Genomic DNA, 57,671 nt, shown 5'->3' on the forward strand with positions numbered 1-57,671 from the left:
AATCAAAATGAAGTTGCTTAGCCAATTCGTCAAACCAATCGTAGCGCAGCTGCCTTGCTGCCAATTGAATGGACAATTTATGCTCTGCCGCATAAGCTTCCGTTTGGAAACTCTCCAAAAATAAATCTAAGCTTAAATCTTTAGCCAATTGAAATACGAAATCAGCATCGCCATCACTCTCTGTTCCACGTAAATTAAAATTGCAATGCGCCAAGGAGACATCCAACCCCAGTTGATGACACAAATGAGTCAACACCACACTATCTACCCCACCAGAAATGGCAATAAGCAATTTACTTTCAAAAAATCCTGGGAATTGCTGTTCAATATGCGCCTTAAAGGTGTCGAGTGTCATAAAAAGGTGGTTAAAAATGAATGTTTAATTCAAATATAACCAAGTTGTAGGTTTTTCCTCCTCAGGAACACTAAGAAACTTTAGTTTTCCAGAACTTCACGCATGGCTTTAGCCTTGACCAAACACTCTTCATATTCATTCAACGGATTGCTTTTAGCGGTGATTGCCCCGCCAACCGAATAGGACACATATCGCTTTTCCGCATTGTACAGAATACTCCTTATCACCACATTAAAATCGAAATCACCTTGCGGAGAAAAATAGCCAACGGCACCAGAATACAGGCCTCGCTTGGTATCTTCCAACGCTTCTATGATTTGCATAGCTGAAATTTTTGGAGCCCCTGTCATGCTGCCCATAGGAAATGTAGTGGCAATGACATCTACAGGATTGGTAGACGCTGCAATTTGAGACGTAACAGTAGACACCATTTGGTGCACCTGCGGATAGGTATAGACTTCACACAATTCTTCTACAACCACGCTTCCTTTGGTGGCAGTATGCGCTAAATCGTTCCGCACCAAATCCACAATCATGATATTTTCACTGCGCTCCTTTTCGTCCTTAGATAATTGTTCTTTCAACAATAGGTCTTCCTCAGGGTTTTGGGACCGTTTTGCCGTTCCCTTGATAGGTTGTGACGTAATCTTCAAACCTTCCTTTTTGATATAACGCTCTGGAGAAGCCGACATTAAATACTTGTCGTTAAGCCTTAAAAAAGTAGCAAAAGGGGGCTTTGAAATGGCATCCAGTTTTAAATAGGTTTCCAACGGATGAATTTCTGTGTCTTCGGCATAAAACTCTTGACAAAAGTTGGCTTCATAAATATCCCCACGATGAATATGGTCCAAAACCGCATTTACTTTTTCAAAATATTCATCCTTATGCATACGAAGTTTCACCTTTACATTATTGGGAGAACTTGCATGTGTTTCAGAAGCCACATCCAATGCTTCAATATCCTTTAAATCTTCCTCCATTTCATCATCCACAGCTCCCAAATACTGCACTTCAACTTCATCATTTTTAATCAGGAACAGTTTCTTAGGTTGAAAGAAAAACAAATCTGGAAACTCGAGTCCGTCAAAATTCTTGGACTCCAAACGTTCTACGGCATTTTTAAGGTCGTAAGTTAAATAACCAAATAGCCAATCTTTTGTGATGGATTGGTATTCTTTCAACTTCTCAAAGGCATTGTAATAATCTGTTTGGATACAGGTAAAGGCATCCACCGCCAAAACGGCATTGTAGCTTGAATATTGATTATGATAATCGTTGGAATCCAGCCAGACTACTTCGTTAAACTGCTGTGCCCAAAACAATAATTTTTGTTTATATTGCTCTACGTTTGGGATGCGAAACTTATGTGTAGTTCTCAAAATATATGGAATGCGTTTTGAATGCGCCAAATTTATTAAGAAACTGCCAAATACGATAACATTGCTCCCATTACTTAGCCAAATTCAACCCTACTATTAACACTTATGAAAATTATTTTCACAAACCGTTCATTTACAAAGCTATTAACACTACTTTTTCTACTTACAGCAAACTTGACCAAAGCAGGATTATCTGATAACGATTGGTACACCTATACTGATGAAGCCACCGGATTCTCTCTTGAACTGCCAGAAGCTCCCAATTACTCTGATGATTACGACGCTTTTGTAATGCACAGCTACAACGGCCCAAACTCCAACAGAATCTATTCATTCTTTTCGCTGGATTTTAGGGGCATGAACAAGGACAGCGCTCCTAATGATATTATGGACAGCTTCATTACCAATATTGTGAACAATTTAAATGGAGAGCTGTTGGATAAGAAACGCCAAAAGTATGGGGATGGCTTAAGATATAAAATTACGGTAAAGCTCAATTCCAAAAAATTGATGAATGCACAATTCACTTTACAAAACGATATTTTGTACTACCAATCCGTAGAGGACGACGCTAATGAAATTGACGACACTAGGACCGCTCATTTTTTTGAATCGGTAGCCATAGCTGCTCCAAAACCGAAAAAAGAAATTCCTTGGATTGATTACAAAAATACTGAAGGTGCCTTTTCCCTGAAACTTCCTGGTGAACCAATAGATCTTTCCAAGGCGCACCCCAACCCAATTGATGAAGATGGAGAACCTTATTACTTGTACATGTACAACGTCCAGGATCTTAAAAAAGGGGACAATTATCTATTTCGCTACAACGACCAACCAATGGGCTATTACATGGAGGACCCAATTGGAGCATTTGAATCTATAAAAGATAATTTTGCTGGTAAAGCCTCATTAATTGGAGAAGGAAAAACCATTTATCTTGATGGGTATGAAGGTCGAGAATATGAACTTTTAATCCAAGATCAATACCATTCCATCTGCAGAATTTACATTAGAGGAAATAGAACATACCTCCTGCTGCAACAAAAATTAAATCCAACAGAGAAAGCCTCTACAGACAATCAGTTCTTTTCGAGTTTTAAATTTGAAGCTCCTAATGAAGAGGATTTAGAAACTTTAAGTCCAAAAAACACCAACTTTGAGATACAGTTTCCCGAAGACAATATCCTAACCATAGATAGCTTGGGGTACGAAAGTGTTTATTTAAGAAACTCACACGATTATTTTGCCCTAAACAAACTTTCTGGGGACGTTTACCAGTTTGGTTATAGCGATCTTAGAGACTATTTCAAGATAAAAAGTCGTAAGGAGTTTTTTGAAACTAATGTAAACTCCCTATTATCGTGGAACGATTCAATTTTAAGTCAAAAGGACATCACCATCAACAACAAGGAGGCTTTGGAATTCTATATTCAAAACAAACACACTAAAGTCACCACCAGACACCAAATTTGGTTAGAAAATAAGCGTTTGTTCCTACTAACAGGCTACTTAAGCAAGGAAGCCATGAACAGTGAGCTTACCAATACCATATTCTCATCTTATAAAGAAATGTCCAAGGAGCCTGATTTTGATTTGTTTTCATCAAAAACAGACCTACTTTTAAAGGACCTAAAAGCAACTGATTCTATTACATTCCAAAAAGCGATAGGAGCCTTCGATTACTATATTTTTGAAGCTGAGGATTTACCTAAACTCTACAATGCCATAGAAGACACCTATGCCTCTGCTGAAAACAAGCAGAAAGTGAGTCATGAAATTCTGGACGAACTCAGTATTACCAACGACAGTACCACTTTGGCTTTCTTAAAAACATTGTATTTAAAACCCAGCACCAACGACACTATTAAAGCGCATATTCTAAGCACCCTTGTAGAGCTACCAAACAGTGACAAGTTTAAAGTTTTTAATAACTTATTGGCTACTGCTCCTCCATCCAACCCTGAAAATTACAGCTACGGCGTAACATCTCCGTATAGAGATTCATTGTCCTTTGCTATAGAAAACTACAAGCTTCTTTTAAGCCTTAACCATAATAAGTCCTATCGTGATGATATTTTGGAAATTTTTAATAGCATCGTACAAAAACACCCTGAGCACAAGAGCTTGGTTTCCGAAAATTTAGACACACTTTTAGAACATACTAACAGTGATTTGGAAACCTATTTTGAAATGAAAGAAAGCGATGACTACAACTACAAAACAACTTCTTTAATGTATAGTTACTTGTCATTGTTCAATACAATTCCACACAAAACCCCTTCAACCGATGCCTTTACAAAAGCACTAATTAATGTTGAAGACAACGATTGGCTCAGTTTACGAGCATTGACCGCCAGAATACATTGTGGGTTTAAAGTCGATAGTGACGATACGGAACAAAAACTGGACAGCCTCTTCTCTAGATATGAAATGATGGAAGTATACCATAAAACAAACCAATTTGAGAAGGTTCCTAAAAAATATACCAAACCCGAAGCCTTTGCCCAACTGGTCCTTTATAACTATTTAGGTGAAGAGGAGACCTACCCAGACAACTTGGATGTATTAGGAAAAATATCAAAAGATGATGAGGTTTTTTATGCTATAGCCTACTCTTATGAAGATGAAGAAGATGACGATGAATATATTGGTTTGGTAGGCCCCGTGACCCCTATTTCTAAAGACAAACCTTTTAAAAAGTATAAATCTTATACTGGTTATGAAACTTTAGAAAAGGACTGGAAAAGTCAAGCACTTGATTTAATTCCTGATTTATTGCAATACGGCTATTAAAAAACAATAGAATGCTACACCTTAAAAACGAACTATTACGCCTAAGCGTCAATCCCACAGGAGCGGAACTTTCAGCCATTACCTCTGTAAATCACCAAACAGAATTTATGTGGAATGGCAACCCTGATGTATGGAATGGCATTGCACCTGTACTATTTCCAATTGTTGGCGGCCTGAAAAACAATACTTTTCTTCATCATGGAAAAACTTATCAATTACCCAGACATGGGTTTGTAAGGCGTAATACTTCTGTCGAAGTTCATGAAATTACTCAAGACAAATTGACCTTCAAATTGGCTTCAGGTCAAGAACTATTAAAATCATATCCTTTTCAATTTGAGTTTTACACTTCCTTTCAATTAAAAGAAAACACGATTATTGTGTCCCATAACGTAAAAAACACCGATCATCAAGACATGTATTTTTCATTAGGAGCACATCCCGCCTTTAAATGCCCCGTATATCCAAATGAAACTTACAGTGATTACCATTTAGAATTTGAGTTTGAAGAACACAGCAAAACCCATTTACTGGATCCTGAATCTGGCCTTTTGAACAACCAAACCGAATTGGTACTCAACAATACCAGCAAACTACCTCTAAACTATCACCTTTTTGATAAGGATGCTTTAATTTTTAAAGACCTAAAATCTAAAAAAGTTACTTTAACCAGTAAAAATAAAGGACCTCTATTAAGTGTTTCTTACCAAGACTTTCCCTATTTAGGCATATGGGCCAAACCTAATGCTGATTATGTTTGCATTGAACCATGGCTAGGCGTTGCTGATAACGTCAATTCAAATCAACTACTGAAAGATAAAGAAGCTATTATAAAATTGGCTCCAAATAAAAGCTTTGAAGCACACTACACCATAACCGTGGAAAATTCCCTTTTAGTTTAAGTTGATTTAATGTGGTAGATTTGCAACAAAATATAAACTGTGACTTTTCAAGACCTTAATTTAAATACCCCGCTTTACAATGCCCTTGAAGATTTGGGTTTTAGCACCCCAACGCCTATTCAAGAACAAGCTTTTAATGTCGTAGCTTCAGGTAAAGACGTTGTAGGTATCGCACAAACGGGAACGGGTAAAACATTTGCCTATATGCTTCCTATCCTGAGAAATCTAAAGTTTTCTACTCAAGACAATCCTAGAGTCTTAGTATTGGTTCCTACTAGAGAACTTGTGGTACAGGTGGTTGAAGAAATAGAAAAACTAGCCAAATATATCAATGTTCGCGTATTAGGAGTTTATGGAGGCACCAACATCAATACACAAAAACGAGCTGTTGCTGAAGGTCTTGACATTTTGGTTGCCACACCAGGGCGTCTTTACGATTTGGGCGTAAGCAGGGTGTTACAATTAAAATCGATTCAGAAACTTGTAATTGATGAAGTTGATGTGATGCTAGACCTTGGCTTTAGACATCAATTGATGAATATTTTCGATATTCTTCCGGAACGCCGGCAAAACATCATGTTTTCTGCAACTATGACAGAGGACGTAGACCAATTGATTTCCCAATTTTTTATTGCTCCCAAACGTGTTACGGTTGCTGTTTCGGGAACTCCATTGGAAAACATCATCCAAGAACGTTATGAAGTCAAAAACTTCTACACAAAAGTAAATTTACTTCGTGAGTTATTGAGTGACAAGGATACCTATAATAAAGTCATCATTTTTGTGGCTTTCAAAAAAATGGCCGATCGTTTATTTGATCAATTGGAGGAAGAATTTAACGATGAATGTTGTGTAATCCATTCCAACAAAACCCAAAACTACAGATTGCGCAGTATAGCTCAGTTTCAAGCTGGAGACAACCGCATTTTGATTGCTACCGATGTTATGGCTCGAGGATTGGATATTGACAATGTCTCCCACGTGATCAATTTTGACACTCCTCACTACCCTGAAAACTACATGCACCGCATAGGAAGGACTGGTAGGGCTGAGAAAAAAGGACACGCTTTAGTCTTCTCAACACAGGCAGAGTTAGAATATATTTCAGAAATTGAAGCCTATATGGACATGGAAATACCATTGCTTCCTTTCCCTGAATCTGTGGCTATTTCCGAGGAACTTATTGAAGAAGAACGCCCACAAATAAAAGAACACCACAATCCAACAAAACGATCGCAGGAAGATGTTCCCGGACCAGCATTCCACGAAAAATCTGAAAAGAATAAAAAGAAAAACTTGGGAGGCTCTTACCGAAGGGAAATAGCTAAGAAATATAAAAAGCCTAAAACTAGAGGAGATAAAAATTTCAACAGACGAAAAAAAAGGAAATAATATTATGAAAGCAAAACTCACCATCGCCCTTTTCACTTTAGCATTCCTTATTCAACCTTTAAATGCCGCTCTTAAATGGGGCCAAACAGGCCACAGAACTATAGGGGCCATTGCCGACCAATATCTTACTGGAAAGGCTAAGCGTAATATAAAAAAGATCCTCAATCACGAATCTCTAGCGTTTACCTCAACCTTTGCCGACGAAATAAAATCGGACAATCGTTATAATGAATTTTACACCTGGCACTTTGTGAATATGGATTTTGATGAAAGCTATGAAAGTTCCACAAAAAATCCTGAAGGCGATTTGATAGTTGGTATAGAGCGCTGCAAAGCTATTATCACTGATGACAATGCTTCTATGGCAGACAAAGCTTTCTACTTAAAAATGTTGGTACACTTAATTGGTGACCTTCACCAACCCTTACATGTTGGCCGTCTTGAAGACCGGGGAGGAAATGATATTAAGGTGCAATGGCAATTTCGTGACACCAATTTACACAGTGTTTGGGACAGTAAAATGATTGACGCATTTAACATGAGTTATTCCGAATTGGCCGATAATACCGCCTATATATCCAAGGAGCAGGTAAAAGCCATACAGGAAGGCTCTCTTTTGGACTGGGTTCAAGAATCGCAACAATTGGCAAAAACAGTATATGCCTCGGTCGAGGAAGGTGACAATCTAAGAAACAGATATTCTTACGAGCATTTTGGAACGGTTCGCTCTCAATTGCAAAAAGGAGGTATTCGTTTAGCAAAAGTTTTAAACGATCTGTTTTAAAAATCCCGGCAATAAAAAAATTATCCACAAAAAAGCAATAGTTAAATTAACTGTTGCTTTTTTTTATCCTATGCCGACGCAAGAAGAGACCTTCTCCATTTTACAAAACCAATAAAAGAAAATACGGTATAAATTAAAGTTAGCCCTAAATAATAATTAAGATCCTTATTAAAATACAGGAACAATGTAAGACTATTAATTACAATCCAAAACCCCCAAGCACTGAGTACTTTTTTCGCCTCCAAATAACTGGCAATAAAACTAAAAATGGTTGTAAAAGCATCTAAATATGGACTGACAGCGTCTGTATAAACATCAAAGCACTTCCCTAAAATTACAGACAGGCTCACTCCTATTACTACCAAACCTATATTTTGAATAATAGTATTATTGCTCACTTTTAATTGATTGGTCTTAGTATTATTTTTTGTCCACATCCACAGACCATAAAAGCCGATTATGACATAATACACATACAGAATTGCCTCGGAATAAAGTTTAATCCTATAAAATAGGAAAATACTCAACAAAGAACCTGCAATGCCAAAATACCAACAAAATCGATTCTCCTTTATCAAAAGAATCAAATAAACGAGTCCAAATATTACAGCCGTAACTTCAAGTGCTAGTTCCATTAAAAGAGGTTTAGATAGTCGCTATAATAATCCTTTGCATTGTAATGCTTTCCTAAAAATGTAAAAGATGCATCTGGTTTGGGAATAGAAAAGAATGCCATAGAAAAACGCTCTTCGTCCAATTGTTTTGGCAGATCCACCTGATGTTTTAAAGCTGTCACTGAACCTTGACTTAGCATTTCCAATCCATAACCTGCAAAACCAAACATGGTTTGTTTTGTTCCTAAGGTTATGGTTTCAGTTTGATTATTTAAATAAGATAAGCCTTCCTTTAAACCACACGGAAACACCGAAAACAAAGATACATCCACATGATTGGATAAACGAGTCTCATTAAACCCAACAACATTGCAATCGCTTGGTTTTGGGTAATAATTACAGGATACCATGTGGCCAAAATTTTCCTCATAAACAGTTTTCAACTCTGAATTCCCCAAATGGTCTAGACATTCCAATTCAAAAGCTTGGACCTGTTGTTTTAATCTTGGAAAATCCTCCTTTATAAACAGTTGAAATTCCTTTGGAAACTTTTCTGCATCCGTGAATTCAGAAAGCACAAAAGAATGCAGCATATCTGTACTATACTGATTCAAACTATCCTCTTGCCCTATAAAAGAATACCCATCAAAAGCTTTGATGAATTCAGATTGAAGGAACTGCTTTCTATATGGTAACGGTTGACCAACAAACTCTTTAAAGGCAATGCGGATAGTATCATTAGGCACTGAGTCGGTATAAGAATCAATAATCTGAGGTAGTTTTGAGGAAGAAAATTTTAAATTCATAGACAAATAAAAAGCGGTGCATCATTAAAATACACCGCTCATTAAAATTGGTAAACACTTAAAATATGCTTAATGTGTAATTACACATGTAAAGCTCTATCTCCTGTTGCAGCCAAAGCCGCTTCTTTAATAGCTTCTGTAAAGGTCGGGTGAGCGTGGGACATACGCGAAACATCCTCAGCAGACGCTCTGTATTCCATAGCGACTACCGCTTCCGCGATCATATCGGCTGCACGGGCTCCTAACATATGTACTCCAAGAATTTCATCAGTTTGCTTATCGGCAAGTACCTTTACAAATCCATCCAAATCCATACTAGCTCTACTTCTACCCAAAGCACGCATTGGGAATTGCCCAACTTTATAGGCTACACCAGCTTCTTTCAATTGCTCTTCAGATTTTCCTACAGCCGCAACCTCTGGCCATGTATACACAACCCCTGGAATTAAATTATAATCGATATGCGGCTTTTGTCCGGCCAAAGTTTCAGCAACAAATACGCCTTCTTCCTCAGCTTTATGGGCCAACATCGCTCCTTTTACAACATCTCCAATAGCGTAAATGTTGGAAGCCGAAGTTTGTAAATGGTCATTGACTTCAACTTGTCCTCTATCGTTCAACTTCACACCAGCAGCTTCAGCATTTAAACCATCGGTATAAGGACGACGTCCAACAGACACCAAACAATAATCTCCTCTAAACTCTACTTCTTCTCCTTTTTTATTGTCAGCTTTAACCACTACTTCATCACCAACACGCTCCACAGATTTTACTTTGTGAGAGGTATTGATTTTGAATTTTTGCTTCTTTAATACCTTGTTCAATTCTTTAGACAAACCACCATCCATAGTTGGGATGATACGGTCCATATACTCAACAACGCTTACTTCAGCTCCTAAACGCTTGTACACTTGACCAAGCTCTAAACCTATTACACCACCACCAATAACGATAAGGTGCTTTGGAATTTCTTTCAATTTTAGGGCTTCCGTAGAAGTAATGATTCGCTCTTTATCTATTTCAATAAATGGCAAACTTGAAGGTTTGGAACCTGTAGCGATAATCGTATTCTTAGCTTCTATCTCAATAGTTTCCTTACCTGTAATCGTTATATGAGTAGCATCTTTAAACGCTCCTAAACCTTCGTAAACATCGATGTTGTTTTTCTTCATCAAGAAATCGATACCACCAGTAGTTTGGTCTACCACTGCCTGTTTACGGGCAATCATTTTTTCCAAGTTTACTTTGATGTCTCCTGGAATTTCAATTCCGTGCTCTTCAAAATGCTTTACGGCATCTTCGTAGTGGTGAGAAGAATCTAAAAGGGCTTTACTTGGAATACATCCTACGTTAAGACAAGTTCCTCCAAGTGTTGAATATTTTTCTATGATTGCTGTTTTCATTCCCAATTGGGCGCAGCGAATGGCCGCCACATACCCTCCAGGACCAGAGCCTATAACGGCTACATCGTATGAATTCATAAGGTTTTGTTTATTCGATTTTGTTAAAACGATTACAAAAGTACAAATGTTTTAGGTCACAACCATGAAAAAACAATCTCTTATCCAGTAGATTTCTCAATTATCCGTTTCTATTTAACATTAAAGCTTTTACGATGGAAATCCAAGCATATCGCCCATGCCCACGGTAAACAACCAACTCCCATAAATGGCATGCTCTATTGATACCAAAGTGGTAGATTTTGTCTTTAAAAAAGTAAGGGCAAACAATAAGCCTCCCAAAAAGGTCATGATGAGTACCAATGTATTCTTAAACATTAAATGCGCCATTGAAAACACAAGTGCATTTAAGATTATAGATATCCACTTACTTTTCATTAAATTTTGATACCTATTAAAGTACAGCGTCCTATAAATAAGTTCTTGTGGATAGACAGAAAAAGCGCATACATAAACAAAATCAACACCCACATTTTGGGTTTGGAAAGTAAAACGCAGAACAAATTTCCCTTATCCGTAAAATACACAAAGGAGGTAGTGAGGATTGCTATGATGAGAAATTTGGCAAAAGTAAGTTTCCAAAATGTTTTCCAATTGATGGTTGGGGACAATTGAAACCTTACGTCTTCCACTTTCAGTAAAAGGTAGATTACATACAAAAACCCCACACTTCCTAGAAATAGTTTAATCACCGGAGGGTATTCCAAAGCAAAACTTACCGGCAAAATCACAAAAATGATTAAAAATTCAAGCCACCTGTAAGTTTTGGATTCCATGTTACACTGTAATAGCCGTAGTATGCTTTACTTCATTGATTACAAACATACTGTGTGTACTTCCAATATGATTAATGGAAGTGAGTTTGTTTACCATAAATTTCCGAAAATCTTCCATATCTCGCACCATAACTTTCAATAAATAATCATAATCGCCACTTATATGATAGCATTCTACGACTTCCTTTAAATTGGCAACTTCCTCTTCAAACTTTACCACATAATCATGTGAATGCTGAATGAGCTTGATATGGCAAAAGGCCACAAACCCTCTATCCACCGATTCCTTATTCAAAAGCGCCACATATTTTTGGATGACCCCTTCCCGCTCCAATTTCTTGATGCGTTCATAAACTGCAGTCACGGACAGGTTCAATTTATTGGAAAGTTCTTTATTGGTCTGCTTGCTGTCTGCCTGCAGTAATTTGAGGAGTTTTAAATCTGTTTTGTCCAAAGTCATGGTTGAAAAAATTTCTAAAGGAAAAGCGAATCTATCTATTTCAGTGTAAATTTAACCATAAAAACCAAGTATTACAGTTTTATTTTCCCAATAATCGAAATACTATTGACAATTATTCTATAATTTATCAATTTTGAAGAGTAAACAAAAAATTTAACCATGGAATTTAAACCCGCAAACAAAATACAAGACTTACAATATTTTGGAGAATTTGGAGGTGTCAACCCATCCATTTCAGACTCTTCAACTTACACCTTTTTATCTGCAAAAACCATGTTCGACACTTTCGAAGGGAATGCAGATGGATGCTACCTTTATTCACGTCACTCTTCTCCTTCCAACCTATATTTAGGAGAAGCATTAGCAGCAATGGAAGGTACGGAAACAGCAAACGTATCCGCCTCTGGAATGGGTGCCATTACCCCAGTATTGATGCAATTGTGTGGCGCAGGAGAACATATCGTTTCCAGTAGAACCATCTACGGAGGAACGTATGCCTTCTTGAAGAATTTTATGCCACGTTTTAATGTATCCACGTCTTTTGTAGACATTACTAAATTAGATGTCGTTGAAGCGGCCATTACCGAAAACACCAAAGTACTTTACTGCGAAACCGTAAGCAACCCACTTTTGGAAGTAGCCGATATTAAAGGGTTATCCGAAATTGCAAAACGCCACAATTTGACGTTGGTGGTAGACAATACATTTTCCCCATTGTCCATTAGCCCAGTAAAATTGGGAGCTGATGTGGTAATCCACAGTCTTACAAAATTCATTAATGGTTCCAGTGATACCGTTGGAGGTGTAGTATGTGGTAGCCAAGAGTTTATCGATGCGCTTCGTAATGTAAACGATGGTGCTTCTATGTTATTAGGACCTACTATGGATAGTCTTAGAGCGTCTTCAGTGTTGAAAAACTTGAGAACGCTTCACATTCGTATGATGCAACACAGCCATAACGCCACTTATTTGGCTAAAAAATTTGAAGCTGATGGCTTGAAAACTGTATACCCTGGATTGGCATCACATCCATCCCACAATTTGTTCAAAAGCATGATGAACGAAAAATACGGTTTTGGTGGTATGTTGACTATTGATGTAGGCTCTTTAGACAAAGCCAACGAATTAATGGAACTTATGCAAGAGCGAAACTTAGGATATTTGGCCGTAAGTTTAGGGTTCTACAAAACACTTTTCAGTGCGCCGGGAAGCTCTACATCTTCTGAAATTCCAGAAGATGAACAAGCCGAAATGGGACTTACCGATGGCCTGATCCGTTTTTCTATTGGTTTGGACGCCGATATTGAGCGTACCTACGAAATGATGAGAGCCTGTATGGAAGAACTTAATATTCTGAGCAAAGTATCTGAAATGGAAGTTTAGAATTTTATTCTGTTTTTATAACAAAACGCCTTTCTATTTTCATTGAAAGGCGTTTTGCATTAAATTCCCTTTATTCTTTTAAAAAACAGTTCAAAATCTTCTCTACCTGGGGCTTCCTCCTGAAACGGTTTAATTTCCCATCGGCTCCCTTGTTGCTCCAAATAAAAACTAAAAATAGAAGAATTTGGATCGTCTGGATTCAACATAGGATACCGCAAATCATTATACCGAATTTCTTTTTTTTCCTTGACCAAATTGAAATACCCATCACTAAACCAAGATAATTTTTGCATATCAGGATGGGATACCTCAATAAAATCATGATCTTTTGAAACAGACATTACTCGTTTAACTTGCGCATCTGTATCCAGCAACGAATAATACCCGATATAATAATTGTTATCCGCCTCGGCAATACCGTACCACAATATGTTATTTAAAATTGTTGGCTGAGTTCTAAATCTTGAAAAGGATATATTGGCTTCCTTAAAAGATCTTTCAAAAACACTATTTATATATAATTTATTAATCAAGGTAAATAACATGTACAATGAACTAATTCCCATGCCCAACTTTGTCCAAAATAATCGTTTTGAATTTGAGCGCTTAAACCGCATGACCAACACCATGCTGCCCAAAAAAGGCAAGGTATAAGCAAAATCCACCACGGAGATGTTATTAAAGGCTACCCTATAATTTGAAAATGGCGTGAATAATTGGGTTCCATAAGGCGTAAAACAATCTAATATTGGGTGGGTAAAAAGCGACAATCCAAACAACCAAAACCAATCGCTTATAGCAGTAGTATCCTTCCGCTGTCCTGTGTTATACAGTTTGTAGGCCAACCATCCAAAAGCAAACGTCCCTATAAAACAGAACAAAAATGAATGCATGAATCCACGGTGGAACATCATAATATCAATTTCATTGGAATACAAAAGCCTGCCAACATACACATCCAAATCTGGAATGGTACCACCTATGGCTCCGAATAACAAAGCCTTGTTTCCTATTTTTTTACCTAGTGCCAGTTCTCCACAGGCAGCACCTAAAACAATTTGGGTTAATGAATCCATAAAATTTCTTGCAACTAAAGACAAATGTACACAACTGTTTCTATTTGCAGAATACCTTTCAAAATCGTAACATTACATCTCCAATACTAAACGCAAGCCATCCATGCAAAGCCAGGAAATAAAACCCACCCAACCACAAGACGAGCATATTGTTGAGAATAGAGAATTAAGCATTTGGGAAGCCTTGATTCCTGTATTGGCATTGGTGTTAATGCTAGGCTATAATGTTATTGAGGCCTTTGGAGATGACGCCCTAAGCGGAAGCAATCAGTTTATCCTACTTTTAGGAGCAGCTGTAGCCGCCATTGTTGGATACTTCAATAAGGTATCTTTTAACCAAATGATGGAAGAAGTAGCCGAAAACATCAAATCTACTTCAGGGGCAATTCTAATTTTACTTTTAGTAGGTTCTTTGGCGGGAACATGGCTCATTAGCGGTATCATTCCGTCTATGATTTATTACGGACTTCAAATTTTAAGTCCGTCAATTTTTCTACCAGCCTGTGTCATCATTTGTGCTATTATATCGGTAGCTACGGGAAGTAGCTGGACCACCTCTGCAACCGTGGGGATTGCACTTATAGGGATTGGCAATGCTTTGGGCATTAATCCAGGAATGACAGCAGGCGCCGTAATTTCAGGTGCCTATTTTGGTGATAAAATGTCTCCTTTAAGTGATACTACCAATTTGGCTCCAGCTATGGCAGGAGGCGAATTGTTTTCTCATATTAAATATATGATGTATACCACAATACCTACCTTGATCATTACTTTAGTACTGTTTATCATTATTAGCCTGTCTCTTGATGTAAAAGGTGATGCGGATACTTCGGAAATGTTGAATGCTATAGGTAGTGCCTTTCATATTTCGCCTTGGCTATTTTTGGTGCCTGCATTGGTCATCTTTATGATTGTAAAAAAGACGCCTCCCTTACCTGCACTTTTGGCTGGAACCTTACTGGGCGGTGTGTTTGCCCTAATTTTTCAACCAGAAATTGTCAAACAAATAACTGGTGCTTCAGAGCTAACTTTCCTCTCAGCCTACAAAGGTATTATGACTGCTATTACAGTAGATACTTCGGTAACCACTTCTAGTGCCGAATTAAATGATTTATTCTCCTCGGGAGGTATGTACGGTATGTTGGGCACTATTTGGCTAATTCTTTGCGCCATGGTTTTTGGAGGTGTGATGGATGCCATTGGCGCCTTGTCCAGAATCAGTAAGGCCGTATTGAATTTGTTTGACTCTGTCTTCGGTCTTTTTGCTAGTACCGTTATTAGTTGTATCGGATTGAATGCCCTTGCCAGTGATCAATATTTGGCTTTGGTAATTCCTGGAAGAATGTATAAAAAGGCGTTTGAAGATAAAGGATTGGCACCAGAAAACCTTAGCCGCACCCTTGAAGATTCAGGGACAGTAACTTCGGTGTTAGTTCCTTGGAATACTTGTGGCGCCTACCAAAGCGGCGTGTTGGGTGTGGACACTTTATCGTATGCCGGCTATGCCTTCTTTAATTACCTGAGCCCGTTTACAACCTTATTTTATGCGGCCTTTAAAATTAAGATAAAGCAAATTTCCAAGGCTCATTTTTAACAAATAACAAAAAACTATACTTTCATTTTACCTCCATTGAATAAAACTATTATTTAATAAATTTTTAAAATCATGCAACCCCAATAAACCTGCATGAAGTAGTATATTTGCACCTAGAAAATTACTAACAATTTAAATATACTATTATGGCATTTGTAGGAAAAAAATTTCCAAATTTAAACGTAGACGCAATGAACGAAATGGGTGACACCTATAAAATCAACGTTCTTGAAGAAGCGGTAAACAACAAGAAAAAAGTAGTTTTATTTTGGTACCCAAAAGACTTTACTTTTGTATGCCCTACTGAGTTGCACGCATTCCAAGCTGCTTTAGCTGAATTTGAAAAGCGCAACACAATCGTAATCGGAGCATCTTGCGACACTCCAGAAGTACACTTTGCATGGTTGAACACTGCAAAAGACAACGGAGGAATTGAAGGTGTAACTTACCCAATCTTGGCCGATTCTAACAGAAACTTAGCTTCTACCTTAGGAATCTTAGATATCACCAACGAAACTTACAACGAAGAAACTGGTGTTGTAACTGTAGAAGGTGACAACGTAACTTACAGAGCTACTTACATCATCGATGAAGAAGGAACTGTACAACACGAGAGCATCAACAACATGCCATTAGGAAGAAACGTTGGAGAATACCTTCGTTTAATCGATGCCTTGACTCACGTTCAAGAAAAAGGGGAAGTTTGTCCAGCAAACTGGGAAGAAGGTAAAGACGCTATGAACGCCAACAGAGATGGTGTTGCTAGCTACTTGGCTTCTCACTAATAAGCGTTACAACAAATTAAAATCCAAGCTGGCCAAACTTTTTGGCTTGCTTGGATCCTACTCACAATCATAAACTTTTCATTATGGTACAAGAATTAAATCAAGATAACCTACAGGACATCATCAACTCCAACGATACTGTTGTGGTGCAATTTTCAGCAACTTGGTGCGGAAACTGCAGAATCATGAAACCAAAATTCAAAAAATTGGCTTCAGAAAACGAAAGCACTGCTTTTGTAGTAGCGGATGCCGAAAAATTTCCTGAATCTAGAAAGTTGGCCAATGTGGATAACCTTCCAACATTTGCAACCTTTAAAAATGGAGCATTTGTAAACCAAGTGCAGACCAACAAATTTGAGGTTTTGAAGGACCTAGTATCGGAAGTTGTTTAAACCATTATTGGAAAAAATCTATAAGCAATGAAATTACCGGTAATAAAACATTTGACTGAATTTATTGAGGAAAACGACGAAGATTTCGTAATTGAAACCATCGAGACCCTTGAGGCGCTTACAGAGGTTCCATCGCTTAAAGATGAAGAACTTGACGTTATTGGCGAGTTGATCTCCAACATGTATGGAGCCGTTGAAGTCCATAAATTGATTAAGGAAGGTACCCCTAAAAAGGAAGCTCTTAATGGCTTTATGAAACGTGTAATGGGATCTATTGACAAATAATTTGGTTAAAAAAAGCATATAAAAAGCCTTTGAAAACTTATTTCAAGGGCTTTTTTGTACCCATACACCTGCAATTGGAGTTACTATCTCAATTTTTTTCACTTCCCTTACCCCAATTTTTCGTATCTTAAGTACATTAAATATTGGTACAATGAGCGAAGACAATTACATAAAAATTTTCTCTGGCAACTTTATTATGGTACAGCTCATGATAAGCAAGCTTGAAGATGTAGGCATTGAACCTATCATCAAAGATGAATCGGAATCTGGTAGATTGGCCGGTTTTGGATCGTCCATACAGGGATTCCAGGAACTTTACGTCCATAAGGACGAATTGGACAAGGCAGTTCACATTGTAGAATCTGTAAGATCTGAAATGGAAGCATAAAAAAAGCCTGAGATAATCTCAGGCTTTTTTTATGTGTTCAAATTAAAAGATTAGGCTTCTATAGCGTACATCTTTTCTCTTTGTTCCTTAATTTTCTTATCGCTCATGTACTCATCAAAGGTTAAATATCTATCGATAATTCCGTTTGGCGTTAGCTCAATCACTCGGTTTGCAACCGTTTGGGCAAACTCGTGGTCATGAGTAGTGAACAATACAGTTCCTTTAAAGTTTTTAAGTGAATTGTTGAAAGCGGTGATACTTTCCAAATCCAAGTGGTTTGTTGGCTCATCAAGCATCAATACGTTAGCTCTCATCATCATCATTCTACTTAGCATACAACGTACCTTCTCTCCTCCAGACAATACGTCTGCCGTCTTCAGCGCTTCTTCTCCACTAAAGATCATCTTTCCAAGGAATCCTCTAATGTAAACCTCTTCTCTCTCCTCTTCGGTAGTAGCCCATTGACGTAACCAATCTACCAAAGTCAATTTATTCTCAAAATACTCACTGTTATCTAAAGGCAAATAAGACTGAGAAGTCGTTACTCCCCATGAGTAGCTTCCAGAATCAGCTTCCATCTTACCATTGATAATTTGATAGAATGCTGTAGTCGCTCGAGAGTCTTTGGAATATACTACAACCTTATCACCCTTTGCTAAATTGATGTCAACATTTTGGAACAACAAATCACCATCCAATGTAGCAGAAAGATTTTCAATGTTGAGAATTTGATCTCCCGCTTCTCTATCGCGCTCAAAAATAATAGCGGGATAACGTCTGCTAGAAGGCTTGATCTCGGAAATATTCAACTTGTCAATCATTTTCTTTCTACTGGTTGCCTGTTTAGATTTGGCAACGTTGGCAGAAAAACGACGAATAAACTCTTCCAATTCCTTTTTCTTTTCTTCTGCTTTCTTGTTTTGTTGTGCCCGTTGTCTTGCCGCTAACTGCGAAGACTCATACCAGAAGGTATAGTTTCCTGAATAATGCGTAATCTTTCCAAAATCGATATCAGAAATATGCGTACAAACCGCATCCAAAAAGTGACGGTCGTGAGATACCACAATGACACAGTTGTTATAATCTGCCAAGAAATTTTCCAACCAAGAAATAGTTTCATAATCCAGGTCGTTGGTAGGCTCATCCATAATCAGTACATCTGGATTTCCAAAAAGGGCCTGCGCCAAAAGCACACGTACCTTTTGCTTACCATCCAAATCCTTCATCAACATATAGTGCAAATCTTCCTTGATCCCTAAGTTTGAAAGCATGGCAGCGGCATCACTATCGGCATTCCAACCATTCATTTCTTCAAACTGTACCTGAAGCTCCCCTATCTTTTCAGCATTCTCATCGGTATAATCAGCATACAAAGCATCAATTTGAGTTTTAAGCTCGTGTAAGGGCTTATTTCCCATAATGATAGTTTCCAAAACCGTATGTTCGTCATACAAGTTATGGTTTTGCTCCAACACACTCATACGTTTTCCAGGTTCCAAATGCACATGTCCTGAAGTAGGATCCATTTTACCCGATAAAATCTTTAAAAACGTAGACTTTCCTGCTCCGTTTGCTCCAATAATACCGTAACAGTTCCCTTGGGCAAAAGTTGTGTTCACCTCATCGAAGAGAACTCGTTTACCAAACTGAACTGAAAGATTAGAAACTGATAGCATAATAATTTGTTTTAATTTTTTGCAAAAGTAGACAAATGAATCCACAAGATGAAACATCTATTCTATTTTTGACAGCACAAATCCGTTGAAAGCTTAGTACTACATAACTTTTAACAACGCCTTAACAAGAGGTATAGATTTGTTAGTCTATTTTTGTTTATAACCGAAAGCAACCTACATTAAGTAATCTCTATGAAGTTTTACATCATACCCCTTATAGTATCAGTGTTTGTGACGGGATGTATGGATACCAAGTATACTCCCGAAGACCACGCTTATTTTGGGGGTGAAATTATCAATCCCAAAAAAAATTACGTAACACTTCATTTAGCAGAAAACCAAGTAGATACCCTTTACCTTGACGAAGAAAACCGATTTTTTAAGAAGATAGACCATATTAAATCTGGTTTATATGCTTTTTTACATGGCGGTGAATACCAATTGGTGCTTTTGGAACCTCAAGACAGCATCATGTTAAGGTTAAACACCTTAGATTTTGATGAGTCCTTGGTATTTACAGGAATTGGCTCCAAAAAGAACAACTACCTAATTAAATCCTTTTTACAGGATGAAAGTGAGGATAAAAAGAAAACCACCCTCTTTAAGATGCCACCCGAAGAGTTTGAAGATTATTTAAGCTCAAAAAAAGAGGAAAAAATGGCACACCTCAATCTCTTTTTGGAAAAATACCCTTCTACCAATTTTTTCAAATCCATAGCCGAAGCCAACATTAATTACAACAATTATTACTACAGGGAGGTATACCCGTTTGGTTATTATGGTGACAGCAGATTAGTCCACTTTAAAGATTTACCCGAACACTTCTACGATTTTAGAAAAGACATTAACTATAATTTTGAAGCATTAAGAGAATATGCCACCTACAATCGGTTTTTAATTGCTCACTTCAACAACCTTGCCCTTGACGAATATTACAAAAATACAGACCAGCATTTATACTTCGATAGACACTCCTTAAAGTATAACCTCAAAAAGTTAGATTTAATCGATAGCCTTGTAAATGTTGATGCCATCAAGAATAATTTACTAAAAGTAAACATAAGAGAATGCGTCTATATGAGTGATGACATTCAGGAGACCAACCAATTATTGGATTCCTATTTGGCTAAAACCACAAGCAACATAGACAAAAGAGACATTAATAATCTTGTGGCTAGACTAAACAGACTTAAGCCAGGAGAACCAATCCCTGATATTACTTTGGTCAATTTTGAGGATGAAAAAGAAAATTTAAAATCCTTAATAAACGAACCAACTGTCATTTACTTTTGGTCGTCAAACTTTGACCTAAACCACAAAAATCTTTATTACCGAACCAAAAAGCTCAAGGATAAATATCCTGACCTTAATATTATTGCCATTAACATTAATGATGAAAATAAAGTCTATTGGAAAAACACATTGAAACGCAGTAAACTTTCTGCTCAAAATGAGTACCGCTTTGAAGATTTGGGTGAAGGAATGAAAACATTAGTCATTAACTCTGTTTACACCGTGTTTTTAGTTGATGCCTCAGGTAAAATTATCTCTTCCAAAAACAGCCTTTACAGTAAAGAATTTGAGAATAACTTTGAAAAACTAATCGCTCAGAAATAAAAGCCATTATTTTTCAATTTATCATATAAAAAAAGCTCCTAATTGTTAGGAGCTTTTTTTATATGAGGGAAAAGAATTTTTAGTTTCCTTTTTTATAGTCTGCCAAAAACTTCTCAAGTCCTATATCTGTTAATGGGTGGTTTAACAAGCCTGTAATAGCACTCAATGGCCCAGTCATTACATCTGCACCAAGTTTAGCACAGTCAATCACGTGCATTGTGTGACGTACAGAAGCCGCAAGAATTTCTGTTTCGTAACCGTAGTTGTCAAAAATTTGACGGATTTCAGCAATAAGGTTCAATCCATCTGTAGAAATATCGTCTAAACGACCAATAAATGGAGAAACATAAGTTGCTCCCGCTTTAGCCGCCAATAACGCTTGCCCTGGAGAAAACACCAAAGTTACATTGGTTTTAATTCCTTTATCACTGAAATATTTACAAGCCTTAACACCGTCTTTAATCATTGGTAATTTAATCACGATTTGGTCGTGTAACTCAGCTAAAGCCTCACCCTCTCTTACCATTCCTTCAAAATCTGTAGAAATTACCTCGGCACTTACATCACCATCTACAATATTACAGATATCTACATAGTGCTTCATAATGTTATCAACCCCTGTAATACCTTCTTTGGCCATTAATGAAGGGTTGGTTGTTACACCATCCAAAATACCTAATTCCTGTGCCTCTCTAATTTGATCTAAATTAGCTGTGTCTATAAAAAATTTCATGTTTATTGTTTATTTAAAGTTGATTATTAAATCTCCAGCAAAATTACAATTTATAATGATTAAGCAGTAGTTTTTCGTAAACTTTATCAGGCAAAATTCGCTTTAAAACAATGGAAAACTTCTGCATAAACTCTCCTACTTTATAATGGATTTTAGGATTTGGAGTTTCTATGATTTTATGAATGGCTTTTGCCATAAGCATAGGGTCCTTTCCTTCATCTACATGGGCATCCATCAATTTTAAGGTATTTCCATAAGGTTCCTTGTATGGAGACTCCTGCAATACAGGCGCATGAAACCTTCCCGCTGCAATATTTGTAGCAAAATCTCCAGGAGCCACATTGGTCATTTTAATGTTAAAACCTTTAAGTTCCATCCTGAAAGCCTCCGTCACCAGTTCCAAAGCCCCTTTGCTGGCACTGTAAATACCTCGGTAAGGCAATCCCATATAGCCCGCAATGGAAGTTACGTTAACTATCATCCCAGTATTTTGGTTACGCATGTGTGGCAATACAGCCTTGATAACATTTATTGGACCAAAAAAATTAGTTTCGAAATTACGCTTGATTTCCACATCCGGAATTTCTTCAATAGGGCCAGTTATTCCTGCCCCGGCATTGTTAATGAGCACATCTATTTTCCCTGACCTCTCCACCACAAAGGCTACTGCCTTGGCAATTGTATCAGGCTTGGAAACATCCAAGGCTATTAATTGAAACTTGCTATTGGTATATTTATCAGGATTTCTGCTGGTACCGTATACCTTATACCCTTTTGTAGTTAAAAACTCTCCTATGGATTTACCGATTCCGGAAGATCCTCCGGTAATGAGTACAACTTTAGACATTATGATATTATAAACTTAGGGCGTAAAAATAAGAATGTATTTGGGAAGAGCATAAAACAAAAAGGATTTGTTACAAAAGTGCAACAAATCCATATATTTTTAATTCCCCTTTTCACCAAAAAGGTTCAGTTTATGCCATAAAAAAAGGCAAGCTACCTACATCACACCGCTACGACCGCGTACCTTTGCTGCGTTCCCGCCCTGGAGGATTCAGCAGGAGCTGGTTGTGTAGGACTTGCCGCTGCAAAGATACAATCTTTTAATAGTTCTGCAATGATTTTTTAAACTGAATTTTATTAGATAAATTGCCTTAAAAACATATTGAAATGACAGCCACATATAAACTTCTATCAATCACCATTTTAGCTTTTGTTTTATGGTCTTGCGGCAGCAATAATGAAACCAAAAAAAATATTTTTTCTATTGAAACAAGCGCCAAAAAGAACATAATTACCCTTGGAGAGACCTTAAAACTGTCATTAAAAAACCCAAAAAACGTCGAAGTGACCTCGGTTAGTTATAAGCTGGCCGACCAAACAATCCCCAATGAAATTAAATTGGAAGATGTAAAACTAGGCGTTCAACAAATAACCGCTACAATCACCACTAAAGAAGGTACCGATGAAGTTTCAACTCGCATCACCATTTTGAACAACCAAAAACCAAAACTATATACCTTTAATATCATTAACGAATATCCTCACGATATTACCTCCTACACGCAAGGACTAGAATTTCACGACGGCTATCTTTATGAAAGTACAGGGCAATACAACGAATCTAAATTACTTAAAGTAGATTATAAAACAGGAGACGTATTACAAAAGACCGATTTGGAAAGGCAGTATTTTGGAGAGGGAATGACCATTTTAAATGACAAGATCTACCAGTTAACTTGGAGAGAAAACACCGGATTTGTTTACCAATTGGAGTCTTTTGAAAAGATTAGCTCCTTCACTTACGGTCAAAGCAAAGAAGGTTGGGGACTTTGTAATGACAATAACGTAATTTATAAAAGTGATGGAACCGAGAACATATGGATTTTAGATCCTAACACCCTTCAGGAAAAAGACCATATTCAGGTTTACCGAGATAAGGGAAAAGTAATCAACCTGAATGAATTGGAATGGATTGACGGTAAAATATATGCCAACAACTATCAATTTAATGGTGTAACCATTATCAACCCTAAAAATGGCGCTGTAGAAGGAGTTATTGACTTCTCCCCGCTTCACAACAAAGTAAAACAACATCCTGGCCTAGACGTACTGAATGGTCTTGCTTACAATCCTGAGACAAATACCCTTTTTGTAACTGGTAAACGTTGGAACAAATTGTTTGAAGTTGAAATTATTGAAAAGTAAGCAATAAAGGCTACTTTTGCGCCCAAACAAATTGAGCCATGAAAACCTTTGAAACCATAATTACCGTAACAGAAGATGATCTGGACCAGCTAAACCACGTCAACAATGTGAGGTACGTACAATGGGTTCAAGATGTTGCGTCCCAACATTGGGACGCTGGGGCTACCCAAGCCATAAAAGACCAGTATTTTTGGGTGTTGGTAAAACATACCATAGAATACAAGCAACCTGCCTTTCTAGGAGAATCCATTAGGCTAAAAACCTATATCGCCAAATCCGAAGGTGTCATCTCTACTAGGATTGTAGAAATCTATAACAATACAACCTCCAAGCTACTTGTAACCTCAAAAGCCAATTGGTGTTTAATTTCAAAAAATACCAATCGGCCTTGCAGAATTACTGAAGAAATAGAACATCTCTTTACTTAAACAAAGGTTAAAACCGCTGTTAAATTTTCTTAAGAAAGAGGATTCTTACTTTACTATTGTCTTATTTTGATTGTAAGCCAACCAATCAAAATATGTTTAGAATCCTTTGTTTTGTTTGTATTCTTGCCTCCCAACTTGCCGCTTCCCAATCCTTGAAAGGCAAAGTATATGATGCCGAAACCACTGTAAAAGGAGGCAAAATCATCAACATCAACAAAAATAAATTTACTTATACCGATGACAATGGCAACTTCAATGTAGAAGCCGCTCCAGGCGACACTTTAACATTCCACTCCTTATTTCATGAAAGCCAGCAACTGGTTTTAAAACCAATTCACTTTAAAGAAACCCTAGTCATTGAATTAAAAAAAGTTACTCATACCTTAGATGAAATCATCATAATTGATGAAAGGGAAAAGGTTTTTGACTCTACAAAATTCCAATCTACCTTTCTAAAGCAGTTGGCAACTGATAGGAAGAACAATCCCTTTTTATACAGTAACCAATATAACACTTCAATGGATTTCATTGCCATAGGAAAACTTTTTGGAAAACTATTTAAAAGCAAAAAAGACATCCCAGTCATCCAGTATGCATTATATGAGGATTTTTACAGACTATTTTCCACGAGTTCCTATTTCAATGACAACTTTATAAAGAAAGAACTACATATTCCATTGGAACACAAATACCTATTCTTTGAATACTTAGAAGCCCAAAACATTTCGAAATCCCTACTGAAAAGCAACAATGATTTTCTCCTTTTGGATGCCCTTTTAAAGCATGGCGATAGCTTCTCCAAACTATTGCAGGAAAACAAACCTTAACTTAAAAGGCAACAACTCTAAAATACTTCCGTTGATACTACGCATTCGTGTAAAAAATCATACTTTTATCGCTCAAAAGCACCACAGCATTTTATTATCTATGAAGAAACTAGGCTACTTTATTTTTGCACTATCAATTTTAATGACCTGGAGTTCCTGTCGAAACGATTTTGATTTCGAACCAAGTACGGGACAATTACAATTTTCCAAAGACACCGTGTACCTTGATACCGTATTCACAAATATTGGTTCAAGCACCTACAACCTTAAAGTATACAACAGAAGTTCTAATGATATTGTCATCCCTACGCTACGTTTAGGACAAGGAGAAAGCTCCAATTACCGCTTGAATGTTGACGGCCTTTCCGGAAAGGAGTTTCAAGATATAGAATTATTGGCAAAGGACAGTATGTACATTTTTATAGAAACAACTGTAGACATAGAAACCTTTGCTGCTACCAACTCCCAATTTTTATACACCGATGCCATAGAATTTGACAGCGGCAACAATTTTCAAAAAGTAGAATTGGTAACCCTAATACAAGATGCGGTATTTATCTATCCTAGTAAAGATGAAACTACCGGAATTGTGGAAACCCTCACGTTTGATGTGGATGGTGATGGCATTGATGACGAAACGAATCTTCAAGGGCGTTTTTTAACCGATGAAGAATTGACATTTACCAACGAGAAACCCTATGTTATTTACGGCTACGCGGGAGTCAACAGTGGCAAAACACTGACTGTAGAAGCTGGTGCGCGCATACATTTTCACGCCAATTCAGGCCTGCTAGTAACCAATAACGCGTCTTTACAAGTAAATGGTGCTTTTAGCAATGACCAAGAGCTTTTGGAAAACGAAGTTATTTTTCAAGGGGACCGTCTTGAACCTTTATACGAGGATGTTCCTGGGCAATGGGGAACCATTTGGTTATACAACGGAAGTACCAATAACTCCATTAATTACGCCACCATAAAAAATGCAACCATCGGTATTTTAAGTGAAGGAAACCAATACGAAGAAAGCAATAAACTGAATCTTACAAATACCCAAATTTACAACTCTAGTAACTTTGGTGTTTTGGGTCGTGCTACTTCTATTGGAGCCCAAAATGTAGTTATCAATAATTCTGGGCAATCATCTTTTGCAGGCACCTATGGCGGAAAATACAATTTTACGCACTGTACCTTGGCCAATTATTGGGGCAACAGCTTTAGGCAATTTCCATCCGTACTTATCAATAATTATGAGGTGGATGAAGAACAGAATATCTACACCAATGACCTTGATGAGGCCAACTTCAACAATTGCATTATCTATGGTAATGACAACCCTGAATTTCTTTTGGATCAAGAAGAAAGTGGCGAAGTCTTCAATTTCAAATTTACCAACTGTCTGTTAAGATTTCAAGATAACACCAACTTCTTTTCTGGAGACAATTATGATTTTGACAATACGCTTCTGTATGAGAACAATATCTTTAATGAATCGCCCGATTTTAGAGCACCTTTTGAAAACGATTTAATAATAGGGGAAGATTCTGCAGCCAACAATCAAGGGAATGCTTTTTATGCCAACCAAGTACCAACAGACCTCTTGAACAACAACAGAACTAGTTCCCCCGATTTAGGCGCATATCAACATATTACATTTGAAGAAAATTAAGATTAGTTAGTAAAACACATATTTAGGTAATCAAAATTTAACTAATTTTATAACACAACTATTAATCAGGGTTTTGTTATGACTTATTTTATTTTTGAAATAGCCTGTATCTGTGCAGGTCTTATGCTAGCGGTAACAACTTTAGACCGTTTGGACGGAAAAAGTAATTTTTTTGTAAATATTGCCGCCAAATTACAGCCATTAAGCCCTATTATTGGAATACTAACCTTAGCCATAGGTATTATATTCATAATTAAATTTAACTGTATCATTTTCGCTCTTGTAGGGATAGCCTGCGGAATATTGTTACTCCCCCAACAGCTTTCAAAAGTTCCAGGGATAGGCGATTCACTTTTCAAACTATCTCAAAAAATAAACCCCTATAAAGTACTCATCGGGGATGTTGCACTTATTCTAGGGGTTTTAAGCTTATTTAATATGAATCCCTTCTGCTAACAGATCATTTTAATTCAATCTTTTTGGTAACAGATCCTAATTCGTTAGAAATATTAAAATAATAAAGTCCTTTGGCAATATTGGATAAATCAACCCTATTATTAGAATTGTCAAGTTCCTGTTCGTATACATGTTGCCCTAAAGTATTGTAGACTGATAAATGTGAGGCCAATTCTAGACCAGAAATTACCACCAATCCCGAGGAAGGATTTGGATAAATACTAATCAGGCCAAATGCGGCCTCATCAATCCCAAGAGTACTTCCCTCCACAACTTCCAAAGTTTGATTAGGAGCAACATTATTATAAATATCTACAGTACCACTTAGCCATGTCACCTTAACATAATCGATGGTTGTGGACTCTCCTACTCCGAAAAGCTCAGTGTTGGAATTTTGGCTTAAATACCCTTCCCCTAAAGCAACATAACGATACTGTACTTTTCCTCCGGCAGAAACCTCCAATTTTGAACCAATACCATCTTTGTTAGAACTAACACCTTCCAATTTTACCTTAAGATAATTATTAGAAGTATCGGTTTGATTTTCCCATAAAAACGGCAGCGAATTATCATTAATAACTACCATATCTGGCAATCCATCATTGTTAAAGTCACCTAGGGCATTCCCATAACTCACTTGAATATCGTCATCAAAACCGGCGGTTTCAGGAATCAAACATGTGTCGTTTCCTTGGTTGTGGTAAAAGGCAGAAGGAAGCAGCATAGCAGGCTGAGTATCTGTAAAAGCACCACTAACATAAATGTCGTTAAACGTATCCAAATCGGCATCCAAAAATAGGGCTCCCCAACCAAAACTATTGAAAACAGTTCCTGTCATACCAGCAATATTGGTAAAGGTTTCATCACCATTGTTACTTAAAAGTGCATTCCCTTCAGGATCGGCAAAAGGACTATCGGTATTGGTTATATAGATATCCACCCAACCATCATTATCAAAGTCTTCCACTGTGGCAGACATAGCATCCATTGCTAAATCGGCGCCACTGCTTACACTAATGTCTGTAAATGTGCCATCGCCATTGTTTTTCAAAAAATAGTTATCATAATAAGTACGATCATTATTGATATAAATATCTTGCCAACCGTCATTATTGAAATCGCAAAAAACTGCATTTAAACACAACACAGCTTCCAAATCCGCAACCCCAGAAGCTACAGTAACATTGGTAAATGTACCATCTCCTTCGTTGTGATACAGTTGATTGTAAATTTCGGAAGTGAAGTCGTACTTGCATATCATGACATCCAAAAATCCATCGTTGTCATAATCTCCCCAAGCACAACCTGTAGACAAAGGCGTATTCCCATCTATTCCTGATGTTTCCGTAACATCAACAAAGGTCATATCTCCTTGATTCTGATAAAGTCTGTTGAAACCAATATTACTGGTCACAAAAAAATCTTTATCGCCATCATTGTCATAATCTACCCAAATAGGATGCTTGGTATTGTAATTGGGATCGACCATATCAAAAGTCACCTGCGAAAAAGTTCCTTCATTATTTTGAAAAAACAACACGGGAGTATCTGTAGCCGAACTGAAGGTTATATCATCCCAACCGTCACCATTAAAATCGCAGAACGAAACGCCGCCTCCTTCTGAAAGAAGATCGATCGTCACATCAATTCCCTTGGCCAGTGCCACATTATCAAATTGCAATTGAGCCTTTAGTTTAGGGGACACCAAAAACAAACCAATTGCACTAACGAACGCTATTAATCTTGTTACCATAGAGTATTTGTTTAGTTAAACAAAGCTCTATCCTTCATCATGTTGTTCACTTTTACAGCGACTTCTTCCAGCACAGTTTCGTTTTCATAATTTGTAATAACCTCGTCTATCAAGGTTACGATAGATTCCATATCAGCTTCTTTTAAACCTCTTGTGGTTATAGCCGCTGCCCCTATTCTAATTCCTGAAGTAACAAAAGGAGACTTATCATCAAAAGGCACCATATTCTTGTTTACAGTAATATCAGCTTTTACCAAAGCTTCCTCTGCCTCTTTTCCTGTTATGTTCTTATTGCGAAGATCGATCAACATCATGTGGTTATCAGTCCCTCCGGAAATGATATTATAGCCTTTAGCCACAAAAGCCTCAGCCATAGCTGCAGCGTTCTTCTTCACCTGCAATACATAATGCATAAAATCATCGGTAAGTGCTTCACCAAAAGCAATAGCCTTAGCGGCAATGATATGTTCTAATGGTCCTCCTTGGTTTCCTGGGAATACCGCAGAATCCAATAATGAAGACATTTTTCTAAGATTTCCATTTTTCAACTTTAATCCAAATGGATTGTCAAAATCTTCTCCCATTAAAATCATCCCTCCTCTAGGTCCTCTAAGAGTTTTGTGCGTTGTAGTCGTTACAATATGACAGTGAGGAATTGGGTCATTCAAAATTCCTTTGGCTATCAAACCTGCTGGGTGAGAAATATCGGCCATTAAAATAGCTCCCACGCTATCAGCAATTTCACGGAACCTTTTAAAGTCCATATCACGGGAATAAGCAGAAGCTCCCGCTATAATAAGTTTAGGCTGCTCTTTAGTGGCAACCTCTTGAATTTTATCATAGTTCAAAACGCCAGTTTCTTGATCTACTCCATAAAACACAGGATTGTACAATTTTCCTGAGAAATTCACTGGAGACCCGTGTGTTAAGTGTCCACCATGAGATAAATCGAAACCTAATATTTTGTCTCCAGGCTTCAAACAAGCTGCAAAAACCGCAGTGTTAGCTTGACTTCCTGAATGTGGCTGTACGTTTGCGTAGGCAGCTCCAAACAATGTTTTGGCACGATCTATGGCTATTTGTTCTATTTGATCAACCACTTCGCACCCTCCGTAATAACGTTTTCCTGGGTATCCTTCGGCATATTTATTGGTCAATACAGAACCTGCAGCTTCCATTACTTGTTCGCTTACAAAATTCTCGGAAGCAATTAACTCCAAACCTTCCAATTGTCTTTCTCTTTCGTCTTCTATGAGCTCAAAAATTTGTTGATCACGTAGCATAAAAATTAGTTTAGTTAAAAATTTATCAAAAATAATAAATCCAATGAGTATTGAAGTTCAAAAAACAGATATTTACCTTCTTGGTCTTTATTTTTTATTAACCCTTAGAAATCAACCTACTTTTTCAGCATTTTTTTCAATTAGAACGAAAAAATTATGTAGGTTTGACTAGAATTTATTAAACCATTAATCTCTAATACTTTTATGCCTTTATCAGCAAATAATCCAGATAGAACATCATGGCTGCACGTAGGAAAGAACTCTGATTTTCCAATTCAAAACATACCTTTTGGGGTGTTTCTTACACGTGACGACATCATTACTATAGGAACCCGAATTGGAGATACTGCCATAGACTTGGGTGCACTGCATCAATTAGGCTATTTTGACGGCATTCCGTTAACCGACGATATATTCCTTCAAGATACCCTTAACGACTTTATTGCCGACGGAAGAAAAACATGGCGTGCCGTACGTAACCGTATTGCTCAAATCTTTGACAGTAATAACACCACTTTAAAAAACAATAAACAACATAAAGAAATTGTCCTGTTTCGTTTAGACGAAATTGAAATGCAATTGCCTGTTGAAATTGGGGACTATACCGATTTTTATTCAAGCCTTGAACATGCCACCAACGTTGGAACCATGTTTAGAGGCGCCGATAATGCACTGATGCCTAACTGGCTGCACATACCTGTTGGTTACCATGGAAGAAGTTCTTCTATCATCCCTTCAGGAATCCCGGTCCACAGACCACAAGGACAAACCCTTCCGGCAGGAAGTGAAACCCCTGTATTTGGACCATCCAAATTGGTAGATTTTGAACTGGAAATGGCTTTCATTACTACCGATGCCAATGACCTTGGAGAACCTATTCCAATCGAGGAAGCAGAAGAATACATCTTTGGATTGGTATTGTTGAACGACTGGTCTGCCCGCGATATTCAAAAATGGGAATATGTACCACTAGGACCATTCTTGGCAAAAAACTTCGCCTCTTCCATTTCACCTTGGATTGTGACGTTGGATGCCTTGGAACCGTACCGCGTACAAGGTCCAAAACCAGAAAAACCTCAGTTACCATATTTACAATACAAAGGTAAAAAGAGCTACGACATCAACTTAGAAGTATCTCTTAAGCCCAAATCGGCAAAAGAAACTATTGTGAGCAAATCCAACTTTAAATATATGTATTGGAACATGGCTCAGCAATTGGCTCACCACACCATTAACGGTTGTCCTGTAAACTCTGGAGACCTTATGGGAAGTGGAACCATTTCTGGACCAACCGAAGATTCCTTTGGATCTATGCTGGAATTGACTTGGCGAGGAGAACGCCCATTAACAATGAAGGACGGTTCCGAGCGTAAATTTATCAATGATTATGACACTGTAATCATGAGAGGTTATTGCGAAAAGGACGGTACCCGAATTGGATTTGGAGAAGTATCTACTCAATTACTTCCGGTTTTTGAACCTAAAAAGAAAAAGTAATACAATTTACACATATACATCATACAACCCTCAATAGTGATATTGAGGGTGTTTTTTTTGGCATTAAATTTGAATCTAGACATAAACACACCTAAAACAAATGCTTATGAAACGAAGTTTACTCTTATCAGTTATCCTTTCTTTGGTATTAAGCTGCAGTAGCAAAAAACAAGTTGAGAGAGCCATTAATACTGGCAATTACAACCAAGCCATCACGGAAGCTCTAAGAAAATTGGAAACCAATAAAACTTCCAAACGCAAACAGGATTACGCCATGATGCTGCAAGACGCATTTCACAAGGCACAAGAACGTGATCTAACAACAATTAAACACCTCAAAAAAGATAACAATCCGGAATTGTATACAGAAATCTATGAACTCTATAGTTACCTCAACAAAAGGCAGGAAGCCATTAAACCAATTTTACCATTGGTCGTAGAAGGTAAGACCATCACTTTCAAGTTTCAGGATTACAGCAATGCCATTTCCGAATGGAAAAACAAAACCGCTGATTATTTATATGAAAAAGGTCTAGCGCTTTTAGAGTCCAACTTTAAAACGGATATCAGGGAAGCCCATAACGTATTCTCATACGTGGAGCGCATCTATCCAAATTATGAAGACACCCGGGAATTACTTTTGGAAGCTCATGAAAGAGGTATGGAACATGTGATTGTACATATTAAAAATTACACCAATCAGGTCATCCCTCGGCAATTGGAACAAGATTTATTGAATTTTGACACTTATGGTCTAAATCAGTTTTGGTTATCATATCACTCCAACAGAATATCAGGACTGCAATACGATTATGGCATGGAACTACAGTTACAGCGCATCAATATTTCTCCGGAACAAATTAAGGAACGTCAAATTCCTAGAGAGCAGGAAATAGTGGATGGCTGGCAGTACCAGTTGGATCAAAACGGGAATGTGATGAAGGACAGTCTCGGCAACGACATTAAAGTAGACAAAATAATCAATGTGAAAGCCAACCTTTATGAATTCCAGCAATTCAAATCATCACAAATTCTTGGAAATGCTGTGTTTTCAGACCTTAAAACACAACAAACGATAAGTACACTTCCTATAGATAGTGGATTTATCTTTGAGCATTTTTACGCAACCTATGAAGGAGACAAACGAGCTTTGACTAGAGAAGACTTAAACTTAATGCGCAACCGTGCTATTCCATTCCCCAGCAACGAACAAATGGTATTTGACACGGGTGAAGATTTAAAACTAAAACTGAAGGATATTTTAGCCTCATTCAAAATAGACAATCAAACTACAGCCCCTCGTTATTAGGGGCTTTTTTTTTAGAATACTAAACGTAATCATTTAAATTAAGTTCCAAAATAGCACTATGACTAGCATGTGCTACCACTACTCCATTTTTAATAACAAGAAGCTGTGGCGATTGATGCATCACCTGGAACATACTTGAAATGGCATTAGATACCTCTCGATAGTTCAATAAATCCAAAAAATTCAAATCGAAGTCTTCTTCCGGAAAACCATAAGCTCCTTCAAATTGACGTAATACCATTCTGCTCACTCCACATCTTGTAGAATGCTTAAAAATTAATTGTGGCTTAGTTTGAGAGGCCTCCTTAAGCTCGTTTAACTGCTCAACCGTAGTCAAGGCGCACCATGACACTTTTCCCAACTCTTCACTTTCTTCAATGACCTTATCGCCACCAAACAATTTCTTTATAAATCCCATGTATTTCTCTTTTAGAAATGTAAATCTAATTTATTTTTTGTTCAACAGTTATAAATTAACGTTAATCAAATAGCTAACACATAAAAACAACTTGATTATCAATTATTTAACATCAAATTCCCACTGTAAAAACAATACTTTTTTGTAACTTACAGTACAAACCAAGACCTATCCTACACCTCGCTAAAAACCGACAAAACGTCACGGTTTTTCCGTTAAAATAACGACATTTTGTCACACGTGTTTAAGTGGTAAGCTTTTTGACTTTAGCTTTCTAAAATCAAAAGAAAATCAAACTATGAACTTAAATAATTATACAATAAAATCACAAGAAGCCATACAGCAAGCACAGCAGCTCGCCCAAGGTTTTGGTCATCAACAAATTGAAAATGAGCACATCTTTAAAGCCATTTCTGAAGTTGACGAGAATGTATTGCCATTCATTCTTAAAAAATTAAATGTAAATACCATGGTCCTGCAACAGGCCTTGGACAAGCAATTGGAAAGCTTTCCAAAAGTTTCGGGAGGCGATATCATGCTTTCCAGAGAAGCAGGCAAAACGCTTAACGAAGCATCCATTATTGCTAAAAAAATGAAGGATGACTTTGTCTCCATTGAACATTTAATCTTGGCTGTTTTTAAATCCAACAGCAAAATAGCCCAAATGCTCAAGGACCAAGGCGTCACTGAAAAAGCATTATCGGCAGGTATTAGCGAATTGCGAAAAGGCGACCGTGTAACCTCTCAAAGTCAAGAGGACACCTACAATGCCCTCAACAAATACTCTAAAAATCTTAATCAGTTAGCCAAAGACGGAAAACTGGATCCCGTTATTGGTCGCGATGAAGAAATACGTAGAATTCTTCAAATTTTATCCAGACGCACCAAAAACAATCCAATCTTAGTGGGAGAGCCGGGCACAGGTAAAACTGCCATTGCAGAAGGTCTTGCCCACCGCATTGTAGATGGTGACGTCCCCGAAAATTTGGTTGATAAACAGATTTTCGCCTTAGACATGGGCGCCCTTATTGCAGGCGCCAAATACAAAGGTGAATTTGAAGAGCGCTTAAAAGCAGTCATCAAAGAAGTTACCGAAAGTGATGGAGACATTGTTCTCTTTATAGACGAAATACACACTCTTGTAGGGGCCGGAGGCGGTCAAGGCGCGATGGATGCTGCCAATATTTTGAAACCTGCCTTGGCCAGAGGAGAATTGCGTGCCATAGGCGCCACTACGCTTGACGAATACCAAAAGTATTTTGAAAAGGATAAAGCCCTAGAAAGACGTTTCCAAAAAGTTATGGTAGATGAACCGGATACCGAAAGCGCTATTTCTATATTAAGAGGAATCAAGGAAAAATACGAAACCCATCACAAGGTCCGTATCAAAGATGAAGCAATAATTGGTGCCGTAGAATTATCTGAACGCTATATTACCAACAGATTCCTTCCAGACAAGGCTATTGACTTAATGGACGAAGCTGCTTCCAAATTGCGTATGGAAATCAATTCAAAACCCGAGGAATTGGATGTTTTAGATCGAAAAATCATGCAATTGGAAATTGAAATTGAAGCCATTAAACGCGAAAAGGACGAGGCTAAATTGAAATCTCTGCGATCAGACTTGGCCAATTTAAAAGAAGAACGCAACGAAATCAATGCTAAGTGGAAAAGCGAAAAGGATGTTGTTGACAACATTCAAGCCACTAAACTTGAAATTGAAAACTATAAATTGGATGCCGAACGGGCAGAACGCGATGGTGATTACGGTAAAGTTGCCGAAATCCGCTACGGAAAAATAAAAGAAAGTCAAGAACGTCTGGAAAAACTTCAAAAGGAGCTTCATGAAAATCAAAATGAAAACTCCCTGATTAAAGAAGAAGTTACTTATGACGACATCGCAGAAGTAGTGGCAAAATGGACAGGAATTCCTGTTACCAAAATGTTGCAAAGCGAACGTGAAAAATTGTTGAAATTGGAAGACCAACTGCATAAACGTGTAGTAGGCCAAGACGAAGCCATTACGGCGGTAAGTGATGCCGTGCGAAGAAGCCGGGCAGGACTGCAAAACCCTAAAAAGCCTATTGGAACCTTTTTATTTCTTGGAACCACTGGTGTAGGTAAAACCGAATTGGCAAAGGCTTTGGCCGAATACCTGTTTGACGACGAAAACGCCATGACCAGAATAGACATGAGCGAATACCAAGAACGTCATGCCGTGAGCCGATTAGTGGGTGCGCCTCCAGGATATGTAGGTTACGACGAAGGTGGACAATTAACCGAAGCCGTAAGACGCAAACCTTATTCAGTTGTGTTATTGGATGAAATTGAAAAAGCACACCCAGACACTTTCAATATTCTTTTGCAAGTACTGGACGAAGGGCACCTTACAGACAATAAAGGTCGTTTGGCTGATTTTAAAAACACTATAATCATCATGACCTCAAATATGGGAAGTCAGATTATACAGGAACGTTTTGATGCCACCAAAGATATAGATTCCGCTATGGAAAGCGCAAAAATTGACGTGTTAGCCTTACTGAAACAAACGGTAAGACCTGAATTTTTAAACAGAATTGACGAAACCATCATGTTTACGCCTTTATCCAAGGAAAACATATTGGAAATCGTAGAGCTACAATTAAAAGGACTCACAAAAATGCTAGGCCAACAAGGTATTACTTTTGATGCTACAAAAGAAGCTACGGAATACCTTGCAGAAAAAGGATACAATCCAGAATATGGCGCTAGACCCGTGAAAAGAGTTATTCAAAAAGAAGTTCTCAATGAATTAAGTAAAGAAATTCTTTCTGGAAAAGTCACCACAGACAGTGTAGTCCTTCTAGATGCATTCGATGATAAACTAGTCTTCAGAAACCAAGCCAATATGGTTACTGAAGAACTTTAACGAAAACTTCAGTGGTTAACCGCCATTGGAGTTTAAATGTCCGCTAGGACGTTTCATAATAATTTGGTTGATTGGTGTTAAGGCAACGCGACCCTTTAATTAGGTTAGCGTTGCTTTTTTTATCAAAAACAAAAGCCTTATTAACTTTAAAAAAGAGTTCTATGGGAAGGTTTCATTACTACAACTTGCCTAGTGCAGAAATTTTGGTGTTTGATGATTTTTTAATTAACCAAATTAAAGAAGGCGCTGACATACATCCCAAGCACAATGATAAATTAAGCACCATTGTTCACAACCACTATACAGGCAAACACTTTGTATATGTATCGAACAGGGTTTACTCCTACTCAGTAGATCCACTAACTTATGTTGAAACAGAAAAAATCCACAATCTCTTAGGAATTGCCATTGTCCCCGCCACCAGAATTATGAGAAAAAATGCCGAATATGAGCGTAATTTCTTTGATAAACCCTACAAGATTTTTAATACCTTGACCGAGGCAATTACATGGGTCCATCACATCCTAAAAGATTTCCAACAAAAACAATAATCCCAATCTACTCTAATATTAAATGAAAATGTCATTAACATCTTTTTCCCGAACCATTATAAACATAGCAATAGTTCTTATTTCAACAATCACAATTGCACAGGAAACCAACAAATCCTTGCTTTGGAAAATATCCGGAAACGGCCTTGAGCAGCCATCCTATATTTTTGGGACCATCCACATTACCTGCGATGCCACATTGGACAAAACCGTAAAAACCGCCCTAGACAACACATCGCTATTGGTACTAGAAATTGATATGGATCACCCAGAGCTGCAATCAAAAATGATGCAGGAGATGTATATGAAAAACGGAAAAACCATAAAGGATTTCGTTTCAAAAGAAGATTACCAATTACTTTCAAGCTTCATCAAGACCCAAACCGGCATGCCACTTGAGGTTTTAGGCAACATCAAGCCATTCTTTTTAAGTGCCATGCTATACCCAAAACTTCTGCAGTGTCCTATTCAATCCTTTGAAAATAAATTAATGGCTGTAACAAAAGAGCAAAATGAAAATGTGGAAGGATTGGAAACAATAGAACAGCAAATGAAACTCTTTGATGACATTCCTTATAAAGACCAAATAGAGGAGCTATTAAAATCGGCTAAAGATAGCATGGCCAAGGACAAGGCCAATATCACGGAGATGATGAATCTATATGAAAACAAGGATTTAGAAGGCCTTCACAACCTGCTACTAAAAGACAATTCTACCCTAACCTATAAATACCAAGACCAAATGCTTAACGAACGAAACAAATCTTGGATTTCAAAAATAAGTAGCTATTCCAAAGCGCAACCTACCTTTTTTGGAGTTGGTGCCGGACACCTTTCTGGTGAAAATGGTGTCATTTCACTTTTAAGGAAACAAGGCTATCTAGTAGAAGCAGTACTACCGTAATCATACTCAAACACATACTAAACAATTCTTCTTACAAACATGTTAAATTTTGTGAAATTTTTCGTTCAAATACAATAAAGTTTAAGTTTTCACTTTATTTAATTAAGATTAATTTATTAATTTTGAACCGCTATTAATTCCCCCAATTACATAGACGTTATTGACTCGTAACCAACTCTAAATTAAAAATTTACAGAAGTTACACTACATCAATATTAAACCTACTAAAACATGAATATTAGTAAATACATAGACCACACACTTTTAAAACCCACAACTTCAGAAAGAGACATTATAGACCTATGTAACGAAGCTAAAAACCATCATTTTTACTCCGTTTGCGTAAATAGTTGTTACGTCCCATTAGCACACCAACTGTTAGAAAAAACAGAGGTAAAAGTTTGTTCTGTTGTAGGATTTCCTCTAGGAGCAATGTCTACCGAAGCGAAAGTTTGTGAAGCTAAAGCTGCCGTAAACCAAGGAGCCAACGAAATAGATATGGTAATAAACATTGGCTTTTTAAAAAGCAAAAATTACGTAGCCGTTTACAAAGACATTAGTGATATAAAACAAGCTATTGGACGCATTCCTCTGAAAGTGATTATTGAAATTAGCGAACTATCTAAAAACGAAATCATTAAAGCTTGTGAAATTTGTATGGATGCCAAGGCAGACTTTATCAAAACCGCTACAGGCTTCTCCAACAGTGGCGCTACATTAACAGCTGTAAAAATCATTAAGAAAACGGTTCGTAACAACGCCAAGATTAAAGCCTCTGGTGGCATTAAAGATTATGAAACAGCTCAAAAGTATATCGATATAGGTGTAGACAGAATTGGAACATCGGCTGGTGTTGCCATTGTTACAGACAAAGCTTTGAAAGTCGAAGACTAACAAACAATAAAACTTATTGAATCAAAACATTAGATTAGGGCTTCGGCCCTAATTTGTTTTATATTTGGATATAATCCATACTATCCATCATGAAACCGTTCAGCCTTTTACTGCTTATACTTTTGTCTTTTCACGCTTTTCCTCAAAAATCGAGCAACAATACAACAACTTACTTTTTAATTCGGCATGCGGAAAAGGACAGAACAGATCCTTCCAATCCCAACCCTCACCTTTCTGCAATTGGCCAAAAAAGAGCTACACAATGGGACAGTGTCTTTAGTAATGTTCCTTTGGACAGAATTTTCTCAACAAACTACTATAGAACTAAGGAAACTGTGGCGCCTATTGCCAAAAGATTCAACATCGAGATTGAACTATATGACCCAAACAACCTAGACATAAAAACCTTCCAAAATGATACAAAAGGCCAAACTGTGCTTATTGTTGGTCATAGCAATACAACCCCTGCTATTGCAAACGCATTCATTTCCCAAGACAAATATATTATGATGGAAGACGACAACAACAGCTTCCTGTATATTGTTGTAATATCCGAAGAAACTATTACCGATTATATACTCACCATAGACTGACAGCTAATCTAAAACTGCAATAAAATTCTCAAAAGGTATTTAGCATAAATTATAAAAAACGTAGTTTTGTGCTATGCAAAAAACGGTCAACATAAAAAACAAAAGAGCCAAGTTTGAATACGAAATCCTTGACACTTATACTGCTGGAATTGTTTTAACAGGTACTGAAATAAAATCCATAAGAGATAGTAAGGCCTCTATTGCCGAGAGTTTTTGCGAATTTAACGACCGTGGCGAACTGTTTGTCATCAACATGACTATTCAGGAATACGTTTACGGTAACTACTACAACCACAAGCCAAAGGCCGAACGCAAACTACTACTCAACAAAAGGGAGCTTAAAAAACTTCAAAAGGATGTAAACGTTAAAGGTCTTACCATTGTGCCGCTTCGTGTGTTCATCAACGAAAAAGGGTACGCCAAAATGGATATTGCTTTGGCAAAAGGGAAAAAACTTTACGATAAAAGAGACACTATTAAAGACCGCGACAACAAGCGTAATTTGGATCGCATCAAGAAAATTTACAAGTAATTTCTTGAATGGTTATAACAGCACTTTTCAAAATGTTTATAACCAGCAGTTCCAATACTGCCCTCATACAGCAAATTTCTTGCGCCATCAACCAACACTTATATGAAACAAAAACTAGTCTTACTTTTTAGTTTTTTGCAGACGTTTTATGCCTTGGCTCAAATTCAAGGTACTGTAAAAGACAGTAATAATACCCCTTTAGCCTTTGTTAATATTTATATTGAAAACACCTACACAGGCACTACCAGTAACGATAATGGCGTTTATGAACTGAACGTCTCCGCTCCCAAAACCTACACAATTACGTTTAAATATCTGGGGTATAAAACCCTCAAAAAAACAGTAACCATTGAAAACTTTCCATATCAATTGAATGTTGTTTTGGAGGAAGAAGAAATATCCCTTCAGGAAGTCGTTGTAAAAACCAACGAAAATCCAGCCAACAAAATCATGAGGGCTACCATAGACAAACGAAAAGAGAACCTTGAACTCATCAAAGCCTTCAAAGCTCATTACTATTCCAGGGGATTACTGAAAATCAAGAATGCTCCAAAAGCCATTTTAGGTCAGGAATTGGGAGATTTGGGAGGCGGTTTGGACTCTACTAGAAGCGGAATCATTTACCTTTCGGAAACTGTTTCAAAAATTGACTACCTCTACCCCAACAAACTCAAGGAAACTATTATTGCCTCAAAGGTTAGTGGCGACGACAACGGCTTTAGCTTTAATACGGCCATGGATGCCAATTTCAACTTTTACAACAACACCATTGATTTAGAAAATCCTCTCATTTCCCCAATTGCAGAATATGCCTTTAACTATTACCACTACACCCTGGAAGGGATTTTCTATGACGATTTTGGAAACCTTATCAATAAAATTAAGGTCACCCCAAAACGTAAAAACGACCGGGTGTTTGAAGGACATATGTATATTGTGGAAGACCAATGGACCATTTACGCTCTTGAATTAACGACTACCGGCCAACAGGCACAAATCCCTGGAGCCGACACCATCACTCTTAAGCAAAATTTCTCCTACTCCCAACAGGATGAGGTTTGGGCCTTGATGTCGCAAAACATCGATTTTTCCTTTGGCATGTTTGGTATCAATGGAGAAGGCCATTACACTTCTGTCTATAGCGAATACAATTTCAATCCAGAATTTTCAAAACGTAATTTTGGAAAAGAAATACTGTCTTTTAAAGAAGAAGCCAACAAAAAGGACTCTTTGTATTGGGAAATCAATAGACCTGTTCCCCTAACCGAGGAAGAAATTCTGGATTATTTGAAAAAAGACAGTATTCAAACAATCAAAAAGTCTAAAACCTATTTAGACTCCACAGACAGGGTATCCAACAAGTTTAAATTTTCCGATATCTTTTCTGGTTATACATTTTCCAATTCCTATGAAAAATGGAGTTTAGGCGTTTCCTCTCCCTTTTCAGCCCTTAATTTTAATACGGTTCAAGGTTTTAATAGCTCTGTTGGTATTCACTACACAAAAAACATTGATGAATTCAAACGCTATTTCTTCACAAAAGCAACCCTTAATTACGGCTTAGGGGACCAAAGATTGCGAGGCGTCTTTTCAGCTCATTATAAATTCAATAATATTAGCAGACCATATCTAATGGTTTCGGGAGGTGTAACCACGCAACAATTTAATGGAACAGAGCCAATTTCAAAATTAATAAACAGTATTAGTTCTCTGTTCTTTGAAGACAATTACATGAAACTTTACGATAAAAGTTTTGCTGAAATAAGCTTTTCAAAGGAACTTTTTAATGGCTTCAAATTGTACAGCAACATCAGCTACGAATGCAGGAAACCACTTTTAAACACCACAGATACTACCTTTATCAACGAAAGTGACGATACCTACACTAGTAATAACCCGCTGGATGAAACAGCCTATGGCATTGCACCGTTCAATACGCACAACATTTTCAAATTTAGCCTAAGTGCAACCTTCAATTTTGGTCAGGAATACTTTAGTTATCCTGACAGCAAATACACTGTCATAGAAACCAAATACCCAACCTTGGCCATAGGTTACGAAAAAGGATTTGGAGCCTCTATTAACGCTTACAATTTTGACCAACTTAAACTGCGCATTTTCCAAAATGTGAAGCTTGGTAACAAAGGGGATTTTGATTACAATCTTAGGGCCGGAACTTTTTTCAATGCCGAGGATATTGCGTTTATGGATTACCAGCATTTCAATGGCAACCAAACCCATGTTAGCGCTTCCGGAAGTTACACCAATGTCTTCAACAATTTGCCATACTATTCCTTAAGTACAAACGACAATTATTTGGAATTACATGCCGAACACAACTTTAATGGATACATTTTGGGTAAAATTCCATTGCTGAATAAATTAAATTACAACTTGATTGTTGGTGCCCATGCTCTTTCCTCTAAAACCTATAAACCTTACCAAGAATATTCAATTGGAATAGACAACATAGGCTGGGGAAAATTCAGATTCTTAAGACTTGATTATGTGCGCTCTTACCAACACGGATTTCAAAGTGACGCCTTTATTTTTGGGTTGAAACTCTTTAATTGATTAATTTTAGCAAATTTTTTTAGTGAACCGCATGAAAACTTTCGCCCTTACATCCTTACTTTTTTTAGCCACTATTTGTAACATCAATGCTCAGGAAGCCGAAGAAGCTCCGGTGAGCTACCTAGGGAAAACCATTACTTTAGACTCTACCATTACCTCCCTTTATGGAGCCATTTCAGGAGAAAAAGGAGTTGAACGCGATTGGAAACTTTTTAAATACCTTTTTAAAAACGAGGCAAAGTTGATCCCGGCCTATAAAGATGGCGTAAAAGGTATTTACGATACCAATTACCTTTCGGTGGAAGATTACATCAATACCACCAATGATTGGATTATTGCCAACGGTTACATCAAAAAGGAAATTCACAGAGTTACCCAATCTTATGGAAATATAACCCACGCTTTTATCACATTTGAAGCTTTCAGAAGTGAGCAAGACGAAACCCCATTCCTTAGAGGAATAGACAGCATTGAATTGCTTTTTGACGGGCAACGTTGGTGGGTTGTAAATCTGTATTGGACTTTGGAAACGGAAGGAACTCCTATTCCTGAAGACTATTTACCGAAGCCTTAATTTCTATCTTCCAACAACGGCACAAATCGGAATTCTCCAAACTCGTGCTGTTCAAACTCCTTTGGCCCCTTTCTAATGAAGAGGGTCATAGTTTGCACATCCACTCCCACAGGGATTACCAAACGACCACCAATTTTTAATTGGCTCAACAAAGGTTTAGGCACAAACGGAGCACCTGCCGTTACAATGATACCGTCAAAAGGCGCTTCTTCAGGCATCCCTTTATAGCCGTCTCCAAAGATCAACTTTTTAGGACGATAGCCCAATTTTGGCAAAAACTTACTGGTGATTCTGAACAATTCCTGTTGACGTTCAATACTGAACACTTTAGCACCCATCAAACACAAAACAGCCGTTTGATAACCACTTCCGGTACCAATTTCCAATATTTGATCTCCCGGTTTGATATTTAAAAGTTCGGTTTGAAATGCCACGGTATAAGGTTGGGAAATGGTTTGGTCTGCCGCAATTGGAAACGCCTTATCTTGATATGCGTGATCCAAAAAACTAGAATCCATAAACAAATGCCTTGGGATGGTACCAATAGCTTTTAAAACCTTTTCATTGGTAATTCCTTTAGCCCTAACAACTTCTACAAGTTGCTGTCTCATTCCTTGATGTTTAAACGTGTCTTTCAATGTTGGTAAGCTTTTCAAGACAAAATTACTTCAAACATTTTAAAGGCGAAAATTAAAATTAACCGTTTTATCAACTCCCTTTAAAAGGTCATTTTATTCCAATTTTCAGTCCCCAAATAATGAAAAATACTTAGTTTTGTTAAAAACTCGAAAACATGTTGAAAGCAGGAGTTCTTGGTGCTGGTCATCTTGGAAAAATTCACTTAAGATTACTCAATCAATCCGATAAATATGAGCTTGTTGGGTTCTACGACCCTAATGAAGCCAATGCCCAAAAAGTTGTAGAGGAATTTGGGTATACCTACTTTAAAGATATCGACGAACTTATAGATGCTGTGGATATGGTAGATATTGTAACACCTACCCTATCGCATTATGAATGTGCTAAAAAGGCCATTGCCAAAGGAAAGCACATCTTTATAGAAAAACCTATTACAAATACCATCGAGGAAGCAGAACATATCAGGGAGCTTTTGGCCCAAAATGGACTTCGCGGACAAGTAGGTCATGTTGAGCGTTTCAACCCAGCATTTATTGCCGTTAAGGAAAGTGTACACAACCCTATGTTTATAGAAACCCACCGTTTGGCGGAATTCAACCCTAGAGGAACCGATGTTCCTGTGGTTTTGGATTTGATGATCCACGACATCGACGTTATTCTAAGCGTGGTAAAATCCAAAATAAAAAATGTTTCAGCCAGTGGGGTTTCCGTCATTAGCGACACTCCAGATATTGCTAATGCCCGAATAGAGTTTGAAAATGGCTGCGTAGCCAACCTAACAGCTAGCAGAATTTCATTGAAAAACATGCGTAAAACGCGTTTCTTCCAACGCGACGCCTACATTTCTGTAGACTTTTTGGAGAAAAAATGTGAAGTGGTAAAAATGAAAGATGCTCCAGAACTCCCTGGAGATTTTGATATGATTCTACAAAATGCCGAAGGTGTGAAAAAACAGATTTATTTTGACAATCCGGATATCACCGCCAACAATGCCATTTTAGATGAGTTGGAATCATTTGCGCATGCCATTAACACAGACACCGCACCAATAGTAACCCTACTTGATGGTACGGAGGCGCTTCGTGTGGCCCATATGATTATTGATCAGTTTTAAGCTGATTATTACAATTACAACCGACCACAATTATTGCAAAACGTACTTTGCGATACCAAAATTAGCAACAATTTAATAATACACCCTTGAATAAAGGGACTACAAATTTTATACAAATGAAAAATATAGCAGTTATTGGAGCCGGGACCATGGGAAATGGAATTGCACATACCTTTGCACAAAAAGGCTTCAATGTTCATCTTATCGATATTAGTGAAGCATCTCTTGAAAGAGGCTTGAGTACCATTGCAAAGAATTTGGACAGAATGGTTGCCAAAGAAAAAATCACTGAAGTCGACAAACAAGAAACACTAAATAACATCACCACCTTTACCTCTATTGCTGAAGGCGTAAAAACTTCGGATTTGGTAGTTGAGGCTGCAACAGAAAACGTTGATCTTAAGCTAAAAATATTTGAGCAATTAGACGAAGCTTGTGATGAAAACACCATTCTGGCCACTAACACGTCTTCTATCTCGATTACTCAAATTGCTGCCGCTACATCGCGCCCAACAAAGGTTATTGGAATGCACTTTATGAACCCTGTGCCAATTATGAAATTGGTAGAGATCATTCGTGGGTACAACACTAGCGACGAGGTGACTAATACCATTATGGGATTGTCTAAAGCTTTGGATAAAGTTCCTGTTGAAGTGAACGATTACCCAGGTTTTGTGGCCAACCGTATTTTAATGCCAATGCTTAACGAATCCATTGAAACACTTTACAACGGTGTTGCTGGAGTAGCTGAAATTGACACGGTGATGAAATTAGGAATGGCACATCCAATGGGACCATTGCAATTGGCTGACTTTATTGGTTTGGACGTTTGCCTGTCTATCCTAAATGTAATGTACGAAGGGTTCAAAAACCCAAAATATGCGCCTTGCCCTTTATTAGTAAACATGGTACGTGCAGGAAAACTGGGAGTAAAATCTGGTGAAGGTTTTTACGATTACTCAAGCAGCAAAAAAGCTGAAGTGGTCGCTTCACAATTTTTAAAATAACAATACCATACCGATGTAATAAAAAGGTTACATCGGTATTTTCTTATTAGCTATTTATGCTATTAAGACCAATCCAAGCTTGGTATTTTTCCAGACTCCTTTCTATCCAACCAAGGAGTAAATAAAATCAAGCTCCATTAAACTCTTGAAAGAAATGGATATTGAACATAATCTTCAGCATATAAAATCTCAATTACCAGAACATGTCACTCTGGTCGCGGTTTCCAAAACCAAACCGGTTAGCGCCATATTGGAAGCCTACAATAGTGGTCAGCGTATTTTCGGTGAAAACAAAATACAGGAAATGGCTGAAAAATATGAGCAACTTCCAAAGGATATTGAGTGGCATATGATTGGGCATGTACAACGTAATAAAGTAAAGTACATGGCACATTTTGTTGATCTTATCCATGGTGTTGACAACCTCAAATTATTGCGGGAAATCAATAAACAAGCTGAAAAACACGATAGAGTTATAAAGTGTTTGCTTCAAATTAAAATTGCTGAGGAAGATTCAAAATTTGGAATGCCTCCAGAAGATGCTCTAAAGCTATTACAGGATGAGGCTTTTAAGGAGTTAAAACATATTGCCATTGTTGGCGTTATGGGTATGGCCACATTTACCAATGATGAAGCTCAAATAAAAACTGAATTTTCCTGTTTAAAAACTACTTTTGACAAACTCAATGCTTTTCAGCCTATGGAAATTATATCTATGGGGATGAGTGGCGACTACCCGCTTGCCATTGAGTGTGGCAGTACGATGGTTAGAGTTGGAAGCAGCATTTTTGGCGAACGAAATTATTTATAATTTTTTACAGAAGAAGATACCGTTATTTACGCAATACTAGACATAGAAACTACTGGAGGTAAATACAACGAGGAAGGCATTACCGAAATAGCCATTTATAAATATGATGGCCATAAAGTAGTTGACCAATTTGTTAGCCTAGTCAATCCAGAACGTGAAATACAGCCCTTTGTGGTCAACCTTACGGGCATCAACAATAAAATGCTCCGCAATGCACCTAAATTTTACGAAGTTGCCAAACGGATTGTTGAAATCACGGAAGACTGCATTATTGTAGCCCATAATGCCCAATTTGATTACCGTATTTTAAAAACCGAATTTAAGCGCTTGGGATTTGGTTACAAACGAAAAACACTGTGCACCGTTGAATTGTCCAAAAAATTAATTCCAGGACAGGACTCCTACAGTTTAGGGAAATTGGCCCGATCCTTAGGAATCCCTGTAAGTGACAGACACCGTGCCGCAGGCGATGCCATGGCAACAGTAAAACTTTTCAAAATGATCTTGAATAAAGATCTAGATAAGTACATCATACAGGATGCTTTAAAGTCTGACCAAAAGCAAATCAATCCCAATTTAAAGCGTATTATAGATGAATTGCCCAATGCAACAGGCGTTTATTATTTGCATAACGACGATGGCGAAATCATTTACATAGGGAAAAGCAACAACATTAAAAATAGAGTAAGCCAGCACTTTACGGGTACAACTTCTAAGTCAAAAAAATTACAATTGCAAACTGTTGTCGTCACCTATGAAGAAACCGGTAGCGAACTAGTTGCCCTATTAAAGGAAAGTGCAGAAATTAAACGTAACAAACCTCTCTTCAATAGAGCTTTAAGACGCAATAACTTTACTTTTGCCTTATACTCTTACAAAGATGATGCTGGCTACATCAACTTAAAAATTGACAAAACTGACGGACGTAAGCACCCCATCACAACTTTCACAACAAAACACAGTGCCAAACAGTTTCTTTTTAAAACGGTAGAAGAATTTCAATTGTGTCAAAAACTAACAGGGCTCTACCCTACTTCCAAGAACTGTTTTAACTATACTATTAAAGAATGTTTTGGAGCCTGCATTAATGAAGAACCGCAGGAGGCTTACAACTCAAGAGTTACAGCGTTTATTGAAAAAAATAGTTATCGAGATAAGGATATGCTTATCATTGACAAAGGGCGAGAAATAGATGAGCGCAGTGTCGTGAGCATTAAAAATGGGGCTTTTGTTGGTTTGGGCTATTACAATTTAAACCATCAAATAACCAAACCCGAAATTTTGGAGGCTATCATTACACCTATGGAAAACAATAGGGACTCCCAACATATCATTCAAAATTACTTAAGGAAACATACAAAATTAAAACTAATAACCTTAACCAAACCATAACCAATGAAACAACCAACCTTAACCATTCTTTCAATTTTATTCTCATTATGCCTATTTTCTCAATCCCCTTTTAACTCCTCCGACCTAAACGTCACCAAAGGAGATTTGGAAACCAAAATCTACCCTCAAGACACCACAGCAAATGCCTTGATGATTTATGAACACGGAAAGAGCTTTGTTAACAAAAGCACATACCTGTTAAACACCGAAATCACCAAGAAGCTAAAAATCCTGAACAAGGAAGGATTTGACAAGGCAACCATTACCATTCCTCTTTACAACAATAAATCAAAAAAGGAGGATGTCAAAAACATCCAAGCTACCGTATATAATATCGAGAATGGTAAAGTTACTAAGGTAAAACTAAAAAAAAGTGGCATTTTTAATGAAACCTATAGTGAAAACACAACCTTGGTAAAGTTTACTTTTCCAAACATTAAAGAAGGCTCTGTAATAACCTATAGCTATACCATTACGTCTCCTTTTATGTTTAATTATAAATCTTGGGAGTTTCAAGGGGATATCCCGAAACTTTACAGCGAATACGAAACTAGTATTCCTGGTAATTGGCAATACAACATCAAACTTGTTGGTACTCAAAAATTAGTAAAAAACGATTCCCATATAGAGTCCAACTGTTTAAGCGGACCTGGAGGCGCATATTCTGGTTGCGCTATAAGTACCTATGCTATGGAAAATATCCCGGCCTTTGTTGAAGAAGATTATATGACAACCAAAGAAAACTATCTTGCCAGAATAGATTATGAACTTAAAACATTTCAAGGTTTCGATGGTGTCATCAATAATTATACAAAATCATGGAAAACAGTTGATCACGAGTTAAAAACCGATAAGGATATTGGCCGACAATTTCTTAAGAATACTGGCCTAGACGATGAAATGGCCTCCTTATTAGCTAATGTAAATTCTCCCCTAGACAAAGCACAACTCATCTACAAATACGTTCAAGACAATTATCGATGGAATGGTGAATATCATCTGTTCAAAGACGTATCCGTTAAAGATTTGACCAAAGAAAAAACCGGTTCGGTTTCCGAAATCAACATTCTGCTTCACAATCTTCTAAATGAACAGGGAGTTGAAGCCAAACCAGTTTTATTGTCTACCAGAAATAATGGATTTGCCACCAAATTATATCCTGTACTGTCTGAATTTAATTATTTAATTGTACAAGTTAATATTGGCAGCGAACGTTTTTTGTTAGACGCTACAGATGACTTTTTGGATTTTGGAGAGGTTCCTTTTAAGTGTTTAAACAAAGATGGCCGCCTTATAGATTTCAAAAAAGGTAGTGAATGGATTGAAATTGCTCCCAGAAAAAACTCCATTATAGTGCAAAGTCTAAATTTACAATTAGACACCGACAATGTATTATCTGGAAACATCAACCTAAGATCAACAGGTTATCATGCTATTAGCGATAAAAAGAAGTTCTACAGTAATAAAGAGGACTATTTTGATAGTTATTTCAGAACATTTGAAGACATCGAAATTTTAAACCATGAGGTAGAAACCAAAAACAAATCGGATTACGAATTTTTAGAAAATTTAGAAATTTCCTATCCGCTAAGTCAAACCGGAGACAAACTATATATCGATCCGTTTTTGATAAAGTTCTTCTCTCAAAACCCGTTTAAATTACAGGAGCGTAACTACCCTATAGACTTTGGTTTCAAGGATTCCTTTTTATACAAACTACAAATAAATGTTTCTGACGACCTTAATATTGTAGAAATTCCAAAAGATTTTAAGGTTTCACTTCCCAATAATACCGGTTCGCTCATATTCAGTTCAAAGAAAGAAGACAACAACATTCTTTTGTATCTAAAATTTGATTTTAAAGAATCTTTGTACGGGCCAGAATATTATAAAAGCCTAAAAATATTTTTTGGAAAAATTGTCGACATACAGCATAACTCACTGATTGTATTGGAGAAAAAATCCTAAATCTTTTAGTACATTTGAAATAATGAGCAACCAAAAATCAAATAAAAACTGGAAAACTCAGCTTCATGAAATCATTTATGAAGCTGATACTCCCGCAGGTAAATTATTTGATATCATTCTGTTTTTTGCCATTCTGGCGAGTATTGTTTTGGTAATGCTGGAAAGCGTTAAAAGCATTGATAACCGCTATCATTCATTTTTAAACATCTCAGAATGGATCATTACCATTCTATTTTCAATCGAATATATTGCCAGAATTATTTCGGTAAAAAAGCCCATTAGATACATTACCAGTTTTTATGGTATTATTGATTTGCTATCTACCATTCCTAAATACCTATCTCTAATTTTTGCTGGTACGCACGCTCTAGTTGCTCTAAGGGCCTTGCGTTTACTTAGAGTATTCCGTGTTTTAAAATTAGCCCGATTTCTAGGGGCTTCCAACAATTTGGTAAATGCACTAAAGGCAAGCAAAGCAAAAATTTCAGTATTTCTATTTGCCGTACTTATTATTGCTGTTATTTTGGGAACCATAATGTATTTGGTTGAAGGAGAAGACAACGGGTTTACCAATATTCCTAAGAGTGTATATTGGTGTATTGTTACCCTTACCACTGTAGGTTTTGGAGATATTGCTCCACAAACACCGCTAGGCCAATTTATAGCCTCACTAGTCATGATTTTAGGTTACGGCATCATTGCCGTTCCAACAGGCATAGTGTCCGCAGAATATGCCAGCCAAACAAAACCTGCCAATAAACTAGCCAAGGACGACACGGTCCATGTTAACACCCAAAATTGTTCCAATTGTCTAGCAGAAAAACATCAGGATGATGCTAAATTTTGTTTTAAATGTGGAAGCGAATTACATTATGACTAAATACCTTATCTCGATAGTAGGGCCTACCGCTATTGGTAAAACAGCTCTAAGCATACAACTTGCCCAATACTTTAATACTGAAATAATTTCTGCTGATTCCAGACAGTTTTTTAAGGAAATGCAAATAGGCACCGCAGCACCAACTCCTGAAGAATTGGCCGCTGCTCCTCATCATTTCATTCATCATAAATCCATTGAAACCGACTATAACGTTGGTGCTTTTGAAAGAGATGCCATAGAACAATTAGAGAAATTATTCAAAAAGCATGATGTTGTGGTTATGGTTGGCGGTTCTGGTCTTTATGTCGATGCCGTGACAAAAGGACTAGACGACTTTCCTGATCTTGATCCTAAAATTAGAGAAACTCTAAACAATACTTTGGAAACAGAAGGACTACTTGCACTCCAAACTCAATTGAAACAATTAGACCCTCAATCCTTTCAAAGTATTGCTATTGACAATCCACACCGTGTAATCAGGGCCCTAGAAGTTTCTATTGGAACAGGTAAACCGTATGCTTCCTTTTTAAATCAAAAAAAGAATAAACGTCCTTTTAAAACCATTTCAATTGGTTTAACCGCAGACCGTGAAATTGTTTATGACCGAATTAATAGGCGTGTTGATATTATGATGGAAAACGGACTTCTTGAAGAAGCAAAAAAGCTTTTACCTAAACAGCATTTAAACGCACTAAATACTGTAGGCTATAAAGAGTTATTTAAATACTTCAATGGCAATTGGACTTTAGATTTTGCTGTTTCTGAAATAAAAAAGAACTCTAGACGCTTTGCCAAAAGGCAATTTACATGGTTCAAAAAAAATGAAAACATTCTTTGGTTTGACTACACAACTCCTTTAGAAACCATAGTAAATGACATTTCAAAACTAATTGAAAAACAATAAATTAAAATAAACTTAAGATTGTAGCTGTAATCAGTTTTTTAGCCCTACCTTTGGCCCTTTATTAATTTAATTTATATTATGAGTAAAGGTACAGTAAAGTTCTTCAACGACTCAAAAGGATTTGGATTTATCGTTGAAGAAGGGACCAACAAAGAACATTTTGTACACATTTCTGGTTTAGAAGATGAGATTCGCGAAGGAGATGAAGTAGAATTTGATCTAACCGAAGGAAAAAAAGGATTGAACGCAGTAAACGTAAGAGTTATCTAATATTCACCCCTATTTTAAGTAAAAAAGCCTATCAAAATATTGATAGGCTTTTTTTATTATTGTAAGAGGAGAGCATTAAGCGCTTTGGTTAACTACCAATCTAAATCCTTCTCCATGTATATTTAAAATCTCAACGTTTTCATCTGGTTTTAAATATTTACGAAGCTTCGCAATGTAAACATCCATACTACGAGACGTAAAATAGTTATCATCTCTCCAAATTTTTGTCAGAGCCAATTCTCTAGGCATCAAATCGTTTTCATGAAGTGCCAACATACGCAACAATTCATTTTCTTTAGGAGACAATTTGATAGGTTCTCCCCCGTCAAATCGTAAAAACCTTAATTTGGAGTTTAAATCGAATCTACCTATTTTAAACTCAAACTGTTTGCTATCTGTAACTGTTTCAGTAGCCTTGCGCTGCATGATAGCTTTTATTTTCATGAGCAGGACCTCACTATCAAAAGGTTTGTTTAAATAGTCATCTGCCCCTACTTTATATCCTTTTAGCACATCTTCCTTCATAGCCTTGGCGGTAAGGAAAATGATAGGTACTTCACTATTTTTTTCTCTAATTTCTTTAGCCAACGTAAACCCATCTTTGTAAGGCATCATGACATCTAGGATACACAAATCAAAATCATCTTTTTTGAATTTTTCAAAACCTTCCATCCCGTTTTTGGCATGAACAACATCGTAATCGTTCATTGTCAAATAATCCTTTAATACCGTTCCAAAATTGGGGTCGTCCTCGACAAGGAGAATTTTTTTATTTTGTTCTTCCATAATTTATGATATTAATGGCAGCTTAATAGTAAATACACTACCTTTTCCTTTTTCACTTTCTACTGATATATGACCGTGATGGTCTTCTACTATTCTTTTTACGTAGGCCAAACCTAAACCATGACCTTTAACGTTATGTACATTACCAGAGTGTTCTCTATAGAATTTCTCAAATATTTTTCGTTGAACCTGTTTGGACATTCCATTACCTTGATCTGCTATCTTTAATAAAATATTGTTCCCAATATTCTCTGTATACACATCTATTTTTGGTTCGTCATCCGAATATTTTATGGCATTATCCAAAATGTTAACAATAACATTTGTAAAATGACTTTCGTTGGCCAAAATTGAAGATTTGGAAGCATTTAAATGTGTTTTTACATATCCCTTTCGGTCTTCAACAATTAACTCAACGTGGGTAATAGCATCTTCTATTAAGTCGTGCAGCTTTACTCTGTCCTTACTTATGTTCAATTCATTTTTCTCAAGTTTCGATATTCTCAATACATTTTCAACTTGAGCATGCATGCGTTTATTTTCATCCTTGATCATTTTCAGATAACGCTTCACCTTATCCTGGTCTTCAATAATCTTCGGGTTTTTAATGGCGTCCAAAGCAAGATTGATGGTGGCTATTGGCGTTTTAAACTCATGCGTCATATTATTGATAAAATCTGTCTTAATCTGCGATATTTTACGCTGCTTTATCAATTGATAAATGGCATTTGAATAGGCTATAATAATGATTAAAGTAAATACAACCGAAAGCACAATTGCCTTTATAATGGTAGAGAACAAAAATTTTCTTCGTTCTGGAAAATCCACATATAAACGATAATCACTTTGCTTATTGTTATCCAAAAAAACAGAAACTCCATAAGTTGAAGAATTATTCAGCTCAAAGTTTTCCGACTGTACTTTAGTCGCTAAATCTTTATCATAAATGGCAAATTCAAAATCAATATCAATACCATCTTCCTTTAATTGATATTGCAACAAATCTGAAACTTCCTCTGGAGAAACCCTCTTATAAATTGGAAAATTCTTATAATAGTCCCGATAGGTTGTTTCAAACAATTTTTTTTCAACTTCCGGAAGCTCTAAATATTCACGATATGTACGCTCGGGGTTTATGTTAAGATCCCCCTCATTATTTAAAGCAGTATTACTATAGATTTTTGTTTCCCGCTCATTAAACAAACGACTAATGCTGATACTATCCACTCCTATATCAAAGAACACTGATGGTACTTTGAAGCTTTCCTCTAAAATGGTGTTACGGTAAATAATTGTTTCATCCCTTTGGTCATCTTGAGTTTTTATCAAAATTTCCCTAATGGCACTTGTGTCACGATTAACCCCGCGTTTCTCAAGCTCATAAACCTTTCGAGCATATCTATCAAACTCTTTGTCTTCCAAAGATTTTGACACCCAGCTTAAAGCATGTTTAACGTTAAGTTCAAAACGGTTTTCTTCATTTTGCAGGGAATTCTTAATAAAATAAGCCTGCACTAAAATTATACCAATGAGTGATACACTCATTAAGATCACCAATAAGACGAATAGCTTTCTGCCCATCGTTCAAATTTAACATTTTAACATTTATTAGATATCCCCTTTAACCTTACATTAACAAAAATGTTAAAATAAGGGTTAATTTCCTACAGAACGAAGGGTCTCATGAAGTTTTAACACCTGATTATGAGTAGCTTCCAACTTATCATTAACAATTATGTAGTCCGCTAATTTAAGTTTCTCATCATCACTTAGTTGGTTATCCATAATGGCCTGTATTTTTTCCCGGGATGTTTGATCTCGCTTTAAGAGGCGTTCTATCCTTTGATTAATACCGGCAATCACCAAAATTATGGCATCATATTCCTTTTCCATATGGTGTTCAAAAATAATAGCTGCTTCTTTTATGACATAAGGTGAAGCTTGTTGAGCGAGCCAGTCTTTGAAATGTTTGGCAACTTCTGGATGCACAATAGCATTCATAGCTTCCAGCAAAGCCTTGTTGTTAAAAATAGCATCAGCAATGAAAGGTTTATTGAGTTCTCCGTTAACATAGGCCTGCTCTCCAAAAAGCACCTTTAATTTTCGTTGAAGTTCTGGAGATGTCGCCATAATCCGTTTTGCTTCCAAGTCTGCTGTGTACACAGGAACCCCCAAACTTCTAAACATATTGGCCACTGTACTTTTACCACTTCCTATACCTCCGGTAACTCCTATAACCTTCATAAAACAACTTATTATCTAACTTATTGATATTCAAAGGATAAATTTATCATTTTACAACGATAAACTCAACTTTATTTTGCTTGATTCTTGTACTTTTTGCAGCTTCAGGTACTGAAGTTAATTTTGGAGTCATTGCCTTTTTATCTGTTTGAGCTATTTCCTCATAGTTACAAACTACTTTAAAATCTGATGGTTTGATTTCATTAAATCTATTTAACGGAACGTAATACAATACAGTTACCACCTTTGGAAAGTAATTAATAGTTAAATTTTTAGGTGTATTGACCAAAGTCACCGGTACCTCAACTGCTCCCTCTGTAAACTTCACCACTTCTGAAGTAACAGTTACTTTTTGAGATGAAAGCTTTATATTTCCATCGACTTTTGGAAGCTTTAAAGCAATAGACTGAGAAAAACTAGCATTAACATCCTTTAATGACAATGGCTCTGTAGATATTTCTTCAATAGTACTAACTATATTCTCGGCACCTATAACCGTAACAGAATCCGGTTTTATTTCTACCTTATCCAAAACATCATATCCTATCAAATAGGAGATATTAGCTTGTAACTTAATAGGGACCTTTTTGGTTTCTAAGGTTTCAAAACGAAAATTTAAGGTATCAGGAGTGATGGAAAGCATTTCCACTCTCGATCCTACCAAGGATTTTATTTTGTGTGCTGATTTGTTTGCCACCCAAGAATAATGCTCATTATTATAATACAAATCCGAGTCATAATCAATTTTAACAGGCTGCTTAAAAAAAATCAAAGGCACTAAATTGAATCCATTAGCAGACAAGACCACATTAATTTTCTGTTTCTCCTTTTGGAGTAACACCTTATTCTCTGGCACATTTTCAAAAGAAACATTTAAGGCAACAGTTTCTGTATATTTTCCTGACAGTTTACTGATAATCAAAAAAAGAAATGAAAGCATAAGAAAAAAACCAAAGACATTTAGCTTTTTATTTCTTATCGATTCTAATAGTTTTGATCTTAATTTATTCAGCATGTTTAAAAAATAAATGAGGAAACGCCACTTCGGGAGTTTTTCCCTGTAGCCTCAACGCTATTGTGGATTTAAAAAATCCGTAACCGTATCCAAAAAACTGAACCGCTATGGCGTATACAGATTTCAGTGCCACTTCCAGACTCTTTGTTTCAAAAAGAGCCAAGAGAAATGCTATGAAAAAATACGCTAGATAAGCCAAAATTCCAAAGCTATGTCCAAAAAGCCATAAAATAATTGCTCCAACAAGGCCCAACATAAACAGTGTAGGAAACCAATAGGTCAATTTTGCAGTCTTTGGATGCCATAAATTTAAAATTGGCCTTACCAACCCAAACTTATGCACCTGTGTGTAAAATTTAGACCATGAAATCCTTCTTTTATGGAACACATAAGCCTCCTCTATCAATTCGGTTTCAAAGCCTAAATTGGTCAACCTAATGGACAGGTCTGGATCTTCCCCGGGATGTATCACTCCAAAACCACCAGATGCTTGAAAAGCCTTCTTGGAAATCCCCATATTGAAGCTTCTAGGTTGAAACTTCCCTACTTGTTTCTTCCCTCCTCTAATTCCTCCGGTTGAAATAAAAGAAGTCATAGCAAAATTGATTGCCTTTTGAAGAGGTGTAAAGGACATATGCGCTGTATCAGGCCCGCCGAAGCAATCCACATAACGTTCTTCCAAATAGGCAGAAACTTCGTTTAAATAATGAGAGGGCAAAACACAATCCGAATCCAAAATGATAAAATAATTCCCTTTTGCTTGTTTCATTCCATAATTACGAGAGTCTCCTGGTCCCGAGTTTGCCTTGAAGAAGTAATTAATATCTAAAGAATCGGAATAATCCGCTACGACCTTTTTACAATCTATAGAAGAACCATCTTCAACAATCACAATTTCAAATGGACTGTTGTATTCTAACTTGGAAAAACTTTCCAACAACTCGGCAACCTCATCTGGCCTATTGTATACAGGTATAACGAATGAAAAAGACAGTGTATTCATACACTACAAATGTAATTAAAGAAAATAGAATAACTATCCTATGGCTGCCTTTTACGGTCCATAATTACCCATTATTTAAATAGAATATTAAGCTAATAACGATACTAAAACAATAAAAATCAGTATACCTTCACATATTACAAGACAAAAGCTTTTTACCATAAAAAAACCTTAGCCCACAATAGGCTAAGGTTTTTTATTTACTAAAGAAATGGTTGCAATTACTTTTTAAGAATTCTAAATGTTTCCACTTTATCCAAAATTGATGCTTGAACAAAATAGGCTCCAGAATGCAAATTGGATAAATCAATTTGGCTATTCATTTCATTGGGAGACAACTTTAAAACCTGTTGTCCTAAAGAATTAAAAACTAACACATCATTAATAACGGAAGGAGATTTGATGTTTAGTACATCTTCTACGGGATTAGGAAAATAGCTAAATTCTACCACAGGAGTCTCCACATCCTCTAGACCTAAAGTAAACTGTCCTACAGATACATTGTCTATGTACCATGAATCTCCATCATTTTGAATTCTCACGAATGCAATATAAATTACTTCTCCATCATACTCACTTAAATCGACAATCTTTTCTTCATAAACCTGAG

The 57,671-nt window shown here is 36.9% G+C and carries 56 protein-coding genes and 1 other RNA gene (2 of these 57 only partly in view); 34 read left to right on the top strand and 23 right to left on the bottom strand.

Translation table 11 applies throughout. From position 1 onward, the window contains the following. Both tilS and pabB read right to left on the bottom strand, forming a co-directional pair. A protein-coding gene (gene tilS, locus RBH95_RS10365) for a tRNA lysidine(34) synthetase TilS (RefSeq protein ID WP_307899523.1) crosses the window boundary here: on the bottom strand, positions 1–355 show its beginning. Its footprint begins 959 nt before the window's first position; 355 of the gene's 1,314 nt are visible here — the first part of the coding sequence; it begins with the start codon at positions 353–355; the stop codon falls past the left edge of the window. An 80-nt stretch (positions 356–435) separates the two neighbouring features. Next, positions 436–1,734 (bottom strand): aminodeoxychorismate synthase component I, encoded by a 1,299-nt coding sequence (gene pabB / locus RBH95_RS10370; RefSeq protein ID WP_307899524.1) that lies wholly within the window; start codon positions 1,732–1,734, stop codon positions 436–438. 105 nt (positions 1,735–1,839) lie between these two features. Here pabB and RBH95_RS10375 point away from each other — a divergent pair, with 105 nt between their 5' ends. The 4 genes from RBH95_RS10375 to RBH95_RS10390 are packed head-to-tail and all read left to right on the top strand — an operon-like array spanning position 1,840 to position 7,605. Then, positions 1,840–4,527: a hypothetical protein gene (locus RBH95_RS10375; RefSeq protein ID WP_307899525.1), complete on the top strand. Its 2,688-nt coding sequence runs from the start codon at positions 1,840–1,842 to the stop codon at positions 4,525–4,527. An 11-nt stretch (positions 4,528–4,538) separates the two neighbouring features. Next, a complete protein-coding gene (locus RBH95_RS10380; RefSeq protein WP_307899526.1) occupies positions 4,539–5,429 on the top strand; it encodes an aldose 1-epimerase family protein in 891 nt (296 codons plus the stop codon). A 39-nt stretch (positions 5,430–5,468) separates the two neighbouring features. Beyond that, a complete protein-coding gene (locus tag RBH95_RS10385) occupies positions 5,469–6,821 on the top strand; it encodes a DEAD/DEAH box helicase (RefSeq protein ID WP_307899527.1) in 1,353 nt (450 codons plus the stop codon). Between the two features lie 4 nt (positions 6,822–6,825). Next, the gene (locus RBH95_RS10390) at positions 6,826–7,605 is read left to right on the top strand and encodes a S1/P1 nuclease (protein ID WP_307899528.1); all 780 of its coding nucleotides are present in this window, start codon (positions 6,826–6,828) and stop codon (positions 7,603–7,605) included. Positions 7,606–7,673: 68 nt separating this feature from the next. On the opposite strand, the gene pnuC is transcribed toward RBH95_RS10390, so the two are convergent. The 6 genes from pnuC to RBH95_RS10420 all read right to left on the bottom strand — a co-directional run bounded on the left by pnuC (position 7,674) and on the right by RBH95_RS10420 (position 11,721). Continuing rightward, positions 7,674–8,240 carry a nicotinamide riboside transporter PnuC gene (pnuC, locus tag RBH95_RS10395; protein ID WP_307899529.1) on the bottom strand — a complete coding sequence of 189 codons (567 nt, stop codon included), beginning with the start codon at positions 8,238–8,240 and terminating at the stop codon, positions 7,674–7,676. Next, positions 8,240–9,025 (bottom strand): 2OG-Fe(II) oxygenase family protein, encoded by a 786-nt coding sequence (locus RBH95_RS10400; RefSeq protein WP_307899530.1) that lies wholly within the window; start codon positions 9,023–9,025, stop codon positions 8,240–8,242. The genes pnuC and RBH95_RS10400 overlap by 1 nt, the downstream gene beginning before the upstream one ends. Positions 9,026–9,105: 80 nt before the next feature. Beyond that, a complete protein-coding gene (lpdA, locus tag RBH95_RS10405; protein ID WP_307899531.1) occupies positions 9,106–10,506 on the bottom strand; it encodes a dihydrolipoyl dehydrogenase in 1,401 nt (466 codons plus the stop codon). A gap of 129 nt (positions 10,507–10,635) precedes the next feature. Then, entirely contained in the window at positions 10,636–10,956 is a 321-nt protein-coding gene (locus RBH95_RS10410; RefSeq protein ID WP_307899532.1) for a CPBP family intramembrane glutamic endopeptidase, read from the bottom strand. Next, positions 10,863–11,261 carry a hypothetical protein gene (locus tag RBH95_RS10415; RefSeq protein ID WP_307902274.1) on the bottom strand — a complete coding sequence of 133 codons (399 nt, stop codon included), beginning with the start codon at positions 11,259–11,261 and terminating at the stop codon, positions 10,863–10,865. The genes RBH95_RS10410 and RBH95_RS10415 overlap by 94 nt, the downstream gene beginning before the upstream one ends. A 1-nt stretch (position 11,262) precedes the next feature. Then, the gene (locus tag RBH95_RS10420) at positions 11,263–11,721 is read right to left on the bottom strand and encodes an Lrp/AsnC family transcriptional regulator (RefSeq protein ID WP_307899533.1); all 459 of its coding nucleotides are present in this window, start codon (positions 11,719–11,721) and stop codon (positions 11,263–11,265) included. 159 nt (positions 11,722–11,880) lie between these two features. Here RBH95_RS10420 and RBH95_RS10425 point away from each other — a divergent pair, with 159 nt between their 5' ends. Then, positions 11,881–13,104 carry an aminotransferase class I/II-fold pyridoxal phosphate-dependent enzyme gene (locus tag RBH95_RS10425; protein ID WP_307899534.1) on the top strand — a complete coding sequence of 408 codons (1,224 nt, stop codon included), beginning with the start codon at positions 11,881–11,883 and terminating at the stop codon, positions 13,102–13,104. 59 nt (positions 13,105–13,163) lie between these two features. Here the strand turns inward: RBH95_RS10425 and RBH95_RS10430 are convergent, their stop codons facing one another. Beyond that, entirely contained in the window at positions 13,164–14,180 is a 1,017-nt protein-coding gene (locus RBH95_RS10430) for a metal-dependent hydrolase (protein WP_307899535.1), read from the bottom strand. A 76-nt stretch (positions 14,181–14,256) separates the two neighbouring features. Here RBH95_RS10430 and nhaC point away from each other — a divergent pair, with 76 nt between their 5' ends. The 5 genes from nhaC (at position 14,257) to RBH95_RS10455 (ending at position 17,624) form a co-directional block, all read left to right on the top strand. Continuing rightward, positions 14,257–15,774, top strand: a complete 1,518-nt coding sequence (nhaC, locus tag RBH95_RS10435; protein WP_307902249.1) for a Na+/H+ antiporter NhaC — start codon at positions 14,257–14,259, stop codon at positions 15,772–15,774. A gap of 146 nt (positions 15,775–15,920) precedes the next feature. Beyond that, positions 15,921–16,559, top strand: a complete 639-nt coding sequence (locus tag RBH95_RS10440) for a peroxiredoxin (protein ID WP_307899536.1) — start codon at positions 15,921–15,923, stop codon at positions 16,557–16,559. Between the two features lie 83 nt (positions 16,560–16,642). After that, on the top strand, positions 16,643–16,951 hold the full coding sequence (locus RBH95_RS10445) for a co-chaperone YbbN (protein ID WP_307899537.1): 309 nt from the start codon (positions 16,643–16,645) through the stop codon (positions 16,949–16,951). 27 nt (positions 16,952–16,978) lie between these two features. Continuing rightward, the gene (locus RBH95_RS10450; protein WP_307899538.1) at positions 16,979–17,236 is read left to right on the top strand and encodes a hypothetical protein; all 258 of its coding nucleotides are present in this window, start codon (positions 16,979–16,981) and stop codon (positions 17,234–17,236) included. A gap of 151 nt (positions 17,237–17,387) precedes the next feature. Further along, positions 17,388–17,624: a putative signal transducing protein gene (locus RBH95_RS10455; protein ID WP_307899539.1), complete on the top strand. Its 237-nt coding sequence runs from the start codon at positions 17,388–17,390 to the stop codon at positions 17,622–17,624. A gap of 50 nt (positions 17,625–17,674) precedes the next feature. On the opposite strand, the gene RBH95_RS10460 is transcribed toward RBH95_RS10455, so the two are convergent. Continuing rightward, a complete protein-coding gene (locus RBH95_RS10460) occupies positions 17,675–19,300 on the bottom strand; it encodes an ABC-F family ATP-binding cassette domain-containing protein (protein WP_307899540.1) in 1,626 nt (541 codons plus the stop codon). A 192-nt stretch (positions 19,301–19,492) separates the two neighbouring features. Between RBH95_RS10460 and RBH95_RS10465 the strand changes: the two genes are divergently transcribed. Beyond that, entirely contained in the window at positions 19,493–20,917 is a 1,425-nt protein-coding gene (locus RBH95_RS10465) for a hypothetical protein (protein WP_307899541.1), read from the top strand. Between the two features lie 79 nt (positions 20,918–20,996). On the opposite strand, the gene fsa is transcribed toward RBH95_RS10465, so the two are convergent. From fsa to ffs, 3 genes are all read right to left on the bottom strand, one after another. Then, entirely contained in the window at positions 20,997–21,650 is a 654-nt protein-coding gene (fsa, locus tag RBH95_RS10470) for a fructose-6-phosphate aldolase (RefSeq protein ID WP_307899542.1), read from the bottom strand. A 43-nt stretch (positions 21,651–21,693) separates the two neighbouring features. Next, positions 21,694–22,497: an SDR family oxidoreductase gene (locus RBH95_RS10475; RefSeq protein WP_307899543.1), complete on the bottom strand. Its 804-nt coding sequence runs from the start codon at positions 22,495–22,497 to the stop codon at positions 21,694–21,696. A gap of 142 nt (positions 22,498–22,639) precedes the next feature. Further along, positions 22,640–22,738, bottom strand: an RNA gene (gene ffs, locus RBH95_RS10480) — signal recognition particle sRNA small type. 85 nt (positions 22,739–22,823) lie between these two features. Here ffs and RBH95_RS10485 point away from each other — a divergent pair. From RBH95_RS10485 to RBH95_RS10505, 5 genes are all read left to right on the top strand, one after another. Further along, positions 22,824–23,861 carry a glutaminyl-peptide cyclotransferase gene (locus RBH95_RS10485; RefSeq protein WP_307899544.1) on the top strand — a complete coding sequence of 346 codons (1,038 nt, stop codon included), beginning with the start codon at positions 22,824–22,826 and terminating at the stop codon, positions 23,859–23,861. A 38-nt stretch (positions 23,862–23,899) separates the two neighbouring features. After that, a complete protein-coding gene (locus tag RBH95_RS10490; protein WP_307899546.1) occupies positions 23,900–24,289 on the top strand; it encodes a thioesterase family protein in 390 nt (129 codons plus the stop codon). Between the two features lie 92 nt (positions 24,290–24,381). Continuing rightward, positions 24,382–25,116, top strand: coding sequence for a hypothetical protein (locus tag RBH95_RS10495; protein ID WP_307899547.1), 735 nt, complete (start codon positions 24,382–24,384; stop codon positions 25,114–25,116). A 100-nt stretch (positions 25,117–25,216) separates the two neighbouring features. Next, the gene (locus tag RBH95_RS10500) at positions 25,217–26,782 is read left to right on the top strand and encodes a hypothetical protein (RefSeq protein WP_307899548.1); all 1,566 of its coding nucleotides are present in this window, start codon (positions 25,217–25,219) and stop codon (positions 26,780–26,782) included. A gap of 78 nt (positions 26,783–26,860) precedes the next feature. Further along, positions 26,861–27,238 (top strand): hypothetical protein, encoded by a 378-nt coding sequence (locus RBH95_RS10505; protein ID WP_307899549.1) that lies wholly within the window; start codon positions 26,861–26,863, stop codon positions 27,236–27,238. A 4-nt stretch (positions 27,239–27,242) separates the two neighbouring features. Here the strand turns inward: RBH95_RS10505 and RBH95_RS10510 are convergent, their stop codons facing one another. Beyond that, entirely contained in the window at positions 27,243–28,991 is a 1,749-nt protein-coding gene (locus tag RBH95_RS10510) for an FG-GAP-like repeat-containing protein (protein WP_307899550.1), read from the bottom strand. Positions 28,992–29,002: 11 nt separating this feature from the next. Beyond that, positions 29,003–30,274, bottom strand: coding sequence for a serine hydroxymethyltransferase (gene glyA / locus RBH95_RS10515; RefSeq protein ID WP_307899551.1), 1,272 nt, complete (start codon positions 30,272–30,274; stop codon positions 29,003–29,005). Positions 30,275–30,478: 204 nt separating this feature from the next. On the opposite strand from glyA, the gene fahA reads away from it, so the two are divergent. Together fahA and RBH95_RS10525 are read left to right on the top strand one after the other, a co-directional pair. Further along, on the top strand, positions 30,479–31,771 hold the full coding sequence (gene fahA / locus RBH95_RS10520) for a fumarylacetoacetase (protein ID WP_307899552.1): 1,293 nt from the start codon (positions 30,479–30,481) through the stop codon (positions 31,769–31,771). A 106-nt stretch (positions 31,772–31,877) separates the two neighbouring features. After that, on the top strand, positions 31,878–33,080 hold the full coding sequence (locus tag RBH95_RS10525) for a hypothetical protein (RefSeq protein WP_307899553.1): 1,203 nt from the start codon (positions 31,878–31,880) through the stop codon (positions 33,078–33,080). A gap of 19 nt (positions 33,081–33,099) precedes the next feature. Here the strand turns inward: RBH95_RS10525 and ytxJ are convergent, their stop codons facing one another. After that, positions 33,100–33,498: a bacillithiol system redox-active protein YtxJ gene (ytxJ, locus tag RBH95_RS10530; RefSeq protein ID WP_307899554.1), complete on the bottom strand. Its 399-nt coding sequence runs from the start codon at positions 33,496–33,498 to the stop codon at positions 33,100–33,102. 298 nt (positions 33,499–33,796) lie between these two features. Between ytxJ and clpB the strand changes: the two genes are divergently transcribed. The 8 genes from clpB (at position 33,797) to RBH95_RS10570 (ending at position 43,028) form a co-directional block, all read left to right on the top strand. Continuing rightward, positions 33,797–36,406 (top strand): ATP-dependent chaperone ClpB, encoded by a 2,610-nt coding sequence (gene clpB, locus RBH95_RS10535; protein WP_307899555.1) that lies wholly within the window; start codon positions 33,797–33,799, stop codon positions 36,404–36,406. 161 nt (positions 36,407–36,567) lie between these two features. Next, the gene (locus RBH95_RS10540; RefSeq protein ID WP_307899556.1) at positions 36,568–36,957 is read left to right on the top strand and encodes a hypothetical protein; all 390 of its coding nucleotides are present in this window, start codon (positions 36,568–36,570) and stop codon (positions 36,955–36,957) included. A gap of 22 nt (positions 36,958–36,979) precedes the next feature. Then, a complete protein-coding gene (locus tag RBH95_RS10545; RefSeq protein WP_307899557.1) occupies positions 36,980–37,861 on the top strand; it encodes a TraB/GumN family protein in 882 nt (293 codons plus the stop codon). Positions 37,862–38,092: 231 nt separating this feature from the next. Then, a complete protein-coding gene (gene deoC, locus RBH95_RS10550; RefSeq protein WP_307899558.1) occupies positions 38,093–38,755 on the top strand; it encodes a deoxyribose-phosphate aldolase in 663 nt (220 codons plus the stop codon). 89 nt (positions 38,756–38,844) lie between these two features. Beyond that, a complete protein-coding gene (locus RBH95_RS10555; RefSeq protein ID WP_307899560.1) occupies positions 38,845–39,348 on the top strand; it encodes a histidine phosphatase family protein in 504 nt (167 codons plus the stop codon). Positions 39,349–39,421: 73 nt separating this feature from the next. After that, positions 39,422–39,880, top strand: coding sequence for an SsrA-binding protein SmpB (gene smpB / locus RBH95_RS10560; protein WP_053991345.1), 459 nt, complete (start codon positions 39,422–39,424; stop codon positions 39,878–39,880). A 102-nt stretch (positions 39,881–39,982) separates the two neighbouring features. Beyond that, on the top strand, positions 39,983–42,454 hold the full coding sequence (locus RBH95_RS10565; protein WP_307899561.1) for a DUF5686 and carboxypeptidase regulatory-like domain-containing protein: 2,472 nt from the start codon (positions 39,983–39,985) through the stop codon (positions 42,452–42,454). Between the two features lie 31 nt (positions 42,455–42,485). After that, a complete protein-coding gene (locus tag RBH95_RS10570) occupies positions 42,486–43,028 on the top strand; it encodes a hypothetical protein (protein WP_307899562.1) in 543 nt (180 codons plus the stop codon). Here the strand turns inward: RBH95_RS10570 and RBH95_RS10575 are convergent. Then, positions 43,025–43,666: a protein-L-isoaspartate(D-aspartate) O-methyltransferase gene (locus RBH95_RS10575; RefSeq protein WP_307899563.1), complete on the bottom strand. Its 642-nt coding sequence runs from the start codon at positions 43,664–43,666 to the stop codon at positions 43,025–43,027. The genes RBH95_RS10570 and RBH95_RS10575 overlap by 4 nt on opposite strands. Before the next feature lie 155 nt (positions 43,667–43,821). Between RBH95_RS10575 and RBH95_RS10580 the strand changes: the two genes are divergently transcribed. The 8 genes from RBH95_RS10580 to RBH95_RS10615 all read left to right on the top strand — a co-directional run bounded on the left by RBH95_RS10580 (position 43,822) and on the right by RBH95_RS10615 (position 52,013). Beyond that, the gene (locus RBH95_RS10580) at positions 43,822–44,781 is read left to right on the top strand and encodes a Gfo/Idh/MocA family protein (RefSeq protein WP_307899564.1); all 960 of its coding nucleotides are present in this window, start codon (positions 43,822–43,824) and stop codon (positions 44,779–44,781) included. A 116-nt stretch (positions 44,782–44,897) separates the two neighbouring features. Further along, positions 44,898–45,788: a 3-hydroxybutyryl-CoA dehydrogenase gene (locus tag RBH95_RS10585; protein ID WP_307899565.1), complete on the top strand. Its 891-nt coding sequence runs from the start codon at positions 44,898–44,900 to the stop codon at positions 45,786–45,788. A gap of 154 nt (positions 45,789–45,942) precedes the next feature. After that, positions 45,943–46,599: a YggS family pyridoxal phosphate-dependent enzyme gene (locus tag RBH95_RS10590; RefSeq protein ID WP_307899566.1), complete on the top strand. Its 657-nt coding sequence runs from the start codon at positions 45,943–45,945 to the stop codon at positions 46,597–46,599. Between the two features lie 24 nt (positions 46,600–46,623). Next, on the top strand, positions 46,624–47,991 hold the full coding sequence (locus RBH95_RS10595) for a 3'-5' exonuclease family protein (protein ID WP_307902250.1): 1,368 nt from the start codon (positions 46,624–46,626) through the stop codon (positions 47,989–47,991). 3 nt (positions 47,992–47,994) lie between these two features. Next, positions 47,995–49,959: a DUF3857 domain-containing protein gene (locus RBH95_RS10600; protein WP_307899567.1), complete on the top strand. Its 1,965-nt coding sequence runs from the start codon at positions 47,995–47,997 to the stop codon at positions 49,957–49,959. 22 nt (positions 49,960–49,981) lie between these two features. Continuing rightward, the gene (locus tag RBH95_RS10605) at positions 49,982–50,839 is read left to right on the top strand and encodes an ion transporter (RefSeq protein ID WP_307899569.1); all 858 of its coding nucleotides are present in this window, start codon (positions 49,982–49,984) and stop codon (positions 50,837–50,839) included. Next, positions 50,790–51,743 carry a tRNA (adenosine(37)-N6)-dimethylallyltransferase MiaA gene (gene miaA, locus RBH95_RS10610; protein WP_307899570.1) on the top strand — a complete coding sequence of 318 codons (954 nt, stop codon included), beginning with the start codon at positions 50,790–50,792 and terminating at the stop codon, positions 51,741–51,743. The genes RBH95_RS10605 and miaA overlap by 50 nt, the downstream gene beginning before the upstream one ends. A 78-nt stretch (positions 51,744–51,821) precedes the next feature. Next, entirely contained in the window at positions 51,822–52,013 is a 192-nt protein-coding gene (locus tag RBH95_RS10615) for a cold-shock protein (RefSeq protein ID WP_307899571.1), read from the top strand. Positions 52,014–52,088: 75 nt separating this feature from the next. Here RBH95_RS10615 and RBH95_RS10620 read toward each other — a convergent pair whose 3' ends face one another. The 6 genes from RBH95_RS10620 to RBH95_RS10645 all read right to left on the bottom strand — a co-directional run. Further along, positions 52,089–52,799: a response regulator transcription factor gene (locus tag RBH95_RS10620; RefSeq protein WP_307899572.1), complete on the bottom strand. Its 711-nt coding sequence runs from the start codon at positions 52,797–52,799 to the stop codon at positions 52,089–52,091. A 3-nt stretch (positions 52,800–52,802) separates the two neighbouring features. Continuing rightward, the gene (locus RBH95_RS10625) at positions 52,803–54,380 is read right to left on the bottom strand and encodes a sensor histidine kinase KdpD (protein WP_307899573.1); all 1,578 of its coding nucleotides are present in this window, start codon (positions 54,378–54,380) and stop codon (positions 52,803–52,805) included. Between the two features lie 75 nt (positions 54,381–54,455). Next, complete coding sequence (gene coaE, locus RBH95_RS10630) at positions 54,456–55,043, bottom strand: dephospho-CoA kinase (RefSeq protein ID WP_307899575.1); 588 nt, start codon at positions 55,041–55,043, stop codon at positions 54,456–54,458. A gap of 46 nt (positions 55,044–55,089) precedes the next feature. Beyond that, on the bottom strand, positions 55,090–55,983 hold the full coding sequence (locus RBH95_RS10635; RefSeq protein ID WP_307899576.1) for a CdaR family protein: 894 nt from the start codon (positions 55,981–55,983) through the stop codon (positions 55,090–55,092). Positions 55,984–56,047: 64 nt separating this feature from the next. After that, the gene (locus tag RBH95_RS10640) at positions 56,048–57,061 is read right to left on the bottom strand and encodes a glycosyltransferase family 2 protein (protein ID WP_307899577.1); all 1,014 of its coding nucleotides are present in this window, start codon (positions 57,059–57,061) and stop codon (positions 56,048–56,050) included. Between the two features lie 221 nt (positions 57,062–57,282). After that, positions 57,283–57,671 carry the 3' portion of a T9SS-dependent choice-of-anchor J family protein gene (locus RBH95_RS10645; protein WP_307899578.1) on the bottom strand. It continues 427 nt past the right edge of the window, so only the last 389 of its 816 coding nucleotides appear in the window; its start codon lies beyond the right edge, outside the window; the stop codon is at positions 57,283–57,285.

This window comes from Mangrovimonas sp. YM274 (genome assembly GCF_030908385.1).
Classification (GTDB): Bacteria; Bacteroidota; Bacteroidia; order Flavobacteriales; family Flavobacteriaceae; genus Mangrovimonas_A.

Coding starts and splice junctions, on each gene's coding strand:
- RBH95_RS10375 (WP_307899525.1), top strand. CDS start 1,840: ATGAAAATTATTTTCACAAACCGTTCATTTACAAAGCTATTAACACTA.
- RBH95_RS10380 (WP_307899526.1), top strand. CDS start 4,539: ATGCTACACCTTAAAAACGAACTATTACGCCTAAGCGTCAATCCCACA.
- RBH95_RS10390 (WP_307899528.1), top strand. CDS start 6,826: ATGAAAGCAAAACTCACCATCGCCCTTTTCACTTTAGCATTCCTTATT.
- pnuC (WP_307899529.1), bottom strand. CDS start 8,240: ATGGAACTAGCACTTGAAGTTACGGCTGTAATATTTGGACTCGTTTAT.
- RBH95_RS10400 (WP_307899530.1), bottom strand. CDS start 9,025: ATGAATTTAAAATTTTCTTCCTCAAAACTACCTCAGATTATTGATTCT.
- lpdA (WP_307899531.1), bottom strand. CDS start 10,506: ATGAATTCATACGATGTAGCCGTTATAGGCTCTGGTCCTGGAGGGTAT.
- RBH95_RS10415 (WP_307902274.1), bottom strand. CDS start 11,261: ATGGAATCCAAAACTTACAGGTGGCTTGAATTTTTAATCATTTTTGTG.
- RBH95_RS10420 (WP_307899533.1), bottom strand. CDS start 11,721: ATGACTTTGGACAAAACAGATTTAAAACTCCTCAAATTACTGCAGGCA.
- RBH95_RS10425 (WP_307899534.1), top strand. CDS start 11,881: ATGGAATTTAAACCCGCAAACAAAATACAAGACTTACAATATTTTGGA.
- RBH95_RS10430 (WP_307899535.1), bottom strand. CDS start 14,180: ATGGATTCATTAACCCAAATTGTTTTAGGTGCTGCCTGTGGAGAACTG.
- RBH95_RS10440 (WP_307899536.1), top strand. CDS start 15,921: ATGGCATTTGTAGGAAAAAAATTTCCAAATTTAAACGTAGACGCAATG.
- RBH95_RS10445 (WP_307899537.1), top strand. CDS start 16,643: ATGGTACAAGAATTAAATCAAGATAACCTACAGGACATCATCAACTCC.
- RBH95_RS10450 (WP_307899538.1), top strand. CDS start 16,979: ATGAAATTACCGGTAATAAAACATTTGACTGAATTTATTGAGGAAAAC.
- RBH95_RS10455 (WP_307899539.1), top strand. CDS start 17,388: ATGAGCGAAGACAATTACATAAAAATTTTCTCTGGCAACTTTATTATG.
- RBH95_RS10460 (WP_307899540.1), bottom strand. CDS start 19,300: ATGCTATCAGTTTCTAATCTTTCAGTTCAGTTTGGTAAACGAGTTCTC.
- RBH95_RS10465 (WP_307899541.1), top strand. CDS start 19,493: ATGAAGTTTTACATCATACCCCTTATAGTATCAGTGTTTGTGACGGGA.
- fsa (WP_307899542.1), bottom strand. CDS start 21,650: ATGAAATTTTTTATAGACACAGCTAATTTAGATCAAATTAGAGAGGCA.
- RBH95_RS10475 (WP_307899543.1), bottom strand. CDS start 22,497: ATGTCTAAAGTTGTACTCATTACCGGAGGATCTTCCGGAATCGGTAAA.
- RBH95_RS10485 (WP_307899544.1), top strand. CDS start 22,824: ATGACAGCCACATATAAACTTCTATCAATCACCATTTTAGCTTTTGTT.
- RBH95_RS10490 (WP_307899546.1), top strand. CDS start 23,900: ATGAAAACCTTTGAAACCATAATTACCGTAACAGAAGATGATCTGGAC.
- RBH95_RS10495 (WP_307899547.1), top strand. CDS start 24,382: ATGTTTAGAATCCTTTGTTTTGTTTGTATTCTTGCCTCCCAACTTGCC.
- RBH95_RS10500 (WP_307899548.1), top strand. CDS start 25,217: ATGAAGAAACTAGGCTACTTTATTTTTGCACTATCAATTTTAATGACC.
- RBH95_RS10505 (WP_307899549.1), top strand. CDS start 26,861: ATGACTTATTTTATTTTTGAAATAGCCTGTATCTGTGCAGGTCTTATG.
- RBH95_RS10510 (WP_307899550.1), bottom strand. CDS start 28,991: ATGGTAACAAGATTAATAGCGTTCGTTAGTGCAATTGGTTTGTTTTTG.
- glyA (WP_307899551.1), bottom strand. CDS start 30,274: ATGCTACGTGATCAACAAATTTTTGAGCTCATAGAAGACGAAAGAGAA.
- fahA (WP_307899552.1), top strand. CDS start 30,479: ATGCCTTTATCAGCAAATAATCCAGATAGAACATCATGGCTGCACGTA.
- RBH95_RS10525 (WP_307899553.1), top strand. CDS start 31,878: ATGAAACGAAGTTTACTCTTATCAGTTATCCTTTCTTTGGTATTAAGC.
- ytxJ (WP_307899554.1), bottom strand. CDS start 33,498: ATGGGATTTATAAAGAAATTGTTTGGTGGCGATAAGGTCATTGAAGAA.
- clpB (WP_307899555.1), top strand. CDS start 33,797: ATGAACTTAAATAATTATACAATAAAATCACAAGAAGCCATACAGCAA.
- RBH95_RS10540 (WP_307899556.1), top strand. CDS start 36,568: ATGGGAAGGTTTCATTACTACAACTTGCCTAGTGCAGAAATTTTGGTG.
- RBH95_RS10545 (WP_307899557.1), top strand. CDS start 36,980: ATGAAAATGTCATTAACATCTTTTTCCCGAACCATTATAAACATAGCA.
- deoC (WP_307899558.1), top strand. CDS start 38,093: ATGAATATTAGTAAATACATAGACCACACACTTTTAAAACCCACAACT.
- RBH95_RS10555 (WP_307899560.1), top strand. CDS start 38,845: ATGAAACCGTTCAGCCTTTTACTGCTTATACTTTTGTCTTTTCACGCT.
- smpB (WP_053991345.1), top strand. CDS start 39,422: ATGCAAAAAACGGTCAACATAAAAAACAAAAGAGCCAAGTTTGAATAC.
- RBH95_RS10565 (WP_307899561.1), top strand. CDS start 39,983: ATGAAACAAAAACTAGTCTTACTTTTTAGTTTTTTGCAGACGTTTTAT.
- RBH95_RS10570 (WP_307899562.1), top strand. CDS start 42,486: ATGAAAACTTTCGCCCTTACATCCTTACTTTTTTTAGCCACTATTTGT.
- RBH95_RS10580 (WP_307899564.1), top strand. CDS start 43,822: ATGTTGAAAGCAGGAGTTCTTGGTGCTGGTCATCTTGGAAAAATTCAC.
- RBH95_RS10585 (WP_307899565.1), top strand. CDS start 44,898: ATGAAAAATATAGCAGTTATTGGAGCCGGGACCATGGGAAATGGAATT.
- RBH95_RS10590 (WP_307899566.1), top strand. CDS start 45,943: ATGGATATTGAACATAATCTTCAGCATATAAAATCTCAATTACCAGAA.
- RBH95_RS10600 (WP_307899567.1), top strand. CDS start 47,995: ATGAAACAACCAACCTTAACCATTCTTTCAATTTTATTCTCATTATGC.
- RBH95_RS10605 (WP_307899569.1), top strand. CDS start 49,982: ATGAGCAACCAAAAATCAAATAAAAACTGGAAAACTCAGCTTCATGAA.
- miaA (WP_307899570.1), top strand. CDS start 50,790: ATGATGCTAAATTTTGTTTTAAATGTGGAAGCGAATTACATTATGACT.
- RBH95_RS10615 (WP_307899571.1), top strand. CDS start 51,822: ATGAGTAAAGGTACAGTAAAGTTCTTCAACGACTCAAAAGGATTTGGA.
- RBH95_RS10620 (WP_307899572.1), bottom strand. CDS start 52,799: ATGGAAGAACAAAATAAAAAAATTCTCCTTGTCGAGGACGACCCCAAT.
- RBH95_RS10625 (WP_307899573.1), bottom strand. CDS start 54,380: ATGGGCAGAAAGCTATTCGTCTTATTGGTGATCTTAATGAGTGTATCA.
- coaE (WP_307899575.1), bottom strand. CDS start 55,043: ATGAAGGTTATAGGAGTTACCGGAGGTATAGGAAGTGGTAAAAGTACA.
- RBH95_RS10635 (WP_307899576.1), bottom strand. CDS start 55,983: ATGCTTTCATTTCTTTTTTTGATTATCAGTAAACTGTCAGGAAAATAT.
- RBH95_RS10640 (WP_307899577.1), bottom strand. CDS start 57,061: ATGAATACACTGTCTTTTTCATTCGTTATACCTGTATACAATAGGCCA.